This window comes from Streptosporangium sp. NPDC006007 (assembly GCF_040614315.1).
Taxonomy (GTDB): Bacteria; Actinomycetota; Actinomycetes; order Streptosporangiales; family Streptosporangiaceae; genus Streptosporangium.
Genome location: NZ_JBEXUG010000036.1, coordinates 1 through 57,671, shown reverse-complemented (window position 1 = coordinate 57,671; position 57,671 = coordinate 1). Strand labels below are relative to the sequence as shown.

Below are 57,671 nucleotides of genomic sequence, written 5' to 3'. Positions count from 1 at the left end.
GAAGCAGCCCGGCCACGGTGTAGTCGTAGGTGGTGTCGTGGTGGACGACGGCGTCCTTCCACTCCTCGGTCTTGACCGTGCGGTCGGCGGCGTCGGTCACGGTGGCGGTTTTGCCGCCGACCGGCGGGGTGACCTCGACGCGGTCGGCGCCCGGATAGGCGGTGCTGGTGCGGCGCAGCTCGGCGGCCAGGCTGCGCTCGATCACCGCGGTGGGCCGCTGCAGGGTGTCGTAGACGGTCTCGGTCCACTGCGGCAGGCTGGTCAGCGCGGGGTTGAGCAGGCCACTGCCCGGCGCGGCGGTGTTGTGGGCCGGCTGGCCGGCGGCCCGGGGCAGGCCCCGGCCGTCGTAGACGGTGGTCACGACCACCCGCCCGCCTGCCGGGGAGTCCGTCTGCACCTCCCGGGTACGGCCAAGGCCGTCGTCGTAGGAGTAGGTGGTCAGATACTTCGCGGCCGCCCCGGTGCCCGACAGCAGCTTGCGCATGGTCGTCGTGGCTGGCGCGATCGCCGAGACGTCGTAGGCGACGGTCGCCGACGGGGTGCCGCCGCCGCGCGGCTCGTCCGGTCCCCACAGGGTGCTGGTACGGCCAAGCGCGTCATAGTCGATCTCGAAGCGTTTGCCGTTGGCGTCGACCAGCGAGGTCGGCAGCCCGTTCAGGTGGGACGATTGGGTGGTGACGGTGTGTCCCAGCGGGTTGGTGACGGTGGCCCCGGTGTGCGGCCAGCCCACGGCCGGGCTGTAGGCGGTGGTGGTGGTCTTGCCCAGCGGGTCGGTGGCCGTCAGCGGGCGGCCGTAGTCGTCGAAGGTGGCCTTGGTGGTGGAGACGGTGGTGGCGTCGGCGTAGGTGCGGGTCTCGGTGACGTTGCCGTCGCTGGGGGTGTTGGTGGCCGGGTCGGAGCCGCCGTCATAGAGGCTGACGCTCCTGCCGATCAGCGCGCCGGTGGCGCAGTCGTCTCCCGCGCGGCGCTCGGCCGTCGACGGCAGGCCGGTGAACCACTGCCCGGCGGCCACGTTACGGGCGTAGGTCGTGGCGGTGCAGGTGTTGTCGGCTGCGGTGGTGGTGTCGCCGTGGTCGTTGACCCTGATCGGCAGGCCGTCGGCGTTGTAGGCGGTTGTTTCGTCGGTGTAGCGCCAGGTGCCGCCGGTCAGGAGTTCCCGGCCGCGTTCGCGGGTGCGCAGCACGAACGCCGGGTCGTGGGCGCCGGTCCCGCTGCCGGTGGGCTGGACCGTGTACTCATACCTGGTGGATTCGGCCTCGGTGTAGGCGCGGGGGGTCAGCGCGGTGAGTTTCCAGGCCTGTTCCTGCAGCACCTGCCCCTGCAGGGCCGGGGTGTCGGTGACGGTGCCGCCCTCGAAGTCGGTGATCGTGGCGCCCATGCCGCGGAAGAAGGTGTGGGAAGTGACGGTGAAGTCGGAGGGGTCGGTGCCGGAGCCGTGGGTGGTGCGCACGGTGCCGTAGCCGCGCCAGTCGGTGGAGGGGGGCGCCAGGTTCGGCTCGACGTGCTGGCGGGGGGAGGCCCAGCCGGGGCCGTCCCGATACTCGTAGGTGTTGACCACGTCCGGGGAGGCGGCCACCAGGTCGCGTTCGACGACCTTGGTGACGAGTTGCTTGTAGTAGACCGTCCAGGCGGTGTTGCCGGGGATGGTCTGGTCGACCTTGTAGCAGTCGCCGGCGTGGTCGGCGAGGTAGTCGCCGCCGTCGCGTCCGTTGCCGCCCGAGCACGGGTCGGCCTGGCCGTAGGAGACCTCGATCCGGCCGCCCATGCCGTTGGCGATCGCGCCGATCCGCGGCACCATCCGCCACGACAGGCGCTGCGGCCAGTCCGACATGGCGTCATACGACATTTTGCCGGCCAGCATGACCGCGTCGAAGTCGGTGACGGGCAGGGGGGCGGTGGTGGCGCCGGCCAGGCCGGTGTGCTGGACGGTGTCCAGCCACAGCACCGGATCATACGGCGGCCCGGAATCGGTGCGGGTGTAGATCCAGGCGTAGGTCAGATCCAACCGGGCGGCCGAGTCCCAGCCCAGGCCGGAGGGGTTCAGCGACTCGGTCAGCACCGAATCGAGTTTGCGGGTGGAGTAGAAGGCGAGCGCGGAGTTGGCGCAAGCCGCCGGGGTGTCGCAGCGCATGTCGCCCGGCACGTCCAGGCCGCCGCGATCATAGGTGGTGAAGATCGTGCGCGCGGTCGGCACACTCCCGGCGACCTGGGTGTTGTGGCCCCACTCGGCCTTGGCCAAAAACCCGCCCCGCTGATAGGGCAGGACCCGGTTCAGCTCGTGCAGGCAGCTGGGCAGGCAGAAGTGGTTGGTCTCGAAGGTGTAGGAGTAGTCGACGACGTTCTCGTTGCGGTCGATCTCCTGGTCCAGGTTCCAGCGCCACACCCCGGTACAGGTCGGCGGGACCCTGTTGTGGTAGTAGCGGTCATAGCACGGCTCGCCGGCGTCGTTGCCGACATACGGCGTCTGCCACTGGGCGTCCCTGGTGTAGCCGAACCGCGACACCTGCCCCTCGGCGGAGGTGACCTTCCAGTACTCCTGAGCGTCGGCGCCGCCGGCCAGCTGCTCGACCTTCCACCCAAAATCGGGCACCGTCCTCCAGGCGCCGGAGGCGCGGTCCTTGACGATCCGCGCCGAGCGGCCGCCGACGCTCAGCACCAGCTCCGACTGGGACATGTCGTTGGTGGACGGATCATCGTCGCCGGCGTCGGGCGACTCCCAGCACAACGCCTTGCCGAAGCTGCCGGTCTCCTCGGCGGTCCAGATCAGGTTGGCCTGGGCGTCGTAGAAGTTGTCCACCGTGCAGCGGCGGAACCTCCGCTCGATGAAGCCGGCGTTCAGCTCCCAGCCCGCGCCGGCCGCGCTGGACTGGTTGTTGGTCCAGTTGCCCTGGCCGTCCACCGACGAGGCGTCGTAGGACAACGACAGCTGCGGGCCGTCCCCGGCTGCGGACGGTGCCTCGGGCAGCGGGTAGTCGTAGCTGAAGCCGCCGCCGGAGGTGCCGGCCTGCCAGGTGCCCGACGGTTTGAGGTCGGTGGCGCCGAAGTTACCGTCCGGGCCGATCAGTCCGGCCATCAGCACATACACCGACCCCTCGGCCATCTGCCTGGCCGCGGTCGCCTCGGCCGCCGCCCGCACCGCGGCCTTGGCGTCGCCCTTGGCCGGGGTGGGGGGCGTGGCGGGGGTGGCCTGGCCGAGTTCCACCTCGGCGGTCAGCGCCCCGGCCTTGAGGTCGTTGGTCGTGGTGACCGCCCGCGGGCGCGCGACGCAGGTGCGCGGGCGGGGGGTCTGTACGGCGCAGGCGGGCAGCCGCACCAGCTGGAGGCGGGTGGCGAGGTTACCGCCGTAGGCGTCGCGGAAGGCGGCGTAGGAGAACTCCGCCCGCACCCTCCCCGGGCCGGTACGGCCGTCGGCCCGTTCGATCCTGGCGGCCACCCCGACACCGCCCAGTTCGCGCACCGTCTCCGGGGCCAGGGTCTCGATCTTGACCTTGCCGATCCCGCCCCCCTGGCGGGTGGAGGCGACCCGGACCGGGAGGGTGCCGGCCCTGACCGGCGCGGAGGTCACCGCGACCTCGGCGCTGCCCGGCTTGGGCCATACCGGCGGCTTCGTCTTCGTCACCGGCGGTGAGGTCTCCTCCGCCCCCTTGTTCACCTTGGGTTTGGGAACGGCGCGGCCCTTCACCGACGGTTCGGGGCCGGAGGCGGGTGCGGCGGCGGAGGCGCGTTGGAGCAGGGGCTCGGGCACACCCATCCCGGAGAGGAGAAGGGTCACCACGATCCCGGCCACCAATGCCGTCAACCACAGTCGCGCGCGCCGAACCCGCATCTCGGTCCCTTTCGCAGGCATGCCGACACAGGCCCCGGGAAAAGGGGGCCGGAAGACGTCGGAGAGCAGACAAAGGACGATCAACATGGATGATGATCGCGGCAGCGGGAATGGTCAATGCACCAGAAAGCAGTTCACTGACTGCTTAATGTGACATGACACGGATGCTGTAATTTTCAACCTTGGTTAACCCTGGTCAATGGTGCAGTCATCGACGCGAACGTCCAGGTCGGAGAGGCGAAAAAAGGTGAGTGTGATGTACGTCACAGCGCACACCAAAACCCCAATATCTACCAACACCAATAAAGGGGAGGGCGTGAAACCGAGCCGCCACCCGTGGCACGAAAACCTGATTTCAGCACACCGGAAACACATCCGGGAGAGAGGGCGACGGCCCCCCGTGCGGCCGGCATCCCGTCGAGGAGAACCGGAACCCGTGGCCGGCGTATTCACCGCCGGCACCCCTCATTTGAGGGTAAATTAATAAGCAACCACTCCGGTCGCCGATCCGCGTCTTACGGATTCATCCAGCCGGTATCGCCCCCCGCTTATAAACGTTCACCTCAGGATTCACGCGGGCATATCAGGGTTCACGGGGGTACGCCGATCACGCGATCGTATGCCGGGTGCCGGGCGGCGTGCACGACCCGGTGCCGTCCGCCGCGCCGGTGCGTGCGTGAGCGGGCGTCCGCCGGGATGGACCGCCGGTTCGGCTGCTACCAGGGGAAGGTGAACAGGCTGTAGTAGGCCCCGGCGATCAGAAGCAGGCCGGTGCCGCCCAGCACACCCGCGATCGCGGCCCGCTGCGGGCGGCTGGGCTCCCAGCCCTCGCGTAGTCCCGACACGACGGCCGCGACGGCGGTGACCTCCTGCAGCAGCATGAGCACGGCCAGGATCCTGATGACCAGCCACCCGGCGAGCACCGCCGGCCAGGCCCCGGCCTGGTTGACCGAGAACAGCACCAGCAGCGTGATGAAGGCCAGCACCGAGACGAGCAGCCCGGCGCCGGTCCACGCCATGCGGCGGAGCCGGCGCCGGATCGGCGGCCACACCAGGGCGTTGGCCTCGGCGGGCAGTTGCCGGCCGCGCAGCCGTACCACCATCTCGGCCACCGGGCCGACCACGTATCCGACGGCGGCCAGGCAGAGCGCCAGTCCGAGGACCGTTCCCCCGGCGTACCACGGGGCGGGCGGCACGTCGCTGGCCTCGTAGCGCTGAACCGGGACGGCGCCCGCGATGTGCGCGGCGGGGGCGGCCGTGCCCGGCAGCCCCTTGACCCAGTTGGCCAGCGTCTGCAGGTAGCCGGGGGCGAACGGCCCGCCGTGGACGCGCATGCCGTGGTCGGCGCCCGCGAGGTAGCGGATCGTGTAGTCGGTGTTGCCGCCCTCGGCGAGCGCGCCGGTCAGGGCCTTGCTGCTCTCCACGAACGGGATCGACGGGTCGCGCGTGCCGTACAGGGCCAGGACCGGCTGGTGGATCCGGCGCAGCGCGGGCAGGCCGTCGTAGCGCAGGAAGTTCATGTGGACCGCGCTCATCGCCCGGGTGAGGAGCTCCCGAACCCCGGAGGGGGCGTGCAGCCGGTCGAGTTGCTCGCTCAGCGCCCAGGTGACCTGCCGCATGGGTGAGACGTTGGGGGCCGACACCAGCACGGTGAACCCGACGTCGTCGCTTCTGGCCGCCGCGATCGGGACCACCCAGCTGCCCTCGCTCACCCCCCAGAGCCCGGTCCTGGCCGGATCGACGTCGGCGCGCAGGCGCAGCCGGGCCAGCACGCGCAGCGCGTCGTCGGCCAGCAGGGCGAAGTCGCGGTTACGGAAGTCGTAGCGCACGCTCCGCTTGTCGTAGACGAGCGTCACGATCCCCGCCCTGGCCAGCCACTCCGCCTGGGTGGTGAACTCGCCCCGGGCGCCCGGCCCCGCCCCCTGCACGAAGATCAGGGCCGGGTGTCTGCCGGGGGTGAGCGGCGCGCGGACCGTGGCGCCGAGCCTGGTGTCGCCGGCGTCGACGGTGATGTCCTCCACGGAGATCTGCCCGTTGGCGGAGACCGGCCTGATCTCCGCGGGCGGCTGGGCGGGCAGGGCCTGGAAGACCGGATCCACGCCCATCGGCGGTGGGTCGAAGGGGGGCGGCAGGGTGTAGCCCACCGTCGCGAGGACCAGCAGGACCACGCCCGCTGCCATGCTCAACACGCCTCGGCCAACCCGCATGCCGACCCGCTCCCCGATCGTCGCCCGCCTCCGGGATGAACGTATGCCGATATCGTTCCCTTCGATCTTCAAGCGTACTCACGACCGGGCCTTCAGGGCAGGGGGAGCGGGAGGCGAGTGATGGGAGTGGCCGCATTTGCCGCCGGGGCCTGTTAGCTTCAAGCGACATGCGGGTGCTGCACACATCGGACTGGCATCTGGGCCGTTCGTTCCATCGCGAGAGCCTCCTGGCCGCCCAGGGGGTCTTCGTCGACCATCTGATCGAGACGGTCAGGGCCGAGCGCGTCGACGTGGTCGTCGTCTCCGGAGACGTCTACGACCGGGCACTGCCACCCGTCGACGCGGTGGACCTGTGCAACCAGGCACTCCAGCGCCTGGTCGCCGAGGGCGTGCGCACCGTGCTGATCAGCGGCAACCACGACTCGGCCCGCCGGCTCGGCTTCGGTGCCCGTCTGATCGACGCCGCGGGCGTCCACCTGCGCACCGACGCGGAACGGTCCGGTGAGCCCGTGATCGTCGACGACGTGGCGTTCTACGGCATCCCCTACCTGGAGCCCGAGCTGGTGCGCGGCCCCTGGGACCTGCCCGAGCGCACCCACACCGCGGCGATCGAGCACGCCATGTCCCTGGTCCGCGCGGATCTCGCGCGCCGGGGCGGGCGGTCGGTGGTCCTGGCCCACGCGTTCGTCACCGGGGGGCGGGCCAGTGACAGCGAGCGCGACATCAGCGTCGGCGGCGTCGCGCACGTCCCGGTCTCCGCCTTCGGCGGTGTCGACTACGTGGCGCTGGGTCACCTGCACGGCCGCCAGCGGATGAGCGAGACCGTGCGCTACTCCGGCTCCCCGATCGCCTACTCCTTCTCCGAGGCCGGTCAGCTGAAGGGCTCCTGGCTGGTGGAGATCGGCCCGGACGGCCGGGTGGGCGCGGAGTTCGCCGAGGCGCCGGTGCCCCGGCCGGTCGCCCGGCTCCGGGGGCGCCTCGACGGTCTGCTCACCTCGGCGGAGTACGCCCCCCACGAGGACCACTGGCTCCAGGTCACGCTCACCGATCCGATCCGCCCGAAGGGCGCCATGGAACGACTCAGGTCCCGCTTCGAGCACACTCTGGCGCTCTCCTTCGATCCCGAGGGCGGCGTCCCGGAGGCTGAGGCGCGGCCGAAGGTGGCGGGCCGCCCCGAGATCGAGGTGGTGCTCGACTTCGTCCGGGAGGTGCGCGGCGAGGCCGCCGACGCCGACGAGACCCAGCTGATCCGCCAGGCCGTCGAATCCTGCCGCGTCAAGGAGGCGATGGCGTAGATGCGCCCGCACCGTCTGTGGATCACCGCGTTCGGCTCCTTCCCCGCCGAGGAGGAGGTCGACTTCGACGCCCTCTCCGAGGCCGGGCTGTTCCTGATCCACGGCCCCACGGGGGCGGGCAAGACCACCGTGCTGGACGCGCTCTGCTACGCCCTCTACGGCAGGGTGCCCGGCAGACGCGACAGCGCCAAGAGCCTGCGCTGCGACCACGCGCCTCCGGGCAGGGGGCCGTCGGTGGCGCTGGAGGTCACCATCAGGGGGCGGCGGCTGAAGATCAGCCGGTCACCCGCCTGGCAGCGCCCCAAGCTCCGGGGAACCGGCACCACCAGGGAGAACGAGAAGGCGATCGTCCAGGAGCTCGCCCCCTCGGGGGAGTGGGCGGGGCTGACCACCCGGGTCGACGAGGCCGGAGACCTGATCGCCACCCTGCTGGGCATGAACGCCGACCAGTTCTTCCAGGTCGCGATGTTGCCCCAGGGGGACTTCGCCAGGTTCCTCCGCGCCGACGGTGAGGACCGCCGCAGGGTCCTGGAGCGCCTCTTCTCCGTCAAGGTCTACGCCAACGCCGAATCCTGGCTCGCGGAGCGGCGGACCGAGGCCCACCGCGAGCAGCAGGCCCTCCACAAGGAGGTGGACTTCGCGGTCAAGCGCCTGGAGGAGGCCGCGGGCCCCGACCTCCTCGCAGCCCTGGCTCACGGCCCCGCCCCGGCTCACGGCCCCGCCCCGGCTCACGGCCCCGCTCTGGCGCACGGTCCCATCCCGATGGGCGTCAGCGGCACGGCCGCCCCCGCAGGGGAGGCCGCCGTGGACGGTACGGCAGGCGCGGGATCCCCGCCGGAGTCCGGCCCTTCCGAGCGGGAGCCCGGTCCTCCCGAGGGCCACGCCGGGTCCCCGGGGGCGGTCTCCGCCGAGGACGACCCGCGCGGGTGGGCCGCCGTGCTGGAGGCGCTCGCCGCGGAGGCGGTCGCCGGGGTGAGCCACGACTCCGCCGTCCACGAGGACGCGGTACGGCGGGCGCGGGCGAGACTGGAGCAGGGCGTCGCGCTGGCCGACCGGCGGCGCCGCCGTGCCGATGCGCTGACCCGTGGCCGGGCGCTGGAGGAGACCGCCGAGGAGCGGGCGGATCTGGAGGTCGTCCTGGCGGAGGCGGCCCGCGCCGAGCGGGTGCTGCCGCTGGTCCAGGTCGCCGAGCAGCGCGCCGAGGCCGCGACCAAGGCCCGCCGCCTGGCCGCCGACGCCGTCGCCCGCGCGCTTCCCCTCGTCGAGGCGGGTGGGGACGTCACCCCGGAGCGGCTGACCGCGCTGGCGCGTGACCGTCAGGACGAGATCACCAGGCTGGGGGAGCTGCGCGCCGAGGAGCCGCACCTGGTGCAGATCGTCCAGGAACGCGATCTGGCCGTCCGTGAGATCACCGAGCTGAGCGCGGCCCAGGCCGGGGTGGACGCCCGCCTCGCGATCCTTCCCGGCCTCCGCCGGGATCTGGAGGCCCGCCTTTCGGCCGCTCGCCTGGACGCCGCCAGGATCCCGGCCGCCGAGTCGGCCGTGGAGGTCGCGGCCGACCGCCTGCGGGCGGCCGAACACCGTGACGGACTGGCCGCCGAGCTGGCCGCCGCCCGTCACGACCTCGCGGCCGGACTCTCCGCCCTGTCCGCCGTGCTGGATGAGACCGTGCCGAAGGGGTGTCTCCCGGACGCCGGCGTCCCCGAAGAGGACCCGTCGGCGGGGGACGCCGCGGACGAGACCCCGCCGGAGGCGGTTGAGGTCCGGGAGCTGCTGGCCTTCTGGGAGCGTGAGCGCCGGGAGGGGATCGCCGGGCTGGAGGGGCTCCGGGACGACGAGGTCCACCTGGCCGAGCTCGCCGACTCGCTCGCCGCGCTCGACGTCGAGCTTCGGGCGACGGCCGGCCGGGAGGCCGTGCTCCGCCGGAGGCTGGAGGAGCTGCCCGCCGAGCTCGGCGAGGTGTCGGCGCGGCTGACCACGGCCAGGGGCCGGATGGCCGAGATCCCCGCCGTTCGGGCGCGGGCCGACGCCGCCGCCGCCAGGCTCGACGCGGCCCGGCGCCGCGACACCCTCCGCGCCGAGCTGGAGACCGCTCAGGCCGCCCAGGCCGAGGCGGTGGAGGAGGCCCAGCGGTGCCGCGACCGTTACCAGGACCTCCGCCAGGCCAGGATCGACGGCATGGCCGCCGAGCTGGCGGCCAAGCTCGTGCTCGGCGAGCCCTGCGCGGTCTGCGGTTCGCCCGACCATCCCGCCCCGGCCGCCCCGGCCGGCGAGGCACCCACCGCCACCGACGAGCGCGCCGCCCAGAGCGCCTTCGACGAGGCCGCCGAGCGGCGCCGCTCAGCCGAGAACACCGCCACCGCTCTGGCCTCACGTCTCGACGAGGCGCTCGCCGTGGCGGGCGAGTTGTCCGCCCACCGGGCGCAGGAGGCCCTCGGCGAGATCGGGGGAGAACTGGCCGCCCTGACGGCCGTCGCGGACACCGAGACGGCGCTCGCCGGGGAGGCGGACCGCGTCACGGCCGAGCTGGACGAGGTGAGAATCCGGGCGGCGGAGGCCGCCGGACTGCTGGCCGAGGGCCGTGTCCGTCAAGCGGGGTGGCAGGCCGAGCGCGACCGGCTGGCCGCCCGTCTGGACGGGGCCCGTGGCGCGGACCCCACCGTTCAGGCCCGCCGCGACCGCCTCGCGGCGGAGGCCGTCCTGCTGGCCTCCGCGTGCCTGGCGGCCACCCGTGTCGCCGACGCGGCGGCCTCCCACCGCGAGGCCGGCGGCAGGACGGACCTCACCGTGGAGTCCGCGGCGCGAGCGCTCGGGACGGCCGAGCGGACGCTGGCCCTGCTGCGGGAGTCGGCCGAGGCGGAGCCCGGACTGGTGGCCGAGGCCGGCCTGATCGGGGTCGAGCTGAACGAGCTGGAGGAGCGCTCACGGGGGCTGGCGGTCACGCTGGCCGCCCGCGGTACGGCGGTGGAACGGCTGGCCGCCGACGCCGAACGGCTGACCGCGCGTGTCGACGAGGCCAGGGGAGCGGATCCGACCCTGGCCGCCCGGCTGGACCGGCTGGCCGGCGAGGCCGGGCTGTTCGGCGAGGCGGTCGAGGCCACCCGGGAGGAACGGGCCACCGCGACCGAGCTGGCGACGGCCCGGGCCGGGGCGCTGGCCGCGGTCACCGAGGCGGGGTTCCTCGGGATCGAGGACGCGCTCGCGGCGGTCCGCCCGCCCGCCGAGAGGGAGGAGAAGGCCGAACGGCTCCGCGAGCTCGACGGCGAGCGCTCCGCCGTCGCCGACCTGCTGGCCGACCCCGAGCTGATCGCCGCCGCGGCCGAGCCGGAGCCCGATCTCGGCGAGCTGCAGGCCGCGCGGGACGCCGCCGACGCCGCTCACGCGGGGCTGCTCTCCGCCCGGGACCGGGCCGAGGCGCGCCGGGCCCGGCTGGCCGCGCTCCACGCCGAACTGGCCGGATGCCTGGACCGCTGGCTGCCCGCGGCGCGACGGCACCGCCTCGCCGACCGGCTCGCGGCTCTGACCGGCGGGACCTCCGGCGACAACCGGTGGAACATGCGGCTGTCGTCCTACGTGCTCGGCGAGCGCCTGCGCCAGGTGGTCGAGTCGGCCAACGAGCGGCTCGGCCACATGTCGGGCGGGCGTTACCTCCTTCAGCATGACCTCGGCCGTTCGGCGGGTGACCGGAGCAGGTCCGGTGGCGGGCTCGGGCTGCGGATCCTGGACGGCTGGACCGGGATGGACCGGGATCCGGCGACACTGTCCGGCGGCGAGAGCTTCATCGCCTCGCTGTCGCTCGCCCTCGGCCTGGCCGACGTGGTCACCGGCGAGGCCGGAGGAGCCGAACTCGGCACCCTCTTCGTCGACGAGGGCTTCGGCACCCTGGACGAGGACACCCTCGACGGCGTGCTCGACATCCTCGACGGCCTCCGCGACGGTGGCCGGGCCGTCGGCATCGTCAGTCACGTCGCCGAGCTGCGCACCCGCGTCCCCGCGCGGTTGCGGGTCCACAAGGAGCACCGTGGCTCCACACTGTCGGTCTCCGTCTCCTGACCTTACGGTCAGTAGCCTCGGGTGCGGCGGGCGGCGGGGCGGCTGATGAACGGCTTCGGAAGGGGGGTCGGGCGGCGCACCCGTCTTGTCAGGTCGGAGCCGGTGATCGCGCGCAGGATCTCCGCGCCCAGGATGACCCCGGCGCCCAGGGCGAGGGCGGTCGACAGGGCCTGCAGCAGGCCGGCCAGGCCCGCGTCCCCGTGGCCGAGGCTGACGTCGAGCATGCCCCGGTAGAGCGCGGTGCCGGGCAGCAGCGAGCCGATCGCCGGAATCGTGATCACCATCGAGGGCACTCGGGCGCGTCCGGCGTAGGCGCTGCCGAACAGCCCCACGGCCGCCGCCGAGATCGCCGTCGCCAGGATCATCGGAACCTGCCAGGCGTGCAGCTGCACGAAGATCACCCAGATCATCGCCCCGCAGATCGCCGCCGGGATCAGGTGGCGGGGCGGCACCAGCAGGGCGACGGCGAACGACAGCGTCACCCCGATGGCTCCCAGCAGCTGCTCCGGCCTGATCAGCAGCGGTGCGGCGGGCACGTCCTCCACGGTCAGCGGCACACCCATGCGGACGGCCGCGTACAGCGTGATGCCGATACCGGAGATGACCGCGGTCAGGATGAAGAACACCTCGAACAGCCGGGCGGTCGCCGTGACGTACTCCCCGGCGATGCCGTCCTGCACGCAGGCCACCATCGGACGGCCGGGCAGCAGCGCGATGACCGCGCCGACCACCACGGCCTCCGCCCGCACCGGCACACCGAGCGCGACCATCAGCACCGCCGTCAGCGAGCCGAGCATCGCCGCCACCGTGAGCTGGAAGAACTCCGCGACGCCCCGCCGGGCCAGCCAGGCGCTGGCCCGGTCGCCCAGCACGGTGGCGGCGAACGCGGCCACCGCCACCAGTGCGCCGCCGCCGACCAGGATGCTGGCGGAGGAGGCGATGAGCGCGAGCGCCGTGACCAGGAACCAGTCGGGATAGACCCGCACCCGCCGGGTGATCTTCCGCAGCCTGATCTCGGCCTCGTCGAGTGGCACCGAACCGCCGGAGGTCTCCCTGAGCATCTCGTGGACCGCGATCAGCCGGTCGTAGTCGGGCAGGCGCCGCCGGACCCGGCGTTCCGCGGTGACCGGCACGCTGCCGTCTGAGGGGACGTGCGACAGCGTGATGGCCGACAGGTTGACGTCGGCCTCGCAGTGCGGAACGCCGTAGGCGTTGGTGATCCTGCGCATGGCGCCGGCGACCGTCTCGGTGCCCTCACCGCTGCCGAGCAGCAGCTCGCCCACCCGCAGCGCCAGCGCCATGGCCCGGTAGAGGTCCTGTTTGGCGGGTGCCCGCTCCAGCGGTGACGCCGACACCTGTTCTCCCGACCTCGCACGGTCACTTCTCCGCCGAGGCTACCTCCCCACCGCCGAGGCGAGCGCACGCACCCGTTCGGTGTGGCGGTCATGACCGATGATCACGGGGGGCTCGTTGTACGGCATGGCGTCGGAGGAGCGCCGCAGCTTGATGTACTGCCCGCAGGCGTCGACCGCGTAGGGCTCCATGTCGTCTTGGAGCGCGCCGATCACCGTGATCCCGTAGGTCTCGCCGATCCGGCGGAACAGCGCCACCGCCTCTCTGCGATGCTCCTTGCCGAGGTTGCGCCCCAGCTCGTCCAGGACCAGGCAGAGGTGGCCGCCACCGGAGGAGGCGATCGCCGCCGCGCAGACCAGTTTCACCGCTTTCTCGTCCATCAGCGCGGTGTTGGCCCGCCGGTTGTACGGCACGAAACCCTGCCCCTCACCCCGGCGCCACTTGGGTGTGACCCGCCACGCCCAGCGCTGCTCCGGATCGGCGGGTGCGGGCGGCACCGGGAACTCCAGTGTCGCGCCGTAACCGCCGTAGGAGGTGTCCAGCTTCTCGAACTCTTCGGCCACCCGCGCCAGCCGTGCCCTGATCGCGGCGGTCAGCGCGGCCCGGTGCACCGCGGTGGACTGGGCGGCCTCCTCGGCGCCCTTGGCGGCGGCGGCCAGGTCCCGCTGCCGGGTGGTGAGCTGGCTCTCGATCTGGCGGCGCTGATGGTGTTCGTACTCCTCCTGGCCCCGTAGGTAGGAGGCGAGCGCCGTGCAGACACCGGGGAACGTCGCCTGCTCGCGCGCGGTGCGCCCGGCACCGGGCTCGGTCCGCCGCCGGATCAGGAACCCCAGCTCCTCGGGCATCTCGTCGTGCTCGCCGGGGAAGGTGTCGCGCAGCGCCTCGTCCAGGCGGCGCTCGGCGGCCCGCCACCACTCCTCGGCCGTCAGGGGCAGCTCCTGCTCGCTCAGCGCCTCCAGCCACTCGCGGGCGCCGTCGGCCGTGCCGCCCCACTCCTCGGCCAGCGCGCCCATCCCGAGCGCCGCCCGTTCCGCGGTGACCCCGGCCGCCTGCTCCGCGGCCTGGTCGCGCTCCGCCTCGTGCCGGGCCCGGCGGCCCTCCAGACGCTCGGCCTCCATGCTCCTGGTCCGGGCGCGGAAGTCGAGTGTGCTCGCCCGCCGCTCGGCCTCGGCCACCTTGGGCACGATCCCGGCCAGCGCCTCGGTGAGCTCGGTGAGCGCGCCGCGCCGCTCGGCCATCCGCCGCTCGATGTCGGCCAGCTGCACGGCGGCCCTGGCCCCCTCCAGCCGCCGCTCGGCCTCGGCCACCCCGTCCTCGGCGGCCCGCACCACCGTCGCGGCCGTCTCCTGGACGTCCCGGGCCCGATGCAGTCGCTGCTCGGCCGCCTTGATCCGGGCCTCCCTGCCGGTGGCCACCGCGTCGAACGCCCCCACGACGGTGACACCCGCCGCGCTGACCAGCACCGATCCGGGTAGCGCGGCCAGAGCGCGCGTCGCGGACGCCAGGTCGGTCGTGTCCACGATCACGGCGTGCTCCCGAGGCCACCCCCGGGCGCCCAGAACCGCCGCCACCACCCGCCCCGCGGCACCTGCCCCGGCCTGTCCCGCGGCGCCCGCCACGATCGGTCCCGTGTGGTCCGCGGCCTGCCCCGCGGAGTCCGCCGCCGTTTTTCCCGTGACACCCGCCCGGTCCTGTCCGGCGTGGTCGGGGGCCGCCCGCTCCGCGGAGTCCGCAGCCTCTCCCGGGTGGCCCGGTGCCGTCTCCCCGTCACGGGCCTGCTCGGCCACGTCGAGCGCGTCGAGCAGGCCGGTCGCCCCGACACCCGCCGCGGCGAGCGCGTTGAGCTGGGCGGCCGCCGGACCGCCCTCGGCGTCGTCCAGCGCAGCCCCGGCACCGTCGACCTCACGGTCTGCCACGCCAAGCGCCTTCAGCGCCTCGTTGAGCCCGAGCCTGGTCTGGGCCAGCTCGGCCTCCGCCGTCCTCACGTCGCGGCCGTCGGCCAGCCGCCGCCGCTCCTCCAGTCCGGGCAGCAGGCCGCGCAGCTCGTCCACCGAGTTCTCCGCCACCGCCCGGTCGGCGTCCAGCTTGGCGGCGCGGGCCTGCAGGGCGGTCAGCTCCCCGCGCGCCTCGGCCAGGCCGCGCTCCAGCGTGTCGTCCTTCAGCGTGGCGATCTCCGCCCTGACCTCGGCGACGGCCTCGGCCGCGCGTTCGCCCGCCGCGCGGAACCGCTCCAGGTCGGCGGCGAGCGACCCGTCCCGGCGCGCCGCGTCGGCGAGCCTGCGGGCCAGCCGCCCCCGCCGGCAGCGCAGCGCCTCCGCCAGCCGTACCCGGGCCCGGTCACGCCGGTCGAAGGTCTCCAGCAGCACCCGTGACTCGCCCTCGAACTCCTTGAGCAGTTCCACGGCCCGCGCCGCCCGCACCCGTTTGGCGTGCTCGTCGCGCCTGGCCTCGCGTTCCTGGTCGAGCTCGGTGTCCAGTCCGGTCAGCGCGGCGATCGCCTCGAAGACCCGCTCGGGGGAGATCTCGTTGAGCGGCTGGGAGAGCAGGTTGGTGGCGACCTTGCTCCGCACCGAGGTCGACAGGAACGACACACATCTGACCCGGTCGCCGTAGAGGAACCTGGTCAGGTCTCGCGCCACCACGTCCCGGCGTCCCGCCGAGCGCGGCAGCGTCGCCCAGAGCTCGTCGGCCCGCGTCACCCGCTCGGCCTCCGAGGCGGCCGACGCCACGCACACCCCCTGGGTCCAGCGGATCTCCAGGTGTGGTGCCTCCTGGTTGACCCGCAGCCACACGGTCATGGCGTCGTCCACCGAGTCGGCCCCGGCGAAGACGCCGACGATGTAGCCGTGATCGGCGCTGGCCCACGTCCTGCCGCCGCCGCCCGCGGCGAGCTCGGCGTTGAACAGCAGCTCCGACACCGCCTTGGCCCCCGAGGCGAAACGCCACTGCTCGTCACCGAGCAGCGCGGTGATCATCGCGATGAACGAGGACTTGCCCGCGCCGTTGGAGTCCTTCGGCCCCGCGCCGGCCACCACGACCAGCGTGCCCGGCACGATCGGCACCGGATGGGTGGACAGCCGGGAGACGTTGACCGCCTGCACCGCGATCAGCACGCGGTCGCCGACCACGTTCTCCCCGGGCGCGCCGGCCCGGGCCTCCACCGGCGTCAGGCTCGCCTGGCTCCCGTGTGCCCGGCTCGGCGTCCCGGTGTCCCCGGCCCCGCTCTCCCCGCCGGCCCCGCTCTCCCCGCCGGCCCCGTTTTTTCCGTCGGCGCCGCCGCTCCGCGAGCCCGGCTCGGCCCGGTCCGGTTGTCCGGTCACCCCTGTCGTTCCCTTCATCGGCGATTGGCCCTCACGGCCGAGGCCAGCGGGGTGTGCGGCCCCGCGGCCAGGATCAGCTCCTCCTGCAGGCGCCTTCTGGCCTGCGGGGTCAGCCGGTGGAACTGCGGGCCCGGCACGTAGCCCCCGGCCTCCTCACCGGCCTTGACCTGGGTGAGCAGACCCGCCTGGCGCAGCGTCCGCAGCGCGGCGTCCAGCTCGCCGACCGGCAGCCTGGTGTGCCGCCGCAGCTCGTCCACCTGGGCGGGGAACGGCGACAGCCAGCTGTCGGCGGGCAGCAGGCCCTCGGCGCGGGGGATCGCCACCGAGTGGATCAGCACGAGCACCAGCACCGCCCGCTCGGCCTCACCCACGGTGGTGCCCGTCTCCGAGGCCACCTCGTCGGCGTATCCCGAGGTCCACGCCTCACGATCCTGGATCAGGGTCCGGCCGCGCCGCAGCAGCATCTCCGCGATCGTACGGCGCGGCACCGGATCGCGCAGCGCGGGAAACCGTGCCTCGTGGGCCGGCTCGGCCGCGTGCTCCACCGCCATGAAGGCCGCCACGATCTCGGCCCTGCGCCGCTCGTCGAACGGGTCCAGCAGATCCTCGTCGACGCCGCCGGGGACGGCGACGCCGGTGGAAGCCTCCCCTCTGGAGCCCCCGACACCTCCGGCATCCCCGGAGCCGGTGGCGTCTCCGGTCTCCCCGCCGACTCCGGCGTCCTTGGCGCTCCCGTTGCCACGATCGGTCCCGGACCCGGTGACGGGAAGAACGGGAAGAACGGCCGGCCCGGGGGAGTGGTTCTCGCCGGACGGCAGGCGGCGCATCAGCTCCCTGAGCTGGGCGTGGGACTCGGCGGGCCAGCAGGCGCAGCGGGGGCCGAGCCGTACGGTCCCGGCGTCCACCTCCAGCCACGCCGAGTCGTGCAGGCGGCGCAGCGCGCCGATCGCCCAGTTGCGCATGAGGTCGTCGCCGCGCCCGATCAGCGCCCGGTAGGCGGACAGGACCTCCTCCACCGGGGCAGGGACGCCCGGCCACGGATCGGCGGTCACGTCCGTCCAACAGCACCTCAGCGCCGCGGCCAGCACCCGCCGGGTCTCTCCTGAGCGCTCCACGGCGACCGGCGCGACCTGATACTCCTCCAGAAGCGACGGGGTCGCCCCGTCCGGCCACGCCGGCAGTGCCAGGCCGGTCCCGTCGCCGAGGATCAGCCGGGTCATCCCGCGGGGGGCGGCCTCACCCTCGGCGAGCGGGAGCGGACCGGCCGCCCTGGCTCGCGCGTGCGCCGACTCAGGCGTCATGCCCCACCCTCTCCAGACGGCCGTGGGACAGCCAGCCGGGCTCGGCGTCCGGGTCGACGGTGAGGGCGTCGGACCATCGCAGCCGGTAGGGCGACTCCGGGCGCAGGTCGGCCGAGACGAGGTCGGCCAGCAGGCGGCGGGCGGAGACCCATTCTCCGTCGGCGGTGAGCAGCTCCTCCAGCCGCGCGGTGGCGCGCCCGCCGAGCGCGGTCTCGGCGACGGAGGCCAGACGGTCGAGGTCGCCGCCCTCCGGCCGGTGGGCGTCGGCGGGGCCAGGATCGGGCAGTGACGAACGCGGCGGCGTCGGCTGGGCGGGTGCCGGACGGGGACTCTCGTCCACGGCACGGACGATCGCCGCCGGGTCGTGCCAGGGGGCGGGGGCGTCGAAGACGAATCCGTCGAGCACGGCGGCGAGGCGCTCCTTGGTGGCGGTCTGGGCGAAGGTCCGCCAGGTCTCCGCGGGGAGCAGGGTCAGGTTGCGGGTGGTGCCGGCGGAGTCGGCCAGCCGTCCGGCGGCCCGGCGGGAGGCGTCGCTGTAGGAGTAGATCGCCGAGCGCAGCTCGGTGCAGGTGCGGTCGAGGCCGGGCCATCGGGTGAGGATGGTGCCGTGCAGGCTCTGCGCCCGGCGGGCGATCTCCTCGGTGCCCCAGAGTTTGGGGGCCTGCTCGCGCAGTTCCTCGATGGTGCCGCCGGTCAACGTGATCAGCTCCAGCGCCCAGAGCCGGAAGGCACGGGACAGGTTCCGCGCGCTCAGGCGCGCCTCCTCCATGGTCGTGCGGGGGTCGGCGGCGTTGAGGTCCTCCAGCGCGAGCAGGCGGTGCATCTCCGACTGGCCGCCGTCGTCCATCATCCGCCGGATGAACATCAGCCCCACCACGCTGGTGAACGACGCGCGGTAACGGAGCTGGTTGGGCTTGGGAAACACCTCGCGGATCGCGCCGAGGCCCTTGAGGACCCGCAGCCGGTTCTCGAACCGGTCCAGCGGGTAGGCCCGGCAGACGTGGCGCATCTGCTCGTGGGTCAGCCACTCCTCGCCCGCCTCGGCGAACGCCGCGAACAGCGTTTCGGCGATGTCGACCAGCGCGGGCTCGTCGACCACCGCGCCGCTGTCGCGGGCGAGGGCTGCGAACATCCGGCGGTAGGTCGCGAGCACGGCCTCCTCCGACAGGGCCGAGTCGAGCGTGATCTCGTGGTTGGTCTCTGGCACGCGCCCTACCGTAAGGGGTGCCCCCGACACTTCAGGCCCGGAACGGGAGATGCGTGGTGACGCCGCCGTGTCGCCGGGCGGCGGCCGGAGATGATGGGGGGCCTGCCGGGGCTGAGGCGCGACCACGGGGGGCCTGCTGGAGATTTTCCCGGGTTGTTAACTCCGAGTTAACGGGCGTACGCTGTGCTCCTCGCGTCATGTAGGGCACTATTTCCGAACAGGAGCTACCTGGGTGGCATATCTGGCCGACCGGCTGGGGGAGGCGCTGCGCCGGCGCGGCTACTCCACCCGTAAGGCGGCGAGGGCTCTCACCGACGCGGGACTCCAGACCACTCACGTCTACATCCACCAGTTGAGCAGGGGGCGGCGGACCAACCCGACCCTGGAGCAGCTCACAGCGCTCGCTGTACTGCTTCAGGTCCCTTTGGGATGGCTCGCCGGGGACGACGTGCCCGGCCCTTTCTCTTCCGGCGACAGCGATTCGGCCCTCCCGGACATTGAGGAGAGGCCGATCCGCGTCGTCGGGCGGCTCGACGTCGGCCAGCGCGCCGTTCTGGGCGAGCGGCTGCGACTCCTCCGGGAGACACGCGGGCTGTCTCCGGCGCAGGCCGGGGACATGGTCGACGTTGACGAGCGGGTGGTCACGTCCGTGGAGAACGGCGTCGCCGGGACCGAGACCCCACTCGACGACGTCGAGGCGCTGCTCACCCTCTACGGCGTGACCGCCCGCTTCCAACGGGAGGCGGTCTTGTCGATCGCCCGGGGCGAGCGCGCCCCCGGCTGGTGGGACGCGTCCGCCATCCCGCTGTGGGTGTCGGCGACGTTCGGGCTGGAGCAGCGCGCGGAGCTGATCCGCACCTATCAGCTCCAGTTCGTCCCCCCGCTGTTGCAGACCCCCGAGTACGCCACGGCGGCGGTCCACGTGTCCCAGCATCCTCCCCCCGCCCCCGACTTCGTCGAGGTGGCGGTGGAGACGACGATGCGCCGGCAGGACGCGCTGGCGGGGAACGGCGGCCCGAGACTCTGGGCCGTCGTCGACGAGGCCGCGCTGATGCGGTGCATCGCCGGGCCCCGGGCGCAGGCCGAGCAGCTCGACCACCTGGTCCGCATGTCGAAGGAGCCTCATGTCACCCTGCAGGTGACCAGGCTGACCTCGCCCTATGTGCCGCGCTCGGCGCCGTTCACGATGTTCAGGTTTCCCGACGCGGAGCCGGTGGTGTCGGCCCATCAGTTCAACAACGACTTCGTGCTGGACGGCACGGACGTGGACGCCTACCACGAGGCGTTCGCCAGGCTGACGGTGGCGGCGTGCATGCCGGAGGAGACGGTGGACGTGCTCACGGAGGTCAGGAACGGGCTTCCCGCGCCGGCCTGACCCGGCCCAGCCGAGCGGCGCGCCGGCGAAACGATCTACGCTGGGCGGTTACCGGACGGTTCGTCCCGCCCCGCCAGCGAAGGTGATCACGCGTGAGTTTCGACACGACCAGGCCGCACCCGGCCCGCGTCTACGACTGGATGATCGGTGGCCGGGAGAACTTCCCGGCCGACCGCGAGGCCGCGCGGCAGATCCTGGAACTCAACCCCGATGTGCGCAGGTCGTTCCTGGAGAACCGCCGCTTCCTCGGCAGGGTGGTGGCCTACCTGGTGAAACGGGGCGTCCGCCAGTTCCTCGACATCGGCACCGGACTTCCGGCGAGCGGCAACGTTCACGAGGTGGCCCACGCGATCGCCCCGGACACGCGGGTCGTCTACGTCGACCACGACGAGATCGTGCTGGCGCACGCCCGCGCGCTCATGGCCGGGTCGGACAGGGTGCGCGTCGTCGCCGGCGACGCCACCAGGCCGTGGGAGATCCTCGACGGCCCCGTGGTGCGGGACTTCATCGACTGGTCGCAGCCGGTCGGCCTGCTGATGGTGGCGCTGCTGCACTTCGTGTCCGATGAGGAGGGCCCGGCGTCGATCGTGGCCGCCTTCCGGGACGCCCTGCCGGCCGGAAGCTTCCTGGCGATCTCCCACGGCGGGGTGGAGGGCTGGGAGGACCGCAAGGAGCAGATACGCAGGGCGTCGCAGGCGCACGTCCGTACCCGTGAGGAGATCGCCGGCCTGTTCGCCGGGTTCGACCTGCTGAGGCCCGGCCTGGTGGATGTGGCGAACTGGCGCCCCGCCGGCCCCGGTCCCGCCCTCACCGGACTGTACGGCGGTGTCGGGCGCCTTCCCGGCGGGGAGCGGCCCCCTATCGGAGGCCGACCGTCGTGGGCAGCGCGCGGAAGCCGCGCAGATTCGGCGAGTGCGTGAACGCGATGCCCGTCTCGTCGATGTCGTAGTGGTCCACGGCGGAGACCAGCTCCTCCAGGATGACCCTGAGCTGGAGACGGGCGAGGGCCGCGCCGAGACAGAAGTGCGGGCCCGATCCGAACGCGACGGCCCGGCTGGTGTCGCGGGTCAGGTCGTAGCGGTCGGCGTGCGGGAAGACCCGAGGGTCACGGTTGGCGGAGGCGCCGAGCAGCACCACCCGGGCGCCGGCCGGGACCACCGTGCCGTGCAGCGGGGTGTCGCGGGTGAGCCGGCGGGCGACCATCTGCGCGGAGCCGTCGTAGCGGAGCGTCTCCTCCACCCACGCCCTGATCGCCCCCCGCCAGGCGATCTCCCGCTGCCCGGGGTGCAGCCACGCCTGGTACCAGGCGTTCGCCGCCAGCTTCGTCACCGACTCGTTGCCCGCCACGCCGATCAGCAGGAGAACGGCGACGATCTCGTCGTCGGAGAGCCGATCTCCGCCGGCGCCGGCCGAGACGAGCGTACTGACCAGGTCGGCGCGCGCCCGGATCCGCCGGTCGGCGATCAGCCGCCGGTAGTGGGCGCCGACGGTGGCGGCGGCCTGCCAGAACTCCCCCGGCGCCTCGCTCTCCCCGTCGTACCGGGTGACGAGGACGTCGGAGAGGCGTGACATCTCCGCCCGGTCCTCCTCCGGGACACCGAGCAGCTCGGACACGACGTCCCCCGGGATCGCGGCCACCACCCCGGCGAAGTCGAACGCGCCGGCCTCCAGAGCCGGAGCCAGGTGCCGCCGGGTGACGGCCCGTACGGCGGGCTCAAGGCCGGCCACCGTCGCGGGGGTGAAACCCCGGGAGACGAGCGCCCGCATGCGGGTGTGCCGGGGCGGGTCCATGGCGAGGAACCCCACCAGGTCGGCGGCGTTCGCGTCCCACAGTTCCAGGGTGACGCCGTGGGCGCTGGAGAACAGGGCCGGATCGCGGAGCGCGGCCCTGACGTCGGCGTGCCGTGACAGCGCCCAGAAGTCCAGGTCGTCGTTGCGGTACAGCGGCGCCCTGTCGCGCAGCCACGTGTAGACGGGGTACGGGTTCTCCTGTAGCGCGTGGTCGAAAGGGTTGTAGAGCAACGGACCCCCACTCGGGCGCGGCGGACGTGACCCTCATCATCGGCGCGCCGGGTGCCCGCGGCAATGGGGTGCCGGAGGCGGAGTTCGGCCGGGCGCCGACGATTAGGCGGCGCCTGAGGGGTAGGGCAACGGTTTCCGCGGCCTCCGCGGGTGGCCGGGCGCGGGTGGCCGGGTGACCGTCGCGGGGGGAGACCGCGCCGGAGGGCGCGGGCACACAACCGAACAGGGGAGACGACCTGTGATAAGCGTCCTGATCGCCGAGGACATGCACCTCATCCGTGGAGCGATGGTCGCCCTGCTCTCCACCGAGCAGGACATCAAGGTAGTCGAGCAGGTCGGGCACGGTGACGACGTGGTGCCCTTCTGCCTGCGCCACAGGCCCGACGTCGCGCTCCTGGACATCGGGCTGCCCGGTACCGACGGTCTCGCGGCGGCCTCCGAGCTGAACCGCAGGCTCCCGGCGTGCAGGACGATGATGCTGACCGGCCTCGCGACGCCGGTGGCGCTGCGGCGGGCGCTGGACGCCGGGGTGCGGGGATTCGTCGTCAAGGACGCGCCCGCGGGGGAGCTCGCCCGGTGCGTGCGCCGGGTGGCCGGCGGTGAGCGGGTCATCGACCCCGAACTCGCCGTCGCCGCGCTCCACGCCAGGGAGAACCCGCTCACCACGCGCGAGCTGGAGGTGCTCACGGTCGCGGCCGAGGGGGAGCCGGTCGGGGAGATCGCCAAGCGGCTCTTCCTGTCCGGCGGCACGGTCCGCAACTACCTGTCGCGGATCCTCGCCAAGGTGGGCGCCCGGACGAGGGTGGAGGCCGTCACGATCGCTCAGGAGGCCGGCTGGCTCTGGCCCGGCGACGTCAGCAGGATCGGCCTGGTCCGCTACCGGTCTGGGGGCCGGTGCTCCGGCCTTCAGGCCGGGGGTGAAGGCCGCGCGGGAGGGCCGCCAGGCCCGAGCGTGCCCTGACGGTCAGTGTTCGTCCCGCATGTGCTCGGCCGTCTCGGCGACCTGCACGGGCACCACGGCGGCATACCGCCGCCCCCGGTTGGTGATGTACGTGATCCGGCCTCGCACCGCCGCCTCGTTGAGGACGTCCGCGAACCGGCTGCGCGCCTCGGCGACGCTCATCTCTTCGGATTCCATGCACGTCATGGTACTTGGACGAACCTTCACGTACCTGGGTGCACAATTGACCTGTGCAGCTCAGATACAACTTCCGTATCTACCCGACCCCCGACCAGTGCGCCGCACTGGCGCGGGCGTTCGGATGCGCGCGGGTGGTGTTCAACGACGGGCTGCGCGCACGGACCGACGCCCGCGAGCAGGGGTTGCCGTACCTCTCGGACGGGGAGTTGTCCAAGCGGGTGATCACGCGGGCGAAGAAGACGCCGGAGCGCGCCTGGCTGGGCGAGGTCTCCAGCGTGGTGCTTCAGCAGGCGCTCGCCGACCTGAACACCGCCTACCGCAACTTTTTTGCCTCGATCACCGGCAGGCGGAAGGGGCCGAAGGTCGCGCCGCCCCGGTTCCGGTCGAAGAGGGACAACCGGCAGGCGATCCGGTTCACCCGTAACGCCCGGTTCTCGATCACCCCTGGCGGGAGACTCCGCCTGCCGAAGATCGGGGACGTGCCGGTTCGCTGGTCAAGGGGCCTGCCGTCAGAGCCGTCCAGTGTGACCGTCGTCAAGGACGCCGCGGGGCGGTACTTCGCGTCGTTCGTGGTCGCCATGAATGACGAGTCGTTGCCGGAGACGACGGGCGAGGTCGGCATCGACCTGGGCCTGACCCACTTCGCGGTCCTGTCGGATGGCCGGAAGATCGTCGGCCCGCGCTTCCTGCGCCGCGCGGCCAAGAAGCTCCGCAAGGCTCAGCAGGCTCTCAGCCGGAAGGCGAAGGGGTCGGCCAACCGCAAGAAGGCCGTCGTCGAAGTCGCCCGGGCGCATGCGAAGGTGGCCGATGCGCGCCGCGACCTCGCGCACAAGCTCTCCACGAGCATCATCCGCGACAACCAAGCGGTGTACGTGGAGAACCTGTCGGTGTCGGGTCTGGCGCGTACCCGAATGGCCAAGTCGGTTCACGACGCCGGGTGGTCGCAGTTCGTCGGCATGCTGGAGTACAAGGCCACCCGGTATGGCCGCCACTTCACCAGGATCGACCGGTGGTTCCCCAGCTCGAAGCTGTGCTCGGTCTGCGGGACCATCGCCGGCTCCATGCCGCTCAACGTCCGGGAATGGGTGTGCCCGTGTGGCGCGGCCCACGACCGCGACGTCAACGCGGCGGTCAACATCCTCGCCGCCGGGCAGGCGGAGAGGCTAAACGCCTGTGGAGCGCGGGTAAGACCGGGACTTGTCCCGGCACCGCGCGACGAAGCAGGAACCCACCCGAAGCCGCACGCGCGGCAGGCGGGAATCTCCGCCCTTTAGGGCGGAGAGGATGTCAACGGCCCCGCGCCTGATCCGCGAGCCCGGTGTGCCGGGCGAAGAAGGCGAGCATGTCGGCCGCCAGCCCCACGGACCGGCTGACCGCGCGGGCCCCGTGCCCGACGTCGCTCTCGTGGCGCAGCAGGACCGGCCGCGAGCCCGAGGTCGCGTGCTGCAGCGCCGCGCACATCTTGCGGGCGTGCAGGGGGTCCACCCGGGAGTCTCCGCCGAACGCGGCCAGCAGGGTCGCCGGATAGTCCACCCCCTGGCGGACGCGGTGGTAGGGGGAGTAGGCCAGCAGCCAGCCCAGCTGCTCGGGGTCGTCGGCCGAGCCGTACTCCGGCCGCCAGGAGGGGCCCAGCCCCGACAGTTCGTAGCGGACCATGTCGAGCAGCGGCGCCGAGCAGACCGCGGCGGCGAACAGCTCGGGGCGCTGTGTCAGCGCGGCGCCGACCAGCAGCCCGCCGTTCGACTCGCCGCAGGCGCCCAGCTGCGCCGCGGTGGTCCAGCCGTCGGCGATGAGCCGTTCGGCCGCCGCCGTGAAGTCGTCGAAGACGTTCTGCTTGCGGTCGAGCATGCCGTCCCGGTGCCATTCGGCGCCCTCCTCGCCGCCGCCCCGGAGCTGGGCGAGCGCGAAGACCCCGCCGGCCTCGACCCAGGGCAGCACGTAGCCGGAGTAGGAGGGCGCCAGAGAGAGCCCGAACCCGCCGTAGCCGTACAGGATCGTCGGCCTGGGGCCGGTTCCCGGTCGCGCGAGCACCACCATCCGCACCGGTGTGCCGTCCGCCGAGGTGTAGACGATCCGGCGGGCCTCAAGTTCCGGCACCTCGACGGCGCCGGGCGCGGCGGCCCAGAGCGAGGTGTGCCCGGTGCGCGTGTCGTGGCGGTACACGCTTCCCGGCGTGACACCGTCGGTGTAGGTGAACCAGACCTCGTGCCCTCCCTCGGGCCGGGTGGCCATCCGCCCGGCCGAGCCGAGACCGGGCAGCGGTACCCGGCCGAGCCGCTCGCCGGTCGCCAGGTCGTGGACGTCCATCTCGCTGATCGCGTGGCGGGTCCTGCCGATCAGGAGCCTCGCGTCGTCGACGATCGCGAAGTCGCCGATCACCGCCTCGGGGTCCTGGCCGACCAGTTCGGCCCAGTCACCGGGGCCCGGCCGCTCCGGGTCGGCGACGCACAGGCGCCCCCGGGGCGCGTCCAGAGTGGTCAGCAGGTACAGGCGGCCGTCGGGGCCGACGGCGGGCGCCGTCACCGCGCCCGCCCCCTCCTGGACGACCCGCAGCGCCGGGTGGTCGGCGGGTGAGACCGACAGGTCGGCCAGCCAGAGGTCGTTGCCGCCGGGAGCCGCCGCCGAGATCGTCAGCCAGCGGCCGTCCGGGCTGATCCCCAGGCCGTAGGAGCGGTCGCCCGCGCAGATCACCGCGTCGTCCTCGGCAGGGGTGCCGAGCCGGTGCAGGCGGACCTGGCGGGAGCGGACGTAGAAGAACGCCTTCCCGTCCGGCAGCCACGCCACCGGCGCGTAGCGGCAGCGGTCGATCGGGCCGTCGACGACCTGCCCGGTGCCGACGTCCATGACGTACAGCAGCGAGCGTTCGTCGCCGCTCCTGGACACCTGGTAGGCCAGCAGGCGGCCGTCCGCGTCCGGCTGCCAGTGGTCGAGCGTGGTCAGCCCGCTGGGATCGAGCTCCACCGGGTCGATCAGCGCCCTCTCGGGCTGTCCGGGGGCCGAGACGTAGAGGACCGGGTGCTCCTGCGCCGCCGTACGGCGCAGCAGGAAGTGCCGCTCCCCTCGCCAGAGCGGTGAACTGACCGTCCCGGCACCGGTGAGCTCGGCCACCCGGGCGTGCCAGTCGTCGCGCCCGGGAAGCTCGGCGGCGTGGCCGCGCCACAGTTCGTCCTGGGCCGCCAGCCACGTCCGCGTCCGCGGGCTCGCCGGATCCTCCAGCCACCGGTACGGGTCGGGTACGGCGTGGCCGTGGAGCCGGTCGACGACCGGCTGCCGTTCGGCGGAGGGATAGATCACGGCACCAGCTCCTGTGCGTCCGAGGGGTTCCAGTGGCCGGCCAGGTCCGCGTAGAGCGGGCAGGAGGCGAGCAGCTCCTCGTGCCCTCCCAGCCGGACGCTGGTGCCGTCCATGACGAGGATCCGCCGGGCCCGCAGCGCGGAGGTCAGCCGGTGGGCGACGACCACGAGCGTGCCGCCGCGGCGGGTGAACGCCTCCTCGGCGCGGGCCTCGGCCACCGGATCCAGGTGGCAGGTCGCCTCGTCGAGGATCATCAGGCGGGCGGGGGACAGGTAGGCGCGGGCCAGCGCGACCAGCTGCCGTTCGGCCGGCGAGAGCAGACCGGCGTGGATCTCGGCGGAGTAGCCGCCCAGCCGCGCCACCAGGGCGGTCAGGCCGACCGCGGCCACCGCGTCGTCCACCGCCCGCCGAGGCGCCGGGGCCAGGTAGGTCAGGTTCTCCAGCAGCGAGCCCCGCAGGATGTAGGACTCCTGGGGGATCAGCACCCGCCCGGCCGGGACGACCAGGCCGGCCGGGACGCCGCCGACCAGTACCCGCCCGGCGTCCGGTGGCAGCACGCCGGTGACGAGTGCGGCCAGCGTGGACTTGCCGATACCGCTGGGGCCCACCACGGCGATGTGGTCCCCGTCGGGGACGTACAGGTCGAGACCTGAGATCACCGGCTCGGCGTGCGGGCCGTAGGCGAACGTCACACCGTCCAGCTCCACCCCCGCGCCGGAGGGGGAGCGCAGCCCGGCCACCGGACGGGGAGGGCCACTGGACCGCAGGATGCGCTCCAGCGCCACCCGCAGCCGGACCCCGCTCATCCCCAGCCCCTGCACCAGGTTGCCGAGCGCCGGGGCCAGCGACTGTGTGACGTAGACCAGCGCTCCGAGGATCACCCCGGCCCCGGCTCCCTGCCGGAGCAGCCAGGGGGTGCCGACCAGGATCAGCAGGGCCGGCAGCCGGCCGCCCACCGTCAGCGACACCGTGCGCAGCGCGGTCACCCGGGCGAGCGCGCGCGCCGCGCCGGCCTGCTCCACCACCCGGTGGCCGACCGAGGCGGCCACCCGGCCCCCGGCCCGGCAGGCGGCGATGTCGCGCAGCCCGCCGGCCATGGCGGCGAACGACTCGGCGGTGCGCTCGTCGGCCACGATGAAGTCCCGCTGCCGCCGGACCAGGGCGGGCAGCGAGAGCAGGAAGAGGCCGAGACCGGCGGCGAACGGCGGCAGGACCAGCACGAGCACCTGCGGGATGAGGGTCGCCAGGCCGAGTACGACGCTCACCGCGGTGAACACGAAAGACCTGACCACCGTGATGACCGAGGCGAGGGCGTCGCGGGCCAGCTCGACCTGGAGGTTGGAGCGCGCCACCGCCGCCGTGCCGGGTCCCCGCCCCGCCGAGGCCGAACGGCGCAACGTGCCCTCCACGACGTGGTGGAGCAGGTCCTCGCGGAACGGCTCCACGATCGAGGCGACGGCGAGCACGACCTGGCGCGCGCCGACCGCGGCCACCAGCCAGGCGCCGCCGAGGACGGCCAGCCACGCGAAGCCGGTGGCCGGCCGTCCCGCGGCGAAGCCCTCGTCGATCGCCCGCGCGACGGCCAGGCCGACGACGAGGGCGGGCGCGGTCTCCGCGACGGACCAGGCGCCGAGCCTGAGCAACTGGAGGGGATCTCGCCCGAGCGCTCTGAGGACCGGGCGGTTCACCGGGTACGGCCCCCGGAAAGGGGCGTGGTGGCGGCCCTTCACGGGACCTCCGGCTGCGGCGAGGATCCCCGAGGGGGCGGGACGGCCTGGAAGACGGCCCGGTAGTCGGGGTTCCGCCAGAGTGTGAGGTGCCTGTCGTAGGCGCGCACCCGGCCGCCGTCCAGCCAGACGACCCGGTCGGCCGCGGCCGCGGTCGCGGCCCGGTGGGCCACGATCAGGCGGGTACGGTGACGCAGCTCGCCGGAGAGCGCCCGGCCGACCTGGCGTTCGGTGACGGTGTCCAGGCTGGAGGTGGCGTCGTCCAGGACGAGCAGGCGTTCCCCGTGCGCGAAGGCGCGGGCCAGGCCGAGACGCTGCCGCTCCCCGCCGGACATCGGGGCGTCGTCCAGAGGCGTGCCATATCCCCGGGGGAGCCTCCGTACGAAGGCGTCGGCGCACGCCGCGTGGGCGGCGGTCCGCACGGTCCCGGGGTCGGGGTCGGCGAGGCCGAGACCGATGGCGTCGGCGACGGTGTCACCGACCAGGACGGGGCGTTCGAAGGCGTAGCCGACGGCCGCGCCCAGCGCCTCGGCGGACAGTTCGCGCAGTGGCACGCCGTCGAGGACCACCTCTCCGCGGTCGGGGTCCACCAGGCGGCCGGCGAGGGCGGCGAACAGCGACTTTCCGGATCCCGACCGGCCGACCACGGCCACCGAGCATCCGCCGGGGACGACCAGGTCGATCTCGCCCAGGCCGTCCGAGGTGACGCCGCGCAGCTCCAGGGTGCCCGGGCCGGGGGGGAGCGGGTGCCCGCCGTACGGCACCGGCCGCTCGGCGACCAGCTCGGTGACGCGTCCGGCGGCGGCGCGCGCCCGGGCCAGGCGGTTGACGTATCCCAGGGCCGCGCCCATGCCGGCCCCGAGCGCGACGTAGCGGGCGGCGGCGTACAGCTCGCCCACCGTGAGGTCTCCCGAGGCCAGCTGCAGGCCGCCCACGCTCAGCACGGCCACCTCCAGCAGCGGCACCACGGCTCCCGCCCGCACACCGGCCAGCGCGTTGGCGCGCCACATGTCCATGGCGTGCAGGCGGAGCAGCGGGAGGGCGGTCAGCACCCGGTCCCTCTCCCGGTCCTCCGTGCCGGCCGCGGCGATCGTGCGGGCTCCGGCGAGGGCGTCGACCAGGCGGGCCGCGATGTCCCCCTGCGCCTTCTGGTAGTCACCGGCGATCGACGTGGTCGTGTGGAGAAACGCCCGCAGCACCAGCGCGATGAGGACGAGGCCGGCGAGGAGGGTCAGGGTCAGCCAGGGGTCGATGAGGGTGAGCGCGACCACGCCGCCCACGGTGGGGACGATCAGCGCGGCCCCGGTGACGATCGACTCCGGGGCGTGCCCCACCTCCTCGGCGTTCACCCCCATCCGGGTCACCAGGTCCCCTTCGGCGAAGCGGCGGGTCATCGCGGGCCCGACCCCGAGCACGTGCCGCAGGACCCGCAGGCGCAGCCACTGAGTGGCCTGCGCCCCGCTGCCTCCGGCCGCCTGGACGCCGAGAACGTCGCAGACCGCGGTCAGGGTCACCGCCGCCGCGCAGGCTCCGAGCCAGGTTCCGCCCGCGGGGTCGGCCGCCGCCAGGCCGTCGACCGTCCTGCCCAGCAGGAACGGGATGGTGAGTTCGGTGAACGCCCCGGTGAAGGAGGTGAGCGCCAGCACGTACAGCCAGGGACCGCCGTTACGCACGGTCTGCGTCACCAGCCGATCTGCCGTCCGCACCGGTCCTCCTTCGTGGATGGGCACTGGGGGGCCTTCGCGCCCGGGCGGACCCGGGGAAAGGTCGTGGCGGAAAGGGTGGTGCCCGGGACGGCCGCCGTCGCCGGCCGTCCCGGGCACCCGGCCGGTTAGTGGCAGAGCACCACGCTGAGGTTGCTCGGCGCGTGGGACTGGCAGCCGAGGACGGTCAGGGTGCTGCCGCCGCCACCGCCGTGGCCGCCGCCGGGGGTCTCCAGGGTCTGCAGGTCGAGAAGGATCATTGTGTTCCTCGTTTTCTGGGGTGAGGGATCGGTTAGTGGCAGAGGACGACGCTGAGGTTGCTCGGCGTGCAGGACTCGCAGCCGAGGACGGTGAGAGTGCTGCCGCCGCCGTGTCCGCCCCCGGTCGGGGCTTCCAGGCTCTGGAGGTCGAGAAGTATCATGTGGTCACACCTCCTTCGGTGGCTCGTGGGAGTGAAGTCGCCCGGCGGATTCGTGCACAGGCGGTGCCGTGCCAAGGGCGCCTGTGCCGCCGGGCGGCCCGGTGAAGGGCAGAAACACCCGCTCGTCGTGGAGCGCGGTGCTCATCGCGAACAGCACCCCGGCGGTGCCGGTCGCGAAGTCCATGGAGAGCCGGAGCAGTTGGTCGCCGGGGAAGGCCAGCCCGCCGCCGTACGGCAGCGCGTGCCAGCCCAGCCCGCGGATCTGCTCGGCCAGATCGGTGCCGGCGGCGAGGGGGACCGCGTCGGGGTCCGCTCCCAGGCCCGTGGCCATGGCGGCGATCATGCCGCTCCGGCCGGTGAACAGGCCGGGCTGCACGTAGTAGCGTCCCCGGGTGACGCGCCGGCAGCCGTCCAGCGCCGTCCGCAGGTCCTCGTCGTCGCGGTGGGCCAGATAGCGGGCCAGGACCAGGCCGATGCCCACCGACCCCTCGTCCAGGTAGGGCAGGACGCGCCATCCCTGGGTGACCTGGAGTGAGCCGTCCTCACCCGTGGTGCACCGGCGCAGGTCCTGACGGAGCGCCACGGCCGCCCGGTCGAGCAGGGCGGTGTCACCGGTGCGCTCGTAGGCGTGGAGGAAGAGCAGGGCGGGTCCGGCCGAGCCGTACATCAGCCCCGCGCGGGGGTTGGCGCCGCCGCTGATCTCCGGCACGTCGCCGGGGCCGCCGAGACGGTCGGCGCAGACGCCGGTGATCCGGTGCGCCAGGTCGACGAGCTCCCGCTCGCCGGTCCGCTCGCCCAGATGGAACAGGTTCAGCCCGATCCCCGCCAGGCCGCCGGACAGGCCGAGCTCCAGCGACTCCCACTTCCGCCGCAGGCAGATCCGCACGAGGTCGAGCGCGTCCTGGCGGTGCCCGAGCAGGTCCAGGACGTGGGCCACGCCGTGCAGCCCGTCGTAGAACCCGATGCCCGTCCCCGGAGCCGGGGCCAGCGCCCTGCGGCGGAGCCACTCCTCGTGCTCGGGGAGGCTGCCCGCCCCCGCCGACTTCAGGGCGTACAGCACGCCCGCCGCGCCGTGGGCGAGGTTGACGCCCCCGCCCGGCCTGAACTGGGCCACGTCACCGGGGAAGAGACGGTCCTCGCGGTCGGGGGTGGCGCTCGCCAGGATCGCCCGGGTCATCGCCTCCCTGACCTCCGGCCAGCCGGCACGGCCGGGCTCGGGGGTCGGCCGTGCCGTCGCGGGGCGCGGGCCCTCGATGGTCCGCACGGCCTCCGCGATCACCTCGGGGGCGACGGGGAAGGTCCTCGTGATGAGCTCGGCCAGCCGGCCGACCTTGGCCCGGTCGAGCGGGAGCATGATCGTGAGCTGGGGGGCGAACAGTCCCAGGCACAGGCAGGCCAGGGCGTAGGTGTCGATGTCGACACCCTGGCGGTCCGGCGGGGCGCCGAAGGCCGGATGGCCGAGGGCGGCGCGACCGCGGTCCGCGGCGAGGGTCGCCACCTCGTAGTCGATCAGGACGAGGCGCCCGGCGGGGGTGAGGAGGATGTTGTTGGGGTGCAGGTCGCCGAAGACGACCCCGCGCCCGTGCAGGGACTCGACCGCCTGACGTACCCGGGGAAGCACGTCGAGCACCCACGAGGTGTACGCGGCGAGGGTCTCGTCGTCGCAGTCCGCCCGGGTCAGGGGGTACCGCTGCACCAGGAGCCGTTGCAGCGGACCGGCGTCGACGAACTCCTGCACCAGGAAGTGGTGGTCGCCGAGCGTGAAGTAGTCGATCAGCGCGGGTACGGCGTCGAGCCCGGACAGCCGCTCCAGCATGTCGCGCTCGTGCGTCAGCCGCGTCACGGCGTCCCGGCCGGCGGCGTCGAGCCCGGCGTGCGGGCGGCCCTCCTTCAGCACCACCCGCTCGCCGGTGCGCACGTCCCGCCCGAGATACACGCCCCCGCCGTTGGAGAACTGCATGACGCTCTCGACCTCGTACGGCAGGCCGGTGGTGGTGACCGCGTTGCGGGCCGCCAGATGGGGCCGGAGAAACTCCGGCAGCGTCACCCAGGGGGGCACGGTGAAGGCGGGTTCCCGCACGTCGGGGACCAGCCGCCCGTCGCCGTCCTCGATGGCCAGCACAAGCTCGCCGTTCTCGCCGAGGCAGCGCTGCGGCACGAAGCCGCCGTAGCGGACGAAGAGGGGGCCCTCGCCGTAGCGGAGGTCGCTGAGCACGTACGGCCCCTCGACGCCCCTCAGTGACTCGTCGAGCTCCTTCAACGTGAGTTCAAGCCCGTCCTCGTCCAGCGGATAGATCGTCACGAGTTTGCCGCTGGAACCGCGGTCGGCGGCCTTGGAGTTCAGCATGGTCATGACAGGCAGGCTCCGCAGGAACTTGAACGGGATGTTCCGCGGCACGCAGTAGTCCCACACGGCCTCCAGGGCGCGCTCGGCGTCCCCGGCGCACGCCGAGACGTGGATCTTCCAACCCTGTGACGGCATCCGCGCGCCGAGGGGCGCGTAGTGCATCCAGGTGTCGGTCGCCTGGTGGGCCCAGCCGTCCGGGACGGCCCTGGTGGCCGGCGGAAAATCGGGGTGGTCGCCCCGGCGGCCGTCGAGAGTGTCGTAAAAGAGCGGATCCGCGAGGCAATAAAGCTCATATTGGTCATTCACGGCAATCTCCCTGCTGTCTTCCAGAAGAGAGAATTCCGGATAACCCGAGAAATGACTAGTTACAAACCCCACTACTCGCGCATGCGAAAATCACAGATTTAGTCATGAATGCGTGCTTTACCTGCGGTTTTGCGGTAGAAGTGAAAATTATTCGGAAAAACTCCGAGGCACCTCGGCGACCAGCCTGAACCAGCCGTCCTCGCCGGCGGTGGCGCGCACCGTACCGCCGAGCCCGGCCACGCGGTGCCGCAGATTGCCCAGGCCGCAGCCGGCGCTCCACGGACGCTCCGGGCCGGGGGCGCCGTCGTTGGCGACGGTCAGCCGCAGCCGGTCGCCGTCCTCGGTCAGCTCGATCACACACCGTCCGACCGTGCTGTGCCGGAGCATGTTGGTGACGCCCTCGCGCACCACGGTTCCCAGTACGGCGCTCACCTCCTCCGGGAGTCCGGCGGAGGCGGCGCTGATCGAGCACTCGGCTCCGAAGCCCGTGAGAAGGGCCCGCGCCCGCGCGCTCTCATCCCCCAGCGACGGCCGCCGGTCGCCCTTCGACGCCTGGCGTACGGCGTGCGCGGCGTGCCGTACCGCCTGGAGCACCTCGCCCAGCTCGCCGTGGAGGCGGGAGTCGCCGGCCGTGCGCCGGTAGGCCAGCTCGCTCTTGAGCGAGGCCAGCCAGAGCCAGTGCCCCACGAGATCGTGCACGTCGCGGGCGAGATCCTCGCGGGCCCGGGTGACGGCCCTGTCCCGCTCGGCGCGGAGCCGCCGGATCCGCAGGGCCAGGGCGACCGTGACGCTCAGTGAGATCAACGAGACCAGCGCTGTCCCGGCCGCGATCACCGGTGTGGCGTGCGGTTGCTGTGTTATCTGCTGATACTCCCGGAAGGGGTTCATAGATGGTGATAAACCCAAAAAATCATTTAATTGTCAATAACTAGGAACAGTAATCGCCGGTAAGGGTCGGACCGAAAAGAATGGTGTCCGATTCGTCCTGCGACATGGTTTATCGGTGGTTTTTTGGGCTCTTCGCGGGCCGGTCCAGGGCGCTCAGCGGAGCGGATTCAGCAGGTAGGCGCCCCCCAGCAGGGCGGCTCCCGCCACAACCAGGAAAAGAAGCACCCAGAACCCGGCGGGCAGGAAGGTCAGCCGGGCGAGCTGGTCGGCGTCGGAGTCGGGGGTGCGGCCGTGGCGGCGCTTGCTCTGCAACTCCAGGATCGGCCGGATCCCGCCGAACAGCAGGAACCAGACGGCCAGATAGGCGAGGACGGCGTCCATGTCGGGCGCGGAGTACCAGGTGAAGGCGAATATCGCCCCGCCGGTGACCAGCAGGCTCACCACTCCGAACAGATTGCGGATCACCAGCAGCATGCAGAAGAGCAGTCCGATCATGATCGTGATCAGGATCGCCACATGGCCGGAGGCGGTCAGCCAGGCCCCGCCGAGTCCCAGCAGGGACGGGGCGACGTATCCGGCGGAGGCGGTCAGGACCATCCCCGGACCCGTGGGCCTGCCCCGCGTCAGGGTGACCCCCGAGGTGTCGGAGTGCAGCCGGATGCCCTGGAGCTTGCGGCGGGTGAGCAGCGCCATCAGCGCGTGCCCGCCCTCGTGGGCGATCGTGATCAGCCCCCTGGAGAGATGCCAGGAGCTGGACCACGCCACCACTCCCAGCGCGGCCAGCGCCGACAACAGAACGACCCACGGGGGCGGCCCCGACTGGGCCCTGGTCAGAGTCACCCAGACCTCGGACAACGATCACTTCTCCTTCGCGATGCCGGAGCAAAGCGTCCCACGACATCCGGTGTGCTGGCGATAAAGTGATGACGCGCAGAACATGGTTCCGGAAAAGGGGTGCCGGAGACCCCGGGCCGCGTGTCCGCCTGCCGTCCGGGCACACGGAGCGCCGCGGCCCGGTCGCCGGCCCGGGACGGTCCGCCCGGCGGCACCCTCCGCCTGCTCGATCTTGCCGCCGACTACACTTCGGTCATGGGAGTTCTCCCGGCGGGTGACTCGGCCGCGGTCACGACATCGACGTGACCGTCCAGGGTGCCGGCGCACGGCCCCACCACGGCACGGCACGATGGAGGGCCCGTTACACCTTCGCCGGCACGGGCAGGCGGGTGGTCAACGACACCGAGGCCCTGCCCCGGTCCGAGGGCGGCCTGATCATCCGTCACCACGACGACTTCGACTTCAGGCACTGGTCCACGATGGCTCCGGGCGGGCCGGCGGGCCCGCCGCTCGGCCGGCCCCCGATGTTCCGGGCGACGATCCGGGGCGGGGAGACGCGGTCGCCGGAGGAGTCCTTGGACACCGGATGAGGAGGAACAGGCGTGGCTGATCGGCGAACGCGGGGCATACGGAGCCTCATGCGCGGGCGTTCCGGCGGGGCGCGGGACTCTCCCGAGCGCTCGATGGACCCCCGCTCCACGGGTGACGAACCGCTCTCGCCCCGGTCACACCTCATCGACAACGCGATCTACGTCAACGGGCAGAGGGACGCCACCCCGGCGTCGCTGCCCGAGGCTTTCGACCGGCTGAAGAACACGCCGGACAGCATGGCCTGGATCGGTTTCTACCGGCCGGAGGACGCGGCCGTCTACAACGTCGCCGAGGAGTTCGACCTGCACGAGCTCGCCGTCGAGGACGCCATCGTGGCCCACCAGCGGCCCAAGGCCGACCGGTACGGCGACACGCTGTTCGTGGTCCTCCGCCCGGCCCGATACCTCGACGAGATCGAGGAGGTCGACTTCGGCGAGCTGCACGTCTTCGTCGGCCGGAACTTCGTGATCACCGTACGGCACAGCGAGGCCCCGGACCTGTCCCAGGTCCGCCGCCGGATGGAGAGCGACCCCGACCTGCTCCGCCAGGGCCCCCAGGCGGTGCTCTACGCCATCCTCGACGCGGTCGTGGACGGCTACGCCCCGGTGGTCGCGGGCCTGCAGAACGACATCGACGAGATCGAGGTCGAGGTCTTCGGCAACCGGCCGGGCGTCTCCCGCCGTATCTACGAGCTCTCGCGGGAGGTGATCGAGTTCCAGCGGGCCACCCGGCCGCTGCTCGGCATGATCGAGGGCTTCATCGCCGGGGCGGCCAAGTACGGGGTCGACGAGGAACTGCAGAGATACCTACGCGACGTCGCCGACCACGCGATCACCGTGGCCGAGCGGGTCGGCGGTTTCCGCCAGATGCTCCACGACATCCTCGTGGTCAACTCGACCATGGTCGCCCAGGCTCAGAACGAGCACATGACCAGGCTCACCGAGGCCAGCAACGCCCAGAACGAGGAGGTGAAGAGGATCTCCGCCTGGGCCGCGATCCTGTTCGCCCCCACCCTCGTGGGCACCATCTACGGAATGAACTTCGAGGTCATGCCCGAGATCCACTGGGCGTGGGGCTACCCGTTCGCCGTGCTGCTGATGGTGGCCGTCTGCGTGACCCTGTACGTGGTCTTCAAACGACGCGACTGGTTGTAGAGCCTCGCCCCGGTGCCCGGCGGGGAGGCTCTCAGCCGAGCAGCTTGCGGGCGGCGTCCTCGATGTCCGCCTCCGAGAGCAGCACGTGCTTGGAGGCGTCGCCCAGCGGAATGAAGCTGTCCAGGGAGGTCACCCGGGAGATCCCGCCGGTGAAGCCGGCGTCGATCAGCTCGGCGACGACGCTCTCGGAGACGCCGCCCGCGCGGCGGGTCTCGTCGGCGATCAGCACCTTGCCGGTCAGCTCCGCCGCGCGCAGCAGGTCCTCCACCGGCAGGGGGGAGAGCCAGCGCAGGTCCAGGACCCGGCAGCCGTAGCCCTCCGCGGTGAGCCTGACCGCGGCCCGCAGGCTCATCCGCACGCCGTTGCCGAAGGTCACGATGGTCAGGTCGCGGCCGTCGCCGTAACTGCGCGCGCGGCCGATGGGGACGTGCGTCTCCGCCCAGCGGGCCGGCGGGGTGTACGGCGCCAGCCAGCCGTTGTCGCCCTCGTCGAACAGGTCACGGGTGTTGTAGAGGGCGATCGGCTCCAGGAAGGCGCACACGGCGCCGTCGACGCGGGCGGCGGCCAGGCAGGTGCGCAGCATCGAGGCGGCGTCGTCGGGCCGGGCGGGGGAGGCCACGACCAGCCCGGGGATGTCGCGCAGCGCGGCGATCGAGTTGTCGTTGTGGAAGTGGCCGCCGAAGCCCTTCTGGTAGGCGTAGGAGGCGATGCGGACCACCATCGGGTTGCGGAACGCTCCCTGGGAGAAGAACGGCAGCGTCGCGGCCTCGCCCCGGATCTGGTCCAGCGCGTTGTGCAGGTAGGCGAGATACTGGATCTCGGGCACCGGCAGCAGTCCCGACACACCGGAGCCGAGCGCCAGGCCGAGCACGGACTGCTCGTCCAGCAGGGTGTCGAAGACCCGGCCCACGCCGAAGCGTCTCTGCAGGCCCCGGGTGACACCGTAGACGCCGCCCTTGCGGGCCACGTCCTCCCCGAAGACCAGCACGTCGGGGTGGGCGGCCATCGTGTCCACCAGGGTCCGGTTGATCGCCTGGGAGAGGGTCAGCGGACCCTCCGTCTCGGGCAGCCTCCCGCCGAAGACCTTCTCCCTGGAGCCGGCGGCCACCGCGCAGGCCCGGGCGACGGCCCGGGGGGTGCGGGGGGCCAGCGGCTCCATGATCTCGGCGGCAGAGGTCAGCCGGGGGCGCCGGGAGCTCTCCATGGCCATCTTGAACAGGTGCTCGCGCGTCGTCTCGTACTGCGAGAGCAACTCGTCCGGGGTGGCCAGGCCCGCCTCGACGAGCAGCCGCGCGGTGGCGACGAGCGGGTCGCGCTCCAGGTCGGCGTTGATCTCCCGCTTGGTCCGGTACGACAGCTCCACATCGGAGCCGGCGTGTCCCATCAGCCGGACCGTGCTCAGTCGCAGCAGGGCGGGGGAGCGCCGGGTGCGGACGTGCTCGACGGCGGCCAGGGCCACGTCGTGGGCGTCGGCCAGGTCGCAGCCGTCGGCCGCGAAGTACTCCAGCCGCCGGTGGCGGGAGGCCTCCACCCAGCCCTTCGGCGTGCGGACGCTGATGCCCAGGCCGTTGTCCTCGCAGACGAACAGGATCGGCAGGGCCAGACCCTGGTAGGCGCCGTAGCCGGCGGTGTTGAGCGCGGACAGCGCGCTCGCGTGGTTGGCGGAGGCGTCACCGAAGCTGCACACCGCGATCGCGTCCTGTGGCCACGCGCCCGGCAGGCCGAGCAGCCGCGCCCGCTCGATGGCGAAGGCCACGCCGACCGCGCGCGGCAGGTGGCTGGCGATCGTGGAGGTCTGCGGGATCACCGCCAGGTCCGGGTGTCCGAAGACCTTGTGACGGCCGCCCGCGATCGGCTCCTCGGCCGCGGCGGTCAGGCCGAGCAGCACGTCGCGCAGCCCCTCCTCCGGCAGGCGTCCCGCCATCGCCGACCTGGCGAGGTAGAAGGCCCCCGAGCGGTAGTGGAGCAGGGCGGGGTCGGTGGCGCGCAGCGCGGCGGCGACGGCGGCGTTGCCCTCGTGGCCGGCCGAGCCGATGGTGTAGAAGCCCTCGCCCTGTTCTCTCAGCCGGCGCGCTGTCACGTCCAGCAGTCTGCTGCCGAGCTGGAACCCGAAGAGCTCCCGGCAGCGGGCCCCGGTCAGGCCGGTGCCCTCCCGCACGGGAAGGCGGGGATCGTGCGGGGCCCCGGGGGAGAGGGCGGCCACCGCCTCGGTGAAACAGGTCTCAACCATGTCGCGCGCCACAGCCCGATTATGACCCCATCGACCGGTCCTGTAGCGGACCTTAACCGCTTTGGGACCTTACCAACAACGTATTTGAACCTCTCAGATCATGTATCAGGGGTCTATATGGGGATGGACCGGTCCTATTCGACCGTTCTGCATGACGGGTTGTCAATTTATCAACCGATAACCTGACCAATACGTCTACTTGGAGGTAACGACGCGGCACCCTCAAGCCGCGTTCAACCAACGGGAAGGACGGAAGGCCCGAATGGTGAAACGCATTCGTGTCGCCGTCGTGGCAGCGCTGGGCGTCGCAACTCTGGTTGCGGGTCCGGTCACGACGGCGTCCGCGGGAACAGGCAAGGCCGATCCCGCCGTCAGCGACGTAGCAGTCAGCCCCAGCCCCGTCGAGGTGAAGGGCGCCGAGACGGTGAAGGTCACCTTCACCGCCGAGACCGGCGGGGACGCCTCCGCGGTCACCGGCTGGATCAAGCCCGAACTCGGCGCCGAGACCGAGTTCAAGCTCACCAGGAGCGACGACCTCGGTTCCGGCAAGGCGCGGTGGAAGTACACCAAGGACTTCAACCGTCAGTTCGCCCCCGTCAAGTGGACCTTCAGGGCCGTCGCGGGCAACTCGGCGGCCAAGTCCGTCGAGTTCACCGTCAAGCAGGTCTTCGAGACCGATTTCGATGACATCGCGGCCACCCCCGCGGTGGTGCGCGAGGGTGGCCTGATCACCCTCGGCGGCGTGCTCCGGCAGAACGGGACGACCGGCTGGGCGCCGCTGCCCAACGCCCGCGTCCATCTGGCCTTCAGGCCGCTGGGCGGCTCCTACGACCGGCTCCCCGGCAGCGTCGAGACCAACGGCCAGGGCAGGTTCTGGTTCAAGGCCAAGGCGACGAGGACCGGCCACTGGCGGGCCGAGTACGACGGCTCGCCGACCAGCCTCGGCGCCAGGAGCGAGACCGACAGGGTCGACGTCAAGGCCGCGCTCCGGCAGAGCAGGATCGTCGACTTCGGCGCCAGGCCCGACCCGGTGGACCGGGGAGACCGGATCAGCGTCCGCGGTCGTCTGCTGCTCGACACCCAGTACGGCTGGGAGGGCTACCGGGACCGCAAGGTCGTCATCCTGTTCCGTGCCGACGACGCGTACCGGTGGACCGCCGTGGCCACCGACTGGACCGACGGCCACGGGCGGTTCGGCGCCGACCTGACCGCCACACGCTCCGGTGACTGGCGTGCCGAGTTCGCCGGCGCCGAGGGCGTCGAGGGCGCCGGCAGCGCCACCGGCCACGTGACGGTCCTCACGCCCGGCCCGGCGCCCGAGCGGGCCGACAGCCGGATCGTCCGGTTCAACGCCTCGCCCGAGCCCGGCCGCTACGGCCGGTACCTCACGTTCACCGGCAGCCTTCAGGTCCGTGACGGCCACGGATGGGAGGGCTACGGCGCGAAGGTCAGGCTGTACTTCAAGCCCAAGGGCTCGCACAAGTGGCAGTACGTGAAGACCACCCGGGCCGCCGACAGCGGCCGGATCCTCACCAAGGCCAAGACCTACCGCTCCGGCTACTGGAGGTTCGTCTTCAAGGGTGACCACGACTTCTACGGTGACACCGGCGCCAGTGACCACGTGAAGGTCGTCAGGCACCGGCGGTGACGGCGGGGTCCGCTCCCCGCGCGGGGAGCGGGCCCGGCATAAGGCGGCCCGGGTGCTCAGGCGCCCGGGCCGTCCTCTTTCCGCGGCCCCCGTTCTCCGTTTCCCCGCCCCGGCCGAACTCCCCGGCCCCCGGCGGACGTTTCCGCGCCCGGCCGGGGCCGACGGCTCAGGCCGTCGGCTTGGCTGTTAGCGGCCCCTAACTTTTCCTAGCCGTGAACCGTGGCGAGCGCCGCGCGGGCCAGGCCCCGCAGCAGCCCGGCCATCGCCTCGGGCGGCAGCTCGCCCGCGCTGTGCGGGGTGGAGTTGAGCAGGCCGAAGACGGCGTGCGTGGCGGCGCGCAGGCGGGGCGGGGGGCAGCCGGGATACAGCTCGCTCAGCACCGTGACCCACTCCTCCACGTACAGCCGCTGGAGGCGGCGGATCTGACGGCGGGCGGGCTCGGGAACGTTGCCGAGCTCGCGGTCGTGCACGGTGATCAGCGAGGGATGGCTGAGCGCGAACTCGATCTGGACGGTGAGCAGGGCGTCCAGGGCGTGCTCGGCGTCGAGGGCCTCGGTCACCCGGCTCGCCGCCGAGGTGTGCAGGCGCTCGCTGACGTCCAGCAGCATCTCCGCCAGCAGCGCCTCCTTACCGCTGAAGTGGCGGTAGAGGGCGGGGCCCGTGGTGCCGACCGCGCCGCCGATGTCCTCGATGGAGACGCCGTGGAAGCCGCGTGCCGCGAACAGCCCGGCGGCGGCGTCCAGGATCTCCAGGCGCCGTGCCCCGCGACCGCGGGTGGAGGGGTGGGCAGTCGTCACATCTCGCATGGTAGACGGTGGTGTTAATAATGACTAACATCGCCAGTGGTGTTAGCGACCGTTAGCCCACGGCGGCGGAGCCGGACGAGAGGGGCTCACATGAGTGGCTGGCCGGTGCTGCGCAGCGTCTGCGACCCGGGCGGTGAGGGGTTCAAGGGCAACGCGGAGGTCAACGAGCGGCTGGTCGCCGACCTCGCGGAACGGGTCGCGGCCGCCGCGCCGGGCGGTCCGGCGCGGTCGCGGGCCAGGCACGTCGCCCGGGGCAAGCTGCTGCCCCGCGACCGGGTCGACGCCCTGCTCGACCCGGGCTCGCGGTTCCTGGAGCTCTCCCAGCTCGCCGCCACCGGGCTGTACGGCGACGAGGCCCCCGCGGCGGGGATCATCACCGGTGTGGGCCGCGTCTCCGGCCGCGAGTGCGTGGTGGTCGCCAACGACGCCACGGTCAAGGGCGGCACCTACTATCCGATCACCGTCAAAAAGCATCTGCGGGCCCAGGAGATCGCCCTCCACAACAACCTGCCCTGCCTCTATCTCGTCGACTCGGGCGGCGCGTTCCTCCCCAGGCAGGACGAGGTCTTCCCCGACCGGGAGCACTTCGGCCGCATCTTCTACAACCAGGCCACCATGTCGGCGCGTGGCATCCCGCAGATCGCCGCGGTCCTCGGCTCCTGCACGGCGGGCGGCGCCTACGTCCCCGCGATGAGCGACGAGGCCGTGATCGTCCGGAACCAGGGCACGATCTTCCTGGGGGGCCCGCCGCTGGTGAAGGCCGCCACGGGGGAGGAGGTCACCGCCGAGGAACTGGGCGGCGGCGACCTGCACGCCCGGGTCAGCGGCGTCACCGACCACCTCGCCGAGAACGACTCCCACGCGCTGCGGATCGTCCGCGACATCGTGGCCACCCTCGGGCCGCGCGCCCCCAGCCCGTGGGAGCGCGCCCCCTCCCGGGAGCCGGCGCACGACCCCCGTGAGATCTACGGGCTCGTTCCCGCCGACACCCGCACACCGTACGACGTGCGGGAGATCATCGCCCGGGTCGTGGACGGCAGCAGGTTCGGGGAGTTCAAGGCCGAGTACGGTCCCACGCTGGTCACCGGCTTCGCCCGCGTCCACGGTCACCCCGTCGGGGTGGTGGCCAACAACGGCATCCTGTTCGGCGAGTCCGCGCTCAAGGGCGCGCACTTCATCGAGCTGTGCGACCGCCGCAGCGTCCCGCTGGTGTTCCTGCAGAACATCAGCGGCTTCATGGTCGGCAGGGCGTACGAGGCGGGGGGCATCGCCAAGCACGGCGCCAAGATGGTCACCGCCGTGGCCTGCGCCAGGGTGCCCAAGTTCACCGTGGTCGTCGGCGGCTCGTTCGGCGCGGGCAACTACGCGATGGCGGGCCGGGCCTACTCGCCCCGGTTCCTGTGGATGTGGCCGAACGCGCGAATCTCGGTGATGGGCGGCGAGCAGGCGGCCAACGTGCTCTCCACGGTCGGCGACGCCGACCCCGACGCCATCCGCCGGCAGTACGAGGACCAGGGCAACCCCTACTACTCCACCGCCCGCCTCTGGGACGACGGCGTCATCGACCCCCTCGACACCCGGACCGTCCTCGGCCTGGCCCTGTCCGCCGCGGCCAACGCCCCCCTCGACCCCATCGGCTACGGCGTCTTTCGGATGTGACCGCACCCATGAACCGCTCACCAGCCCCCCGCCCGGCACCCGGATCGCCTGGGCTGTTCGGCACCGTTCTCATCGCCAACCGTGGCGAGATCGCCCTGCGGATCATCCGCACACTCGGCAGGCTCGGCATCCGCTCCGTCGCGGTGTACAGCGACGCCGACGCCGACGCCCGTCACGTCCGCGAGGCCGACGTCGCGGTACGGCTCGGCGGCGGCTACCTCGACATCGACCGGATCCTGGCGGCGGCAGCGGCGACCGGGGCCCAGGCCGTGCACCCCGGCTACGGCTTCCTGGCCGAGAACCCCGCCTTCGCCAGGCGGTGCGCCGAGGCGGGGCTGGTGTTCGTCGGCCCGCCGCCGGAGGCCGTCGAGGCCATGGGCGACAAGATCCGGGCCAAGGCCGTCGTGTCGGCGGCCGGGGTTCCCGTCGTCCCCGGCGGCGCGGAACCCGGCGACGACCTGGCCGAGGCCGCGGGCCGGATCGGCTTCCCCGCGCTGATCAAGCCCTCGGCGGGCGGCGGCGGCAAGGGGATGGTGCTGGTGCGCTCGGCCGGGGAGCTGCCGGACGCCCTGGAGTCCGCCCGCCGTACGGCCGCCGCCGCGTTCGGCGACGCGACGCTGCTGATCGAGCGGTTCGTGGAGAACCCCCGGCACATCGAGATCCAGGTGATGGCCGACGGCCACGGCAACGTCATCCACCTGGGCGAGCGCGAGTGCAGTCTGCAGCGCCGCCATCAGAAGATCGTCGAGGAGGCCCCCTCTCCGCTGCTCGACGCCGAGACCCGGGCGAGCATGGGCGCGGCGGCGGTCGAGGCGGCCAGGTCCGTCGGCTACACCGGCGCGGGCACGGTGGAGTTCATCGTCCAGGGCGCCACCGGCGACTACTACTTCATGGAGATGAACACCCGGCTCCAGGTCGAGCATCCGGTCACCGAGCTGGTCACCGGCCTGGACCTGGTCGAACTCCAGCTCAGGGTCGCCGCGGGCGAGCCGCTCCCGCTCACCCAGGAGGAGGTGCGGCTCCGCGGCCACGCCGTCGAGGCCCGCGTCTACGCCGAGGACCCCTCACGGGGGTTCCTGCCGACCGGCGGCCGGGTGCTCGCGCTCCGCGAGCCCGGCGGCGTCCGGGTGGACTCCGGCCTGGCGGCCGGCGGCGTCGTCGGCAGCGACTACGACCCGATGCTGTCGAAGATCATCGCCTGGGGTCCCGACCGGGCGAGCGCGCTGCGGCGGCTGGACGGGGCGCTCGCCGCCACCGGCGTGCTGGGCGTGCCGACCAACATCGCCTTCCTGCGCGCACTGATCACCCACCCGAGGGTGGTCGCCGGCGACCTCGACACCGGCCTGGTCGAACGTCACCTGGACACGCTGGTCCCCGCGGGGGGCGTCCCCGCCGACGTGCCGGTCGCCGCGGCCCTGATCCTGCACCACGAGCGGACGCCCGCCGAGCCGGCCGACCCGTGGGAGGTGCCCGACGGCTGGCGGCTGGGTGAGGCCGCGTGGACCACCTGGCGGCTGGAGGGCCGCGACGGCGTGACCGAGGTCCTGGTGCGCGGGCTGCCCTCGGCGGGCGCCGAGGTCGAGGTCCGCCTGCCGGGGGGCGGCGTCTCCGGGGCCGAGGGCGGCACTCCCGGCGACGTCCCGGCGCCCGTGCCCGGCGGTCCGCCCGGTGGCGGCGCGCGGGCGGCGGTCCGGGGCCGGGGCGTGCCGGCGAGGCTGGCCGTGGACGGCGACGATCTGCTGATCACCCTGGACGGGGTCCGCAGGCGCTACGCCGTCGCCCGGGACGGCGACGTGGTCTGGCTCGGCAGGGACGGCGACGCGTGGGCGCTCACCCGCCACCACCTGGGCGACCCCGGAGACCGGGAGGGCGCGGGCGGCGACGGCGACGGGGTGGTCCGCAGCCCGATGCCCGGCACCGTCCTCGTGGTCAAGGTGACCGCGGGGGAGCGGGTCGGCGAGGGGCAGCCGCTGCTCGTCGTCGAGGCGATGAAGATGGAGCACACCGTGACCGCCCCGGTCACCGGGACGGTCGCCGAGCTGCCGGTCCGGGCCGGCCAGGCGGTCGACATGGACGCCGTGCTGGCGGTCGTGCGACGGGACGGGGAGTCGTGATGCGGGAGCCGTACAGGGTCGCGGAGGCGGGGCTGCCCGAGCGGGTCACGGTCTACGAGGTCGGCCCGCGCGACGGGTTGCAGAACGAGCCGGTGATGGTTCCCGTCGAGATCAAGGCGGAGTTCATCGCCCGGCTGGCCGCCGCGGGGCACCGCGTGATCGAGGCGACCAGCTTCGTGCGCCCCGGGTGGGTGCCCCAGCTCGCCGACGCCGCGGAGCTGCTGGCCGGTCTGGATCGGGTCCCCGGCGTGCGCTACCCGGTGCTCGTGCCGAACGAGCGGGGTCTCGACCGGGCGCTGGAACACGGCGTCCAGGAGATAGCGATCTTCGGTAGCGCCACCGAGACGTTCGCCGGCCGGAACCTGAACCGGACGCTGGAGTCGCAGTTCGAGATGTTCGAGCCGGTGGTGGCGCGGGCGCTCGGCCACGGCCTGAGGGTCAGGGCGTACCTGTCGATGTGCTTCGGCGACCCGTGGGAGGGGCCGACCCCGATCGGGCAGGTGGTCGCCGTGGGGCGCAGGCTGCTCGACCTGGGCTGTTTCGAGCTGTCGCTGGGCGACACGACGGGCGTCGGCACCCCGGGGCACGTGACCGCCCTCGTCGAGGCGTTCGGCGGGCCCTCGCGGCTGGCCGTGCACTTCCACGACACCTACGGTCAGGCACTGGTCAACACCCTCGCGGCCCTGCGCGCGGGCGTGACCGTGGTCGACGCCTCCACCGGCGGCATCGGCGGCTGCCCGTACGCCGAGAGCGCCACCGGCAACCTCGCCACCGAGGACCTGGTGTGGATGCTGCACGGCCTCGGTGTCGAGACCGGACTCGACCTCGAATCGCTGGTGGAGACCAGCACATGGCTGGCTGCCGAGCTCGGCCGCCCCAGCCCGTCACGGGTCGTGCGGGCGCTGGGAGCCGGCCGGGCCCCCGATCGACACGTCAAGGAGTGATCATGCCCCAGCTCAACGAGGAATACGAAGACCTCCGCAAGACCGTCGAGGCGTTCGCCCGCGACGTCGTGGCCCCGGTGATCGGGGACCTGTACGAGCGCCGGGAGTTTCCCTACGACATCGTCCGCCAGATGGGCGCGATGGGCCTGTTCGGGCTGCCCCTCCCCGAGGAGTACGGCGGCATGGGCGGCGACTACTTCGCCCTCTGCCTGGTCCTGGAGGAGCTGGCCAGGGTCGACTCCAGCGTGTCCATCACCCTGGAGGCCGCGGTCTCACTGGGCGCGATGCCGATCCACCGCTTCGGTACGGCCGGGCAGCGCGCCGAGTGGCTTCCCCGGATGGCGTCGGGCGAGGTGCTGGGCGCGTTCGGCCTGACCGAGCCGGGGGGCGGCTCCGACGTGCCGGGCGGCATGCGCACCACCGCCACGCTGGACGGCGACGAGTGGGTGATCAACGGCTCGAAGGCGTTCATCACCAACTCCGGCACCGACATCACCGGGGTGGTGGCCGTCGCCGCGATCACCGGTCACCGCGAGGGTGACGAGACGTTTCCGCACCGGCGGCCGGAAATCTCCACCATCCTGGTGCCGTCCGGCACCCCGGGTTTCACCGTCTCCAAGAAGTACTCCAAGGTCGGCTGGAACTGCTCCGACACCCGTGAGCTCTCCTTCACCGGCTGCCGGGTTCCGGCCGGCAACCTCCTCGGCGAGCGGGGGCGGGGCTACGCGCAGTTCCTGCAGACCCTCGACGAGGGCCGCGTCGCGATCGCCGCCCTCTCGACGGGCCTGGCCCAGGGCTGCGTGGACGAGTCGCTGCGCTATGTCCGCGAGCGGAGGGCGTTCGGTCACCCGATCGGTCACTACCAGGCCATCCAGTTCAAGATCGCGGATATGGAGGTCCGCACCCACACCGCCCGGCTGGCCTACTACCACGCGGCCGGCAGGATGCTGGCCGGCGAGCCGTTCAAGAAGGAGGCGGCCATCGCCAAACTCGTCGCCGGCGACGCGGCCATGGACAACGCCCGCGACGCCACCCAGATCTTCGGCGGCTACGGCTTCATGAACGAATACCCGGTGGGCCGCTTCTACCGCGACGCCAAGATCCTGGAGATCGGCGAGGGCACCAGCGAGGTCCAGCGGATGCTCATCGCCCGCGAACTGGGCCTCAAGGGGCTCTGACCTGGAGATACGTACTGCGCTGAGAGGACCGGAACGGCAGTCCGGCGACCACGGAGACGATCTCAAGACCGGCCCTGTTCCGTCCCTGTTCCGTGAGACGCGGAGTGGGGCCGGAACAGCCGCTCATCGATGGCCTGCCGGGCACGGTCGTGAGAGCCCGGCTGCATGTGCGCGTAAACCCGGAGCGTGAAGGCTGGATCCGAGTGCCCGAGGTACTCGGCGAGTTCCTTGATGGCCACACCTCCGCTGAGCATGACGCTGGCGTAGAAGTGCCGGAGCTGGTGAAGCCCTTCCTTCCGCGTGGTGACGAACCGCTTGCGCTGACGAGGATCCTTTGTCGGCGTGGGGATGACACCGGCCGCCACGAGCGCAGGCTTCCAGACGAGTTCGCTGAAGCTACGAGGCTTGATGAACTTGTCGCCGGTCCAGCGGAACAGCAGGTTGTGCGTGCGCAACTTGCCGTTCGGCTTCTCCCAGGGCAGCGAGCAGACAAGCGGCGGGTACTTGTCGACATGCACCCGGATCGCCTCAGCGGCCCAGGCCGGAAGCGGGACCACACGCTCACGGTCGTTCTTCGGCAAGGCGAACACGAACTCCGGCTCCAGCTTCTTGAGCTGACGTCGAACCTGAATCACCTGCCCCTCAAAGTCGATGTCCTCCAGAGCGAGCCCCAATAGTTCCCCCTGACGAAGACCGCAGGCAGCACCGACGATCGGAAGCGCACGGAACAAGTCAGGATGGGCATCGATCACCGCGTGTACCCGTTCATCCGCCCATGCCAGGATCTCCTCGGCCACACGCCTGGGAACCCGCACGATCGGCGACTTGGCCGGACTCCTCTTGATGGCCTCATCGGCCACGGCCAGGTCCAGCACACCTTGAAGCACAAGAAACGAGGTCCGCACAGTCGAGACTTCAAACCGGCCGCTCAGATCACTGATCCACGCTTGCACGTGAGACGGCTTGATGTTCCCAACCTGACGTCGCGCAAAGGCCGGCCCCACGTGCAACCGGTAAAGAGAGGAGTACCGGATCTGCGTGGAGGGGTCGACGATACGAGAGCCGAGCCACCGCTCTGCCAGATCACCAAAGAGCACCTTGCCAGCCCGCGGATCGATGTAGTCCCCGCGCGCAACATCGGACTCCATCGTTGATGCCTTTTTCTCGGCATCCACCTTGCGATCGTAAGCCGCTGATCGCTCGCGTCCCTCAGGATCAACCCAGACAGCGAGCCATCGCTTGCCCTTGCCGTACCGGGAAGTCTTGGCCTTCTCCGTTCGGCCATCGGGGTGTTTGACCGTCTTCATCCAGAGGTCTTTGACGAAGGCCATGGTCACACCTGCTCTCGGACCCAGGCCAGCACGTCTTCCGGCACGTAGCGCAGATAACGGCCGATCTTGTGGCTGGTTGGGCCGGTACGGCGATGCCGCCACTGGTAGAGCGTGGCCGGGGGAACCCTCAGGAATTTAGCCGTGCGGGCCACGTCCCACAGGTCATCGCTGTCAGTGGTGGTCATTGCGTTCCTCCTTCGGGACGTGGTCGATGAACGAGGCCGCAAGGGCGCTTTCGCCGGGGGTGTAGCCCTGGCCGGCAAACCGCCAGTGGCCGAGAACGAGCGTGGCGTCAGGATCGGGAAGCCCGTCGGCGGCGAGTTGGGCTTGCCGGTAGTCAGTGCGGGCCTGCCGCAGGGCGCCCATGGTGGTGGAGTAAGCGCGGGAACGGGTGGAGAAGTGGCCGCGAAAGCCAAGCATGTGCGCCCATTTGCGCAGCCGCAGGTGAAGCAGGCCGGGGTGGGTGTGGGGGTTGCCGAGTTCCCAGGCGGTGCGGATCAGCCGGGCGGCGTGCTCGGTAGCGCCCTGCTCGACCAGCCGGGACAGATCGGCAGCGCGGATCCGGCGGTCCAGGGTGCCGGAGGATTCGGCGGCCTTGGTGGCGTACTTGGCGATGTAACCGGCTACCTTCTGCTCGGTCAGTTCGTCGCCGTCGAGTTCGCCGGGGGCGATGTGCTGAACGTCTACCTGCTCACCCCATGCCAGGTCGCGGTTGGACTGGCCGACGTCGGGAGCCTGCACCCGCACGGCCGCCGTAGCCGAGCGGATCGCACCGTCCAGGAGTTCGGTGGTGGCCCAGCCGGGGGGCGGGAGGGTGGCGCCGTCCGGGTCACGGCCATCCAGGCGGATCACGCCGTGAAAGTGCACGACGCCGCGGGCCTGGTACTCGGCGACCTTGGCAAACGACACCCGGATCTGCTCGTTGAACGCCGCATGGGTCAGACCGGCCGCTCCGGCGAGGTGGCGGCGCAGGTAGATGGTGAAGCGCCGCCACAGATCGGATGCATGGGCGTTCCACAGCACGTGCCCGGCGTAGTCGTAGCCGTCGGGGTCCAGCGGTTGGCCGATGCGAGGGTCATCGGAGGGGTGGCGGGCGAAGCAAGCCGGACCGGTGCGGCGGGGGTGACACGGCTGGAGGGTGCCGCGCTTGTCCGGTCCGCGATGGACGGGGCCGAAGCTGGGGGCGGTCAGGGTGGCCAGCACACGGGGATGGGTGCGCACGGTGGCCGGAACGCCTTTGGACCCGCCGAGCAGACCGGCGCGGATCAGGTGAAAGGTGTCGCGGCGGTAGGTCTCGGCGCAGGCCGCACAGCGCGAGGCGCGCCGGTTACCGCACCGCACCAGCAGTTGCCCGTGAGGTTCGGCGGCGGTGGTGTAGGTGTGCAGGACCTGACCGGAGGAGGCATCGACCGTGACGGTTTCGCCGGTCAGCCGGACCGGTTCGGCGCAGCCGCGAAGCCGGGCGGTCTGGGTCAACCACCGGGTGAGGTCATGACCGGAGCGGCGGGCCAGGTCACGGATGACCGGCCCGACCAACTCGGCGAGCGGCGCGGGGCTGCTCAAGCGGTGATCCTCCTTACCTCGGTGACGACGATGCGCGGGGCGCAGTTGCGGCACTGCCTGTCCAGGGGGAGCCGGCGACCGCAGGCGATCCGGGCGTGTCGGCCGGCCATGCGGATGAGGACCGGGGCCAGGCAGGGCGCGGACTCGACCGCGATGACGTGCCGCAGGGTGAGCCAGGGATGGTCGGCGGCGCGGGCGTAGATCTCGGTCACCCGCACGTGATGGACGCTCATGACACCGCCAATAGATCGGGTAGTTCGAGCTGAACGGGTCCGGCGCCGTCGAGGGCGGTGACCAGGTGGCGGCCAAGGAATCGTGTGTAGGCCGGGGGGAGTGCCTCTCGAAGCGCCAGGTGTTCATCTGTCCAGCCGATGCCCTTGGCGTCCTTCATCTCCTGAACGGTCGCCTTTCCGCCTCCTTCGCCGTAGGCGGCCACATAGGGGCCGTCGTGGTAAATCCCGTGCCGCCACCCGCGTACGCGGCCCCGGTGCGGCTTGTGCTCCGGCTGTGGGACGTGGAGCCCTCCGCCGAACTCGACATAGCGATGCATGAGGACGCCGAGGCCGAACATCTCCCCGCACAGCATGAGGTCCTTGCGGATCTTGGATCCGGCTACGTTCTCGATGCCGTAGGGGAGGCCCAGGCGTTCAAGCGCGGCCCGAGTCGGGTCGATCAGGCGGGGATGAGGGTTCCCACGGGCCTTGTTCGTCCCCTTGGCGCACGTGCCCTCCCCTTGGCACGGCGGGGAGGCGTGGACGAACACGAACCGGGAACGGATCTCCGTCAGGTTGTCCAGGACGAAGGCGATCGCGTCGGCCTGGTGGAACTCCTGCCCGGGGTATTCCGGGCGGGCCACGGCATCCACGCCTGTGACACGGAATCCCGCTTCCTGGTAGCTGCGGGTCGCACCGCCGGCGCAACAGAACAGGTCGAGGATCTCGGGCGTAGTCATTGGCCGCACTTTCCGCAGGTGGTGACGGTGCGGGGGTTGACCGCGCCGCAACGGCAGATCCAGGTGGAGGCGGTCCCCGGCGGCAGCCATGTCGATGACCGTCCAGTACCCGAGCAGGTCAGGCACGCGGCGAACTGCTCTACGGTCCGGCGGCGCAGACCACAGCCGATCACCTGCGCGATCAGGGCTCGACCCTCACCACCGCAGTCCGGGCACAGGGGGGACATGAGCAGATCGGCCAGTATGGCCCGGTGAGCGGCGAACACCTCACCGCCTGCGAGGTCGGCGAGCAACGCGGAGTAACTGTCCGCTGCGATCCAGGCGGCCTGCTTGGCGTCGTCGGCACCGGTCACCGGCGGAAGGTCGGGAAGGAAGCCCAGGTCGGTGATGGCGGGCACGGTCACCATCCATGCCTCATCGCTGGCACGGGGATCGGGCACGTATCGCGCGGGCAGCGTCCGCCAGGCCGCCCCGGGGATGACCAGGCCGGTTTCCTCTTCCAACTCGCGGACGGCAGCATGCCCGGGGTCTTCTCCGAGGTCGACGTGGCCGCCGGGAAGCGCCCATCCGTGCCCGTCCCTGCGGGCGACCATCACCAACCGGCGACGGCCCGCAACCGTGGCCATCACGATCGCGTCAGCGCACAGGGCTTCGCCCCAGTGGCCCAACTCGTTCCGGCCGCGCTCGATACCGGTCGGGGCAAACGGGTTCATCGGGCGGCCGTCGATCACCTCGAACGGGATCACCGCAGTGGCCTGCCTCGCGGCCCAATCGATCCGGGAGGGGTCGGTTACGGGATCGGCCCATCCAGCGCGTACGCCGATGGTCAGTACGTCGGGGTGCGTGTACTCGACGGTCATCGGTCACTTCCCCTTCCGCAGCTCGGTGGCGCGTCCGGTGCCGTCATAGTTGCCGCCAGTGCTTGGGGTAGAAGGTGTGAGTCCGGCCCCGGCGCAGGCCGGGCAGGGGTTGGGCATAATGAAGGTCTCCTTTGCAGGTCGCAGGGGGGAGACGCCCTCACGGAGCGGCGAACAAAGCTGGCAGGCTGTGGGCCGCCCCGTGGAGGCGTCGTGAAAGTCGGGGATCAGTCCTCGTTGGGGATCTCTCTGTCCTCGTAGCACCAGAAGCAGACGAAGATGCCGCCGTAGGGGTCCATCTCGCGACCGCAATCCGGGCAACGGTTCATGGGCTTGCCTCTCATTTCTTGTGGTGGTTGGGGTCCGTATTGAGCGATGATCAGAGGTAGTTGTCGATGCCGGTGCCGTCGCAGTCGCAGCAGCGGTCGTCATCGGGAGCAGCGCCGGTGCCGTCGCAGTCGGGGCAGCCGTGCCCGTCGCACCAGCCGCACGGCTCCATGTGTTCACTGACACCGGTGCCATTGCAGGCGCCGCACATGTCCTTCATGGATTCACCTCCTTTCGATCAGCGAGCCGGGTTATTCACGGGCTGTCTGGGGCGCCGCTACCGCAGCCACCAGGGGACGGCCTTCTCCGCACGCAGCACCCGCCGGTTGGCCTCCCAGTACTCCGCGTCCTCCGCGGGCCGGGTCTCCAAGCCGTGGATTGCCTCACGCGCCGCCAGCAGCTCAGCGCGGGCCGCCTGTATCTCGGCCTTGCTCTTGCTCATCTCTTCTCGCCTCCTGGTGTGATGCCGGGGACAGACAGAGGCGCCCAGGGGGGCCATCACTGCACCTCCAGGCAGATCGAGTAGGTGCCGCTGCTCTTGTCTTTGTGCAGGTAGACGACCCGAGCCGGGCCGTACATCACGCGGATCTCCAGCAGATCGCGGGCGAGGTCCTTGGCATTGCCGTCGCGGTAGATCAGCCGGCACACGAGGTGCCTCCGGCATGACCGATGTCGTCGCAGGTCAGCCGCAAGCCGTATGTCTCGACCGTGCGGCGGTGAAGACCGCGGCTCACGACCTGAGTGGTCGGAACCCGTCCCTGTTGACAGCCGGGGCGCTGGGACGGCCGACGCCGAGTGCGGGGGGCCATCACAGGTCCGCCTGGGGGCGGCAGGTGGGGCAGGGACGGCGGGTCTCGACGATGACGGTGCCACCGGCTTGCCGGACGGACTTCAGCACGTAGACGGTGCCGTAGCCCCGGCAGGTGCGGCAGAGGTCGGACTGAGCCATGAGATGTGCTCCTTTCAGGTCAGGTGAGATCAGATGTGGTGTTCAGGTGGTGCAGCAGGTCGGCCGCCACCTCCGGCGCCACCCGCAGGCGACGTTGAAGGTCATCGGCGCTGATGGGGGTGCCGTGCAGCCGGGTGTGCTCATCGGCGAGATAGCGCGCGTCCTCCAGCAGGACGGCACTGACGGCCGGACGTCCCAGCACAGGCGAAACAGGAGAGACGGGCAGGACAGGCGGAACGGGTGCCAGTTCGGCCGGGCACTGCTCGGGGACGGCCGGATGCGGGTACGGCCGGGCAGGACCGGACACCGAGCCAGCGGTGTGCGAAGGCCGGTCGGCGACGAGTTCGGCCTCGACGACCGTTTTCCGGCAGGGATGACCGGCGCGGCGCTCCAGCATCGACATCGCGATCAGGAACGCCCCCGCCGGAGTCGCCGCGACGATCCACCCCCACGCGGAGGGGTCGGCTTCGGCGAGGTTGGCCGCCAAAGTCAGCACGATCCCGCCGGCCAGCACCAGCGACGGCCAGGAAACCCACCCACGCCGGGGACGGCCAGTGCGCTTATCGCGCTGGATCTCCCGCGCGGCCATCACACACATCAAGTCGATGCACACCGCCACCGCCCAGGACTGCCAGCCCATTTGCCCGTACCGGGCGGCCAGCTTGCTGATGTGGGTGAACGAGCCCACCGCGGCGATAGTGGCGAGCACCATCACCGGGCCGGAATCGGCCAGCACCGAACGCAGGCGGGTTCTCATCGGCCCTGGCCCTACTTCTTCTTGCCGGTACGGCGAGCGGCCAGATCAACCACCGGCGCCGAGGGCAGCCGCAGACGGGTGTTCTCCTCGCGAAGCTCCACCACCTCCGCCAGCAGCTCCTCGATCAACGCCTCCTCAGGGGTGCGCCGGTCGGGCTTTCGCGCCATTGAAATCTCCTTCCAGGGGTTCGGGGGATGAGGGGGTCAGGTACGGGCGGGACAGTCACAGCCGGGCATCCGGCACCAACCCGAGGCGTTCACCCAGGTCGGCTCATAAATCGCCCAGCCACCGGATTTCGCGCCGCCGGTGTGAACCGCGCACTGATGGCCACACCGTCGACACGGTTGTTTCAGGACGTGCATCTCGGTGAGATCGAGACAGCGCGCCATCACGCACCTCCCGCAGGGGCGGGTTTCGGCATGAGCGGGGTAAGGACCTGGCGTGATGTAAGGGCTCACACCGGCCCAAAGGGCAGCGGGAAACGATCAGACGGGAAGATCGTCCAGATCGGGAACGGTGAACTCACCGAGATCTACGGCATCCACATCAGCCGAAGCGGCGACACCGCGGGTCAGGTCGGCCCACCGGGGAGCCAGATGCGCATACGTAGCGGCAGCGGCCTCCGCCTGCTCCTCGCTGACATGCACCGACCGCATCCGATGCCAGCTGCCCTCAGTACCGGCCACCACCGCCGTGCCGGGCATCGCCGAAGAGATCCGCCGAGCCGCGGCCAACGCACCGGCGTCCATGTCGCCCAACGCCATCTTGGCCGTCTCATCGTCGTTGACCATGTGACAGATCCGCCCCGTGAGCTGCGCACGCAGCGCCGTCACACCGGGACCCAGATCGGAGCCGACCCGCTGACCGCACACCATCAGATAGATACCGAACGCCCGCCCGAGCTGAGCCAGCCGCAACAGCCGAGTGGCGACCGCGGCGACCTCCTCCTTCTCCGACTTCGGATCGGCCATCAAGAACAACTCGGCGACCTCGTCGACCAGCACCACGATCGGCACCGGCCGCTCAGCCTCCGGCAGCCGCTCATGCCAGATGTTCTTCACCCGATACCGCCGGCATAAGGCCATCCGAGCCTTGATGACGCCGATCAGATCGGCCAGCAGATCCGCGCACTCGGCGCGTTCGGTGGCCAGCGCCGACATTCGCGCCTTATACGGGGTGAACTCCACCCCGCCCTTGAGATCGAAGCCGACCAAGGCGACCGGTTCCGGCGCCAGACCGACAATCAGCGCGTTGGCCAGGTTCGACTTACCCGACTGGGTCGCACCCACGTTCAGCCAGTGCGGCACGGCGCGGAAATCGATGACGAACGGCGCTCCGGTCTCCAGTAGGCCGACCCGCACCCGCAACAGCCCATCGGCCAGCACCGGAATCGTCACCCGCTCTAGCGGATCCACCAAGGTCGCGACCAGCACGACCCGGCCCGGCTTCCATGACGCCAGCCGCACACTGTGGACCTTCCAGGCGTGGGCGAGCTTATCCAGCACCCGCGCATAGTCCTCCGGCGTCTGCCCGTCATGCAGCCGCACCGACAGCCGAAACCCCAACCGGGTAGGACGGATCAGCCCCAGCCGCGGAGCGCGCTCCACCTCCACCCGCCGCACCTTCCGACGCTGCGAGACCACGGTCACGACTCAGCCCCCCGGATGCCCTTCAGCGCTTCCTGGAAGGCGGACGGGTCATAGCCGGACAGATAGGTCAGAGCATCCTGCATCTGGTCGGAAGTCAACGACTCCAACACCAGGTGCCGCTCAGCGGGCGTCAGCTCACGAGAAGCCATGGCTCAGCCCCCCAGTCCGGGAAAACCCGGGAAGGTGAACCGCCACCGCCGACGCTTACGGGCCAGACCACAGCCCGAGGCCACCGCCCGCCACGTGCCGTACACCGTGATCGTTTTGATCGGGAAGCCCAGCAGCCACCAGAACGACACCGGGTGCAGCCTGCGCCAGGCCGGCAGGCCCGCCCCAGCGACAGCCACAACGACCGCGCCCCAGATCAGAAAATCAGTCATACTGAGAGTCCTCCTTTCCTCTTCTGTGGATGAACGGGAGGCCCCGAAGCGGGGAAGCTGCCAGGCATAAGCCGCTTCGGGGACCACCGCTTAAAACAGCGGATCCGTGATGCCGGGAGCGGGAAGACGGCGCAGCCCCCGAAAGGGACGCACCACCTCCTGTCCGCTCTCGCGGCGGACCAGTACATTCCGGGGACCCCGCCCGTTCCAGGCGATGAGGACCGTCACCGGCCGTCCCCGCTCCAGATAGGTGCGCCCGACCATGACCGTCAGGCCGACTTCTCGGTAGCCGGACGGATCGCCTCACAGCGGAAACCCATCCCCGACCGGCCGTTCATCTGCCAGTAGAAGGCCGACAGGCCCACCGGCCGGACCTGGATACCCTGCGGGATCTGCGGAAAGTCGACTGAGGGGAACGTGACCACGATCACCGGGTTACGCCGGTCGTCGTTCGGCTTGGGCAGCAGCGGGATCGTGTAGAGGTCCCGCCCCTCCTTGTCCTGCTTCACCTCACCCGTCGCGCGGTCCACGATCTTCGGCTCAGCCTCACCCGCGACCATGAACGCCATGGCCGAGACGTCCACCGGGATGTTACGCATGGAATCTCCTAACTCTTGATGCTTCAGCCCTGACAGGAGTTGCCCATCGAGACTCTTGATTAGATCCAGATCTATCGAACAGATCTAGATCTAATCAGAGTGTGCCTCTACCTCTCCTCGTTGTCAATAGACCCAGATCTATTGCTTAAAACTGGGGGAGTAAGATGACCCCTGGGAGGTAGTTAGATGATTGCCCGATATCGTGAGTTGGCGTCTGACCTGCGGCGAGCCATCGAGGATGACACGTATCCTCCGGGAGCCGTCCTGCCTAAGATCACCGAGCTGGCGAAGAAGTACGGCATGGCCAATGAAACCGTTCGCCTTGCGATCGGCGTTCTCGAATCCGAGGGTCTGGTCCGCGCTATCCGAAAGCGGGGGACTGTAGTCCTTGATCGAACGCCGGTTCGAGTGCGGTTTAGTCGTTATCGCGCTGTCTTGACACCAAACGGTGATCGAGGTCCATGGGAAACGGCATGTCGCGAGCAAGGAGTCAACGGAGAGATGCAGACAGTCGAAGTGGAGCGAGAGCCCGCTCCTCCCGAGGTCGCCTCTGCGCTTCATCTTGCTGCCGGGACTGCCGTACTTAGAAGATCACGCCGCGCGTTGATCGACGGCGAGCCCGCCCAACTTCAAACCGCGTGGTACCCATACGAGCTGATCCGAGGTACACCCATCGCTCGTTCAAGCAAGGTGGTTGGAGGAATCTACCGTGCGTTACTCCAAGCAGGCTTGACGCCGGCTAGTGCCGGAGAAGAGATCCGCTCACGGCCTCCAGTGGCAGACGAGGCTGCCGAACTTCGGCTACGCGGCGGAGGGTGGATCCTCGAAGTGCGCCGAACAACTTTCGATGCTGCCAAGACACCCATTGAGTATCAGGTGATCGTTGCTGATCCTGCGCGAACCATCATCGTTTATGACGATTTGCCGTTACAGCAGGAGACGCCGCCGGCAGGCGGGTAAGGCACTGACCTCCTGTTACGACTTTCCATACGTGTTCAAGCCACCGCTGACGCGGTGGAGGCGCCGCCTCTGGCCAGACCAGGGGAGAGAGGAAGGCGGGGGGAGGGGAGGCTCTTGCGGACGCTGGTCGAACAAGCAGACGGAGGTTCGCGGGAGCGGAACCCCGCCGAGAGTGGGGGAAAGCCATGGCGAGGTGGTGAGCGGCCGTGAAGGTGTCGATCCCTGGATGCCCGGAGGGTCGAGTGGTGGGGGTGGGCACAGCGCAGCCCTGGATGTCGTTCACGGCCCTGCATGTAAGACCTGCCCGATGTTCCCGATGGGGTTCGGGGGGCCGCGCTCGCCCGCCGGCGGCTGCGGCTCTTCGGCCGGTCCGCCGGCAGCGGCGCGCCCCCGCGCCGCAAGC

48 protein-coding genes (1 of these 48 running past the window's edge) are annotated in these 57,671 nt (G+C 71.7%); 14 read left to right on the top strand and 34 right to left on the bottom strand.

Features of this window, described 5'->3' with window-relative positions:
* The coding region annotated (locus ABZ194_RS23890; RefSeq protein ID WP_355599229.1) for an RHS repeat-associated core domain-containing protein crosses the window boundary (this coding region is incomplete at its 3' end): on the bottom strand, window positions 1-3,775 show 3,775 of its 6,066 nt. 2,291 nt of the annotated region lie to the left of the window's left edge.
* 767 nt (window positions 3,776-4,542) lie between these two features.
* Window positions 4,543-6,006: a prolyl oligopeptidase family serine peptidase gene (locus ABZ194_RS23885; protein WP_355599230.1), complete on the bottom strand. Its 1,464-nt coding sequence runs from the start codon at window positions 6,004-6,006 to the stop codon at window positions 4,543-4,545.
* A gap of 194 nt (window positions 6,007-6,200) precedes the next feature.
* Between ABZ194_RS23885 and ABZ194_RS23880 the strand changes: the two genes are divergently transcribed.
* Together ABZ194_RS23880 and ABZ194_RS23875 are read left to right on the top strand one after the other, a co-directional pair.
* A complete protein-coding gene (locus ABZ194_RS23880) occupies window positions 6,201-7,328 on the top strand; it encodes an exonuclease SbcCD subunit D (RefSeq protein ID WP_355599228.1) in 1,128 nt (375 codons plus the stop codon).
* Window positions 7,329-11,381 carry an AAA family ATPase gene (locus ABZ194_RS23875; protein ID WP_355599227.1) on the top strand — a complete coding sequence of 1,351 codons (4,053 nt, stop codon included), beginning with the start codon at window positions 7,329-7,331 and terminating at the stop codon, window positions 11,379-11,381.
* Between the two features lie 8 nt (window positions 11,382-11,389).
* Here the strand turns inward: ABZ194_RS23875 and ABZ194_RS23870 are convergent, their stop codons facing one another.
* Genes ABZ194_RS23870 through ABZ194_RS23855 form a run of 4 tightly spaced genes read right to left on the bottom strand, consistent with a single transcriptional unit; the run spans window position 11,390 to window position 18,562 of the window.
* Window positions 11,390-12,736: a threonine/serine exporter family protein gene (locus ABZ194_RS23870; protein WP_355599226.1), complete on the bottom strand. Its 1,347-nt coding sequence runs from the start codon at window positions 12,734-12,736 to the stop codon at window positions 11,390-11,392.
* A 39-nt stretch (window positions 12,737-12,775) separates the two neighbouring features.
* A complete protein-coding gene (locus ABZ194_RS23865) occupies window positions 12,776-16,054 on the bottom strand; it encodes a chromosome partitioning protein ParA (protein WP_355599225.1) in 3,279 nt (1,092 codons plus the stop codon).
* A gap of 14 nt (window positions 16,055-16,068) precedes the next feature.
* Window positions 16,069-17,355: a hypothetical protein gene (locus ABZ194_RS23860; RefSeq protein WP_355599224.1), complete on the bottom strand. Its 1,287-nt coding sequence runs from the start codon at window positions 17,353-17,355 to the stop codon at window positions 16,069-16,071.
* Window positions 17,345-18,562, bottom strand: coding sequence for a hypothetical protein (locus ABZ194_RS23855; protein WP_355599223.1), 1,218 nt, complete (start codon window positions 18,560-18,562; stop codon window positions 17,345-17,347). The genes ABZ194_RS23860 and ABZ194_RS23855 overlap by 11 nt, the downstream gene beginning before the upstream one ends.
* Before the next feature lie 232 nt (window positions 18,563-18,794).
* On the opposite strand from ABZ194_RS23855, the gene ABZ194_RS23850 reads away from it, so the two are divergent.
* Window positions 18,795-19,937, top strand: coding sequence for a Scr1 family TA system antitoxin-like transcriptional regulator (locus tag ABZ194_RS23850; protein ID WP_355599222.1), 1,143 nt, complete (start codon window positions 18,795-18,797; stop codon window positions 19,935-19,937).
* A gap of 92 nt (window positions 19,938-20,029) precedes the next feature.
* Window positions 20,030-20,857, top strand: coding sequence for an SAM-dependent methyltransferase (locus ABZ194_RS23845; protein ID WP_355599221.1), 828 nt, complete (start codon window positions 20,030-20,032; stop codon window positions 20,855-20,857).
* On the opposite strand, the gene ABZ194_RS23840 is transcribed toward ABZ194_RS23845, so the two are convergent.
* Window positions 20,796-21,959: a cytochrome P450 gene (locus tag ABZ194_RS23840; RefSeq protein ID WP_355599220.1), complete on the bottom strand. Its 1,164-nt coding sequence runs from the start codon at window positions 21,957-21,959 to the stop codon at window positions 20,796-20,798. The two genes, ABZ194_RS23845 and ABZ194_RS23840, sit on opposite strands and share 62 nt — an antisense overlap.
* Before the next feature lie 238 nt (window positions 21,960-22,197).
* On the opposite strand from ABZ194_RS23840, the gene ABZ194_RS23835 reads away from it, so the two are divergent.
* Complete coding sequence (locus ABZ194_RS23835) at window positions 22,198-22,920, top strand: response regulator transcription factor (RefSeq protein ID WP_355599219.1); 723 nt, start codon at window positions 22,198-22,200, stop codon at window positions 22,918-22,920.
* A 3-nt stretch (window positions 22,921-22,923) separates the two neighbouring features.
* Here the strand turns inward: ABZ194_RS23835 and ABZ194_RS23830 are convergent, their stop codons facing one another.
* Window positions 22,924-23,097 carry a type II toxin-antitoxin system prevent-host-death family antitoxin gene (locus tag ABZ194_RS23830; protein WP_355599218.1) on the bottom strand — a complete coding sequence of 58 codons (174 nt, stop codon included), beginning with the start codon at window positions 23,095-23,097 and terminating at the stop codon, window positions 22,924-22,926.
* 53 nt (window positions 23,098-23,150) lie between these two features.
* Between ABZ194_RS23830 and ABZ194_RS23825 the strand changes: the two genes are divergently transcribed.
* Complete coding sequence (locus tag ABZ194_RS23825) at window positions 23,151-24,374, top strand: RNA-guided endonuclease TnpB family protein (protein ID WP_355599217.1); 1,224 nt, start codon at window positions 23,151-23,153, stop codon at window positions 24,372-24,374.
* A gap of 13 nt (window positions 24,375-24,387) precedes the next feature.
* Here ABZ194_RS23825 and ABZ194_RS23820 read toward each other — a convergent pair whose 3' ends face one another.
* From ABZ194_RS23820 to ABZ194_RS23785, 8 genes are all read right to left on the bottom strand, one after another.
* Window positions 24,388-26,394: a prolyl oligopeptidase family serine peptidase gene (locus ABZ194_RS23820; RefSeq protein ID WP_355599216.1), complete on the bottom strand. Its 2,007-nt coding sequence runs from the start codon at window positions 26,392-26,394 to the stop codon at window positions 24,388-24,390.
* On the bottom strand, window positions 26,391-28,124 hold the full coding sequence (locus ABZ194_RS23815) for an ABC transporter ATP-binding protein (protein WP_355599215.1): 1,734 nt from the start codon (window positions 28,122-28,124) through the stop codon (window positions 26,391-26,393). Before ABZ194_RS23815 ends, ABZ194_RS23820 begins: the two co-directional genes overlap by 4 nt.
* Window positions 28,121-29,827, bottom strand: coding sequence for an ABC transporter ATP-binding protein (locus ABZ194_RS23810; protein ID WP_355599214.1), 1,707 nt, complete (start codon window positions 29,825-29,827; stop codon window positions 28,121-28,123). The genes ABZ194_RS23815 and ABZ194_RS23810 overlap by 4 nt, the downstream gene beginning before the upstream one ends.
* A 125-nt stretch (window positions 29,828-29,952) precedes the next feature.
* The gene (locus ABZ194_RS23805) at window positions 29,953-30,084 is read right to left on the bottom strand and encodes a SapB/AmfS family lanthipeptide (protein WP_355599213.1); all 132 of its coding nucleotides are present in this window, start codon (window positions 30,082-30,084) and stop codon (window positions 29,953-29,955) included.
* 32 nt (window positions 30,085-30,116) lie between these two features.
* Window positions 30,117-30,245, bottom strand: coding sequence for a SapB/AmfS family lanthipeptide (locus ABZ194_RS23800; protein WP_355599212.1), 129 nt, complete (start codon window positions 30,243-30,245; stop codon window positions 30,117-30,119).
* 4 nt (window positions 30,246-30,249) lie between these two features.
* Entirely contained in the window at window positions 30,250-32,898 is a 2,649-nt protein-coding gene (lanKC, locus tag ABZ194_RS23795; RefSeq protein ID WP_355599211.1) for a class III lanthionine synthetase LanKC, read from the bottom strand.
* A 147-nt stretch (window positions 32,899-33,045) separates the two neighbouring features.
* On the bottom strand, window positions 33,046-33,786 hold the full coding sequence (locus ABZ194_RS23790; protein ID WP_355599210.1) for a histidine kinase: 741 nt from the start codon (window positions 33,784-33,786) through the stop codon (window positions 33,046-33,048).
* A 153-nt stretch (window positions 33,787-33,939) separates the two neighbouring features.
* Window positions 33,940-34,641 carry a M50 family metallopeptidase gene (locus ABZ194_RS23785; RefSeq protein WP_355599209.1) on the bottom strand — a complete coding sequence of 234 codons (702 nt, stop codon included), beginning with the start codon at window positions 34,639-34,641 and terminating at the stop codon, window positions 33,940-33,942.
* Window positions 34,642-34,922: 281 nt separating this feature from the next.
* On the opposite strand from ABZ194_RS23785, the gene ABZ194_RS23780 reads away from it, so the two are divergent.
* Entirely contained in the window at window positions 34,923-35,210 is a 288-nt protein-coding gene (locus tag ABZ194_RS23780; protein ID WP_355599208.1) for a hypothetical protein, read from the top strand.
* Window positions 35,211-35,222: 12 nt separating this feature from the next.
* The gene (locus ABZ194_RS23775) at window positions 35,223-36,365 is read left to right on the top strand and encodes a magnesium and cobalt transport protein CorA (RefSeq protein WP_355599207.1); all 1,143 of its coding nucleotides are present in this window, start codon (window positions 35,223-35,225) and stop codon (window positions 36,363-36,365) included.
* Between the two features lie 31 nt (window positions 36,366-36,396).
* On the opposite strand, the gene ABZ194_RS23770 is transcribed toward ABZ194_RS23775, so the two are convergent.
* Window positions 36,397-38,607, bottom strand: coding sequence for a thiamine pyrophosphate-dependent enzyme (locus ABZ194_RS23770; RefSeq protein WP_355599206.1), 2,211 nt, complete (start codon window positions 38,605-38,607; stop codon window positions 36,397-36,399).
* Window positions 38,608-38,857: 250 nt separating this feature from the next.
* On the opposite strand from ABZ194_RS23770, the gene ABZ194_RS23765 reads away from it, so the two are divergent.
* Window positions 38,858-40,243: a hypothetical protein gene (locus ABZ194_RS23765; protein WP_355599205.1), complete on the top strand. Its 1,386-nt coding sequence runs from the start codon at window positions 38,858-38,860 to the stop codon at window positions 40,241-40,243.
* Between the two features lie 206 nt (window positions 40,244-40,449).
* On the opposite strand, the gene ABZ194_RS23760 is transcribed toward ABZ194_RS23765, so the two are convergent.
* Window positions 40,450-41,049: a TetR/AcrR family transcriptional regulator gene (locus tag ABZ194_RS23760; protein WP_355599204.1), complete on the bottom strand. Its 600-nt coding sequence runs from the start codon at window positions 41,047-41,049 to the stop codon at window positions 40,450-40,452.
* Between the two features lie 90 nt (window positions 41,050-41,139).
* Between ABZ194_RS23760 and ABZ194_RS23755 the strand changes: the two genes are divergently transcribed.
* From ABZ194_RS23755 to ABZ194_RS23740, 4 genes are read left to right on the top strand one after another with little or no spacing between them, the layout of a single operon-like run.
* Window positions 41,140-42,708 (top strand): carboxyl transferase domain-containing protein, encoded by a 1,569-nt coding sequence (locus ABZ194_RS23755; protein WP_355599203.1) that lies wholly within the window; start codon window positions 41,140-41,142, stop codon window positions 42,706-42,708.
* Between the two features lie 8 nt (window positions 42,709-42,716).
* Entirely contained in the window at window positions 42,717-44,822 is a 2,106-nt protein-coding gene (locus tag ABZ194_RS23750) for a biotin carboxylase N-terminal domain-containing protein (protein WP_355599202.1), read from the top strand.
* The gene (locus ABZ194_RS23745) at window positions 44,822-45,766 is read left to right on the top strand and encodes a hydroxymethylglutaryl-CoA lyase (RefSeq protein WP_355599201.1); all 945 of its coding nucleotides are present in this window, start codon (window positions 44,822-44,824) and stop codon (window positions 45,764-45,766) included. The genes ABZ194_RS23750 and ABZ194_RS23745 overlap by 1 nt, the downstream gene beginning before the upstream one ends.
* A complete protein-coding gene (locus ABZ194_RS23740; RefSeq protein WP_355599200.1) occupies window positions 45,763-46,944 on the top strand; it encodes an acyl-CoA dehydrogenase family protein in 1,182 nt (393 codons plus the stop codon). The genes ABZ194_RS23745 and ABZ194_RS23740 overlap by 4 nt, the downstream gene beginning before the upstream one ends.
* Before the next feature lie 62 nt (window positions 46,945-47,006).
* Here ABZ194_RS23740 and ABZ194_RS23735 read toward each other — a convergent pair whose 3' ends face one another.
* From ABZ194_RS23735 to ABZ194_RS23660, 16 genes are all read right to left on the bottom strand, one after another.
* The gene (locus tag ABZ194_RS23735; protein ID WP_355599199.1) at window positions 47,007-48,275 is read right to left on the bottom strand and encodes a site-specific integrase; all 1,269 of its coding nucleotides are present in this window, start codon (window positions 48,273-48,275) and stop codon (window positions 47,007-47,009) included.
* 2 nt (window positions 48,276-48,277) lie between these two features.
* Window positions 48,278-48,460, bottom strand: coding sequence for a helix-turn-helix domain-containing protein (locus ABZ194_RS23730; RefSeq protein ID WP_355599198.1), 183 nt, complete (start codon window positions 48,458-48,460; stop codon window positions 48,278-48,280).
* Window positions 48,447-49,838 carry a replication initiator gene (locus tag ABZ194_RS23725; protein WP_355599197.1) on the bottom strand — a complete coding sequence of 464 codons (1,392 nt, stop codon included), beginning with the start codon at window positions 49,836-49,838 and terminating at the stop codon, window positions 48,447-48,449. The genes ABZ194_RS23730 and ABZ194_RS23725 overlap by 14 nt, the downstream gene beginning before the upstream one ends.
* The gene (locus tag ABZ194_RS23720) at window positions 49,835-50,071 is read right to left on the bottom strand and encodes a hypothetical protein (RefSeq protein ID WP_355599196.1); all 237 of its coding nucleotides are present in this window, start codon (window positions 50,069-50,071) and stop codon (window positions 49,835-49,837) included. Before ABZ194_RS23720 ends, ABZ194_RS23725 begins: the two co-directional genes overlap by 4 nt.
* Window positions 50,068-50,790, bottom strand: a complete 723-nt coding sequence (locus tag ABZ194_RS23715) for a hypothetical protein (protein ID WP_355599195.1) — start codon at window positions 50,788-50,790, stop codon at window positions 50,068-50,070. The genes ABZ194_RS23720 and ABZ194_RS23715 overlap by 4 nt, the downstream gene beginning before the upstream one ends.
* Complete coding sequence (locus tag ABZ194_RS23710; RefSeq protein WP_355599194.1) at window positions 50,787-51,650, bottom strand: NUDIX domain-containing protein; 864 nt, start codon at window positions 51,648-51,650, stop codon at window positions 50,787-50,789. Before ABZ194_RS23710 ends, ABZ194_RS23715 begins: the two co-directional genes overlap by 4 nt.
* 376 nt (window positions 51,651-52,026) lie before the next feature.
* Window positions 52,027-52,194, bottom strand: a complete 168-nt coding sequence (locus ABZ194_RS23705) for a hypothetical protein (RefSeq protein ID WP_355599193.1) — start codon at window positions 52,192-52,194, stop codon at window positions 52,027-52,029.
* A 57-nt stretch (window positions 52,195-52,251) separates the two neighbouring features.
* Entirely contained in the window at window positions 52,252-52,416 is a 165-nt protein-coding gene (locus tag ABZ194_RS23700; protein WP_355599192.1) for a hypothetical protein, read from the bottom strand.
* A 56-nt stretch (window positions 52,417-52,472) separates the two neighbouring features.
* On the bottom strand, window positions 52,473-52,622 hold the full coding sequence (locus ABZ194_RS23695) for a hypothetical protein (RefSeq protein WP_355599191.1): 150 nt from the start codon (window positions 52,620-52,622) through the stop codon (window positions 52,473-52,475).
* Window positions 52,623-52,782: 160 nt separating this feature from the next.
* Entirely contained in the window at window positions 52,783-52,923 is a 141-nt protein-coding gene (locus ABZ194_RS23690; RefSeq protein WP_355599190.1) for a hypothetical protein, read from the bottom strand.
* Between the two features lie 19 nt (window positions 52,924-52,942).
* Window positions 52,943-53,659: a DUF2637 domain-containing protein gene (locus tag ABZ194_RS23685; protein WP_355599189.1), complete on the bottom strand. Its 717-nt coding sequence runs from the start codon at window positions 53,657-53,659 to the stop codon at window positions 52,943-52,945.
* A gap of 32 nt (window positions 53,660-53,691) precedes the next feature.
* Window positions 53,692-53,847: a hypothetical protein gene (locus tag ABZ194_RS23680; RefSeq protein WP_355599188.1), complete on the bottom strand. Its 156-nt coding sequence runs from the start codon at window positions 53,845-53,847 to the stop codon at window positions 53,692-53,694.
* A 318-nt stretch (window positions 53,848-54,165) separates the two neighbouring features.
* Window positions 54,166-55,329 carry an FtsK/SpoIIIE domain-containing protein gene (locus tag ABZ194_RS23675; RefSeq protein WP_355599187.1) on the bottom strand — a complete coding sequence of 388 codons (1,164 nt, stop codon included), beginning with the start codon at window positions 55,327-55,329 and terminating at the stop codon, window positions 54,166-54,168.
* On the bottom strand, window positions 55,326-55,478 hold the full coding sequence (locus ABZ194_RS23670; RefSeq protein ID WP_355599186.1) for a hypothetical protein: 153 nt from the start codon (window positions 55,476-55,478) through the stop codon (window positions 55,326-55,328). Before ABZ194_RS23670 ends, ABZ194_RS23675 begins: the two co-directional genes overlap by 4 nt.
* 3 nt (window positions 55,479-55,481) lie before the next feature.
* Window positions 55,482-55,709: a hypothetical protein gene (locus tag ABZ194_RS23665; protein WP_355599185.1), complete on the bottom strand. Its 228-nt coding sequence runs from the start codon at window positions 55,707-55,709 to the stop codon at window positions 55,482-55,484.
* 269 nt (window positions 55,710-55,978) lie between these two features.
* Complete coding sequence (locus tag ABZ194_RS23660; RefSeq protein ID WP_355599184.1) at window positions 55,979-56,308, bottom strand: hypothetical protein; 330 nt, start codon at window positions 56,306-56,308, stop codon at window positions 55,979-55,981.
* A gap of 186 nt (window positions 56,309-56,494) precedes the next feature.
* On the opposite strand from ABZ194_RS23660, the gene ABZ194_RS23655 reads away from it, so the two are divergent.
* Window positions 56,495-57,268, top strand: coding sequence for a GntR family transcriptional regulator (locus tag ABZ194_RS23655; RefSeq protein WP_355599183.1), 774 nt, complete (start codon window positions 56,495-56,497; stop codon window positions 57,266-57,268).
* Window positions 57,269-57,671: the final 403 nt, after the last annotated feature.

What these genes read in the sequence shown, in the direction of transcription:
- ABZ194_RS23885 (WP_355599230.1), bottom strand. Translation starts at nt 6,006, where the DNA reads ATGGCAGCGGGCGTGGTCCTGCTGGTCCTCGCGACGGTGGGCTACACC.
- ABZ194_RS23880 (WP_355599228.1), top strand. Translation starts at nt 6,201, where the DNA reads ATGCGGGTGCTGCACACATCGGACTGGCATCTGGGCCGTTCGTTCCAT.
- ABZ194_RS23875 (WP_355599227.1), top strand. Translation starts at nt 7,329, where the DNA reads ATGCGCCCGCACCGTCTGTGGATCACCGCGTTCGGCTCCTTCCCCGCC.
- ABZ194_RS23860 (WP_355599224.1), bottom strand. Translation starts at nt 17,355, where the DNA reads ATGACGCCTGAGTCGGCGCACGCGCGAGCCAGGGCGGCCGGTCCGCTC.
- ABZ194_RS23830 (WP_355599218.1), bottom strand. Translation starts at nt 23,097, where the DNA reads ATGGAATCCGAAGAGATGAGCGTCGCCGAGGCGCGCAGCCGGTTCGCG.
- ABZ194_RS23805 (WP_355599213.1), bottom strand. Translation starts at nt 30,084, where the DNA reads ATGATCCTTCTCGACCTGCAGACCCTGGAGACCCCCGGCGGCGGCCAC.
- ABZ194_RS23800 (WP_355599212.1), bottom strand. Translation starts at nt 30,245, where the DNA reads ATGATACTTCTCGACCTCCAGAGCCTGGAAGCCCCGACCGGGGGCGGA.
- ABZ194_RS23790 (WP_355599210.1), bottom strand. Translation starts at nt 33,786, where the DNA reads ATGAACCCCTTCCGGGAGTATCAGCAGATAACACAGCAACCGCACGCC.
- ABZ194_RS23765 (WP_355599205.1), top strand. Translation starts at nt 38,858, where the DNA reads ATGGTGAAACGCATTCGTGTCGCCGTCGTGGCAGCGCTGGGCGTCGCA.
- ABZ194_RS23760 (WP_355599204.1), bottom strand. Translation starts at nt 41,049, where the DNA reads ATGCGAGATGTGACGACTGCCCACCCCTCCACCCGCGGTCGCGGGGCA.
- ABZ194_RS23755 (WP_355599203.1), top strand. Translation starts at nt 41,140, where the DNA reads ATGAGTGGCTGGCCGGTGCTGCGCAGCGTCTGCGACCCGGGCGGTGAG.
- ABZ194_RS23750 (WP_355599202.1), top strand. Translation starts at nt 42,717, where the DNA reads ATGAACCGCTCACCAGCCCCCCGCCCGGCACCCGGATCGCCTGGGCTG.
- ABZ194_RS23745 (WP_355599201.1), top strand. Translation starts at nt 44,822, where the DNA reads ATGCGGGAGCCGTACAGGGTCGCGGAGGCGGGGCTGCCCGAGCGGGTC.
- ABZ194_RS23735 (WP_355599199.1), bottom strand. Translation starts at nt 48,275, where the DNA reads ATGGCCTTCGTCAAAGACCTCTGGATGAAGACGGTCAAACACCCCGAT.
- ABZ194_RS23730 (WP_355599198.1), bottom strand. Translation starts at nt 48,460, where the DNA reads ATGACCACCACTGACAGCGATGACCTGTGGGACGTGGCCCGCACGGCT.
- ABZ194_RS23720 (WP_355599196.1), bottom strand. Translation starts at nt 50,071, where the DNA reads ATGAGCGTCCATCACGTGCGGGTGACCGAGATCTACGCCCGCGCCGCC.
- ABZ194_RS23715 (WP_355599195.1), bottom strand. Translation starts at nt 50,790, where the DNA reads ATGACTACGCCCGAGATCCTCGACCTGTTCTGTTGCGCCGGCGGTGCG.
- ABZ194_RS23710 (WP_355599194.1), bottom strand. Translation starts at nt 51,650, where the DNA reads ATGACCGTCGAGTACACGCACCCCGACGTACTGACCATCGGCGTACGC.
- ABZ194_RS23705 (WP_355599193.1), bottom strand. Translation starts at nt 52,194, where the DNA reads ATGAAGGACATGTGCGGCGCCTGCAATGGCACCGGTGTCAGTGAACAC.
- ABZ194_RS23700 (WP_355599192.1), bottom strand. Translation starts at nt 52,416, where the DNA reads ATGAGCAAGAGCAAGGCCGAGATACAGGCGGCCCGCGCTGAGCTGCTG.
- ABZ194_RS23690 (WP_355599190.1), bottom strand. Translation starts at nt 52,923, where the DNA reads ATGGCTCAGTCCGACCTCTGCCGCACCTGCCGGGGCTACGGCACCGTC.
- ABZ194_RS23680 (WP_355599188.1), bottom strand. Translation starts at nt 53,847, where the DNA reads ATGGCGCGAAAGCCCGACCGGCGCACCCCTGAGGAGGCGTTGATCGAG.
- ABZ194_RS23670 (WP_355599186.1), bottom strand. Translation starts at nt 55,478, where the DNA reads ATGGCTTCTCGTGAGCTGACGCCCGCTGAGCGGCACCTGGTGTTGGAG.
- ABZ194_RS23665 (WP_355599185.1), bottom strand. Translation starts at nt 55,709, where the DNA reads ATGACTGATTTTCTGATCTGGGGCGCGGTCGTTGTGGCTGTCGCTGGG.
- ABZ194_RS23660 (WP_355599184.1), bottom strand. Translation starts at nt 56,308, where the DNA reads ATGCGTAACATCCCGGTGGACGTCTCGGCCATGGCGTTCATGGTCGCG.
- ABZ194_RS23655 (WP_355599183.1), top strand. Translation starts at nt 56,495, where the DNA reads ATGATTGCCCGATATCGTGAGTTGGCGTCTGACCTGCGGCGAGCCATC.